This is a genomic window from Variovorax sp. YR750 (genome assembly GCF_900109805.1).
Classification (GTDB): domain Bacteria; phylum Pseudomonadota; class Gammaproteobacteria; order Burkholderiales; family Burkholderiaceae_C; genus Variovorax; species Variovorax gossypii.
Genome location: NZ_FOBJ01000016.1, coordinates 54,488 through 111,449, shown reverse-complemented (window position 1 = coordinate 111,449; position 56,962 = coordinate 54,488). Strand labels below are relative to the sequence as shown.

The 56,962-nt window shown below is 61.2% G+C and carries 56 protein-coding genes and 1 pseudogene (2 of these 57 cut by a window edge); 26 read left to right on the top strand and 31 right to left on the bottom strand.

Going from position 1 to position 56,962, the window contains the following annotated elements; translation table 11 throughout:
- From BMY35_RS28635 to BMY35_RS28570, 14 genes are all read right to left on the bottom strand, one after another.
- Positions 1-633 carry the 5' portion of a substrate-binding domain-containing protein gene (locus tag BMY35_RS28635; protein ID WP_093206385.1) on the bottom strand. The gene continues 330 nt to the left of window position 1, outside the view, so only the first 633 of its 963 coding nucleotides appear in the window; the start codon lies at positions 631-633; its stop codon lies off the left edge, out of view.
- A 43-nt stretch (positions 634-676) separates the two neighbouring features.
- Positions 677-1,711 (bottom strand): ABC transporter permease, encoded by a 1,035-nt coding sequence (locus tag BMY35_RS28630; RefSeq protein WP_093206384.1) that lies wholly within the window; start codon positions 1,709-1,711, stop codon positions 677-679.
- Positions 1,671-3,218, bottom strand: a complete 1,548-nt coding sequence (locus BMY35_RS28625; protein WP_093206383.1) for a sugar ABC transporter ATP-binding protein — start codon at positions 3,216-3,218, stop codon at positions 1,671-1,673. Before BMY35_RS28625 ends, BMY35_RS28630 begins: the two co-directional genes overlap by 41 nt.
- Positions 3,215-4,384, bottom strand: a complete 1,170-nt coding sequence (locus tag BMY35_RS28620) for an ROK family protein (protein WP_093206382.1) — start codon at positions 4,382-4,384, stop codon at positions 3,215-3,217. Before BMY35_RS28620 ends, BMY35_RS28625 begins: the two co-directional genes overlap by 4 nt.
- A gap of 248 nt (positions 4,385-4,632) precedes the next feature.
- Positions 4,633-5,052: a F0F1 ATP synthase subunit epsilon gene (locus BMY35_RS28615; protein ID WP_019657634.1), complete on the bottom strand. Its 420-nt coding sequence runs from the start codon at positions 5,050-5,052 to the stop codon at positions 4,633-4,635.
- Between the two features lie 12 nt (positions 5,053-5,064).
- On the bottom strand, positions 5,065-6,465 hold the full coding sequence (gene atpD / locus BMY35_RS28610) for a F0F1 ATP synthase subunit beta (RefSeq protein ID WP_093206381.1): 1,401 nt from the start codon (positions 6,463-6,465) through the stop codon (positions 5,065-5,067).
- Positions 6,466-6,599: 134 nt separating this feature from the next.
- A complete protein-coding gene (locus BMY35_RS28605; protein ID WP_093206380.1) occupies positions 6,600-6,998 on the bottom strand; it encodes a hypothetical protein in 399 nt (132 codons plus the stop codon).
- A gap of 88 nt (positions 6,999-7,086) precedes the next feature.
- Positions 7,087-7,962, bottom strand: a complete 876-nt coding sequence (atpG, locus tag BMY35_RS28600; protein ID WP_093206379.1) for a F0F1 ATP synthase subunit gamma — start codon at positions 7,960-7,962, stop codon at positions 7,087-7,089.
- A gap of 32 nt (positions 7,963-7,994) precedes the next feature.
- Entirely contained in the window at positions 7,995-9,548 is a 1,554-nt protein-coding gene (gene atpA, locus BMY35_RS28595) for a F0F1 ATP synthase subunit alpha (protein WP_093206378.1), read from the bottom strand.
- A 38-nt stretch (positions 9,549-9,586) separates the two neighbouring features.
- A complete protein-coding gene (locus tag BMY35_RS28590; RefSeq protein ID WP_093206377.1) occupies positions 9,587-10,117 on the bottom strand; it encodes a F0F1 ATP synthase subunit delta in 531 nt (176 codons plus the stop codon).
- 8 nt (positions 10,118-10,125) lie between these two features.
- Positions 10,126-10,596 carry a F0F1 ATP synthase subunit B gene (locus BMY35_RS28585; RefSeq protein WP_093206376.1) on the bottom strand — a complete coding sequence of 157 codons (471 nt, stop codon included), beginning with the start codon at positions 10,594-10,596 and terminating at the stop codon, positions 10,126-10,128.
- Positions 10,597-10,678: 82 nt separating this feature from the next.
- Entirely contained in the window at positions 10,679-10,942 is a 264-nt protein-coding gene (gene atpE, locus BMY35_RS28580; protein WP_019657641.1) for a F0F1 ATP synthase subunit C, read from the bottom strand.
- Positions 10,943-11,002: 60 nt separating this feature from the next.
- A complete protein-coding gene (gene atpB, locus BMY35_RS28575; RefSeq protein ID WP_093206375.1) occupies positions 11,003-11,872 on the bottom strand; it encodes a F0F1 ATP synthase subunit A in 870 nt (289 codons plus the stop codon).
- Positions 11,873-11,876: 4 nt separating this feature from the next.
- Positions 11,877-12,362, bottom strand: coding sequence for an ATP synthase subunit I (locus BMY35_RS28570; RefSeq protein ID WP_093206374.1), 486 nt, complete (start codon positions 12,360-12,362; stop codon positions 11,877-11,879).
- Between the two features lie 157 nt (positions 12,363-12,519).
- Between BMY35_RS28570 and BMY35_RS28565 the strand changes: the two genes are divergently transcribed.
- The 5 genes from BMY35_RS28565 (at position 12,520) to BMY35_RS28545 (ending at position 17,310) form a co-directional block, all read left to right on the top strand.
- The gene (locus BMY35_RS28565) at positions 12,520-13,428 is read left to right on the top strand and encodes a D-amino acid aminotransferase (protein WP_093206373.1); all 909 of its coding nucleotides are present in this window, start codon (positions 12,520-12,522) and stop codon (positions 13,426-13,428) included.
- Positions 13,425-13,733 carry a YbeD family protein gene (locus tag BMY35_RS28560; RefSeq protein WP_093206372.1) on the top strand — a complete coding sequence of 103 codons (309 nt, stop codon included), beginning with the start codon at positions 13,425-13,427 and terminating at the stop codon, positions 13,731-13,733. The genes BMY35_RS28565 and BMY35_RS28560 overlap by 4 nt, the downstream gene beginning before the upstream one ends.
- A gap of 31 nt (positions 13,734-13,764) precedes the next feature.
- Positions 13,765-14,466 carry a lipoyl(octanoyl) transferase LipB gene (gene lipB, locus BMY35_RS28555; RefSeq protein WP_093206371.1) on the top strand — a complete coding sequence of 234 codons (702 nt, stop codon included), beginning with the start codon at positions 13,765-13,767 and terminating at the stop codon, positions 14,464-14,466.
- Positions 14,467-14,473: 7 nt separating this feature from the next.
- Positions 14,474-15,478 carry a lipoyl synthase gene (gene lipA / locus BMY35_RS28550; protein ID WP_093206370.1) on the top strand — a complete coding sequence of 335 codons (1,005 nt, stop codon included), beginning with the start codon at positions 14,474-14,476 and terminating at the stop codon, positions 15,476-15,478.
- 65 nt (positions 15,479-15,543) lie between these two features.
- Entirely contained in the window at positions 15,544-17,310 is a 1,767-nt protein-coding gene (locus BMY35_RS28545; protein ID WP_093206369.1) for a hypothetical protein, read from the top strand.
- Between the two features lie 22 nt (positions 17,311-17,332).
- Here BMY35_RS28545 and BMY35_RS28540 read toward each other — a convergent pair whose 3' ends face one another.
- Complete coding sequence (locus BMY35_RS28540) at positions 17,333-18,097, bottom strand: sce7726 family protein (protein ID WP_093206368.1); 765 nt, start codon at positions 18,095-18,097, stop codon at positions 17,333-17,335.
- Between the two features lie 26 nt (positions 18,098-18,123).
- Here BMY35_RS28540 and BMY35_RS28535 point away from each other — a divergent pair, with 26 nt between their 5' ends.
- The gene (locus tag BMY35_RS28535; RefSeq protein WP_177213726.1) at positions 18,124-18,459 is read left to right on the top strand and encodes a helix-turn-helix domain-containing protein; all 336 of its coding nucleotides are present in this window, start codon (positions 18,124-18,126) and stop codon (positions 18,457-18,459) included.
- Complete coding sequence (locus tag BMY35_RS28530; protein ID WP_093206366.1) at positions 18,456-19,328, top strand: 8-oxoguanine DNA glycosylase; 873 nt, start codon at positions 18,456-18,458, stop codon at positions 19,326-19,328. Before BMY35_RS28535 ends, BMY35_RS28530 begins: the two co-directional genes overlap by 4 nt.
- Here BMY35_RS28530 and BMY35_RS28525 read toward each other — a convergent pair.
- From BMY35_RS28525 to BMY35_RS28510, 4 genes are read right to left on the bottom strand one after another with little or no spacing between them, the layout of a single operon-like run.
- Positions 19,269-19,958 carry a nitroreductase family protein gene (locus BMY35_RS28525; RefSeq protein ID WP_177213725.1) on the bottom strand — a complete coding sequence of 230 codons (690 nt, stop codon included), beginning with the start codon at positions 19,956-19,958 and terminating at the stop codon, positions 19,269-19,271. The two genes, BMY35_RS28530 and BMY35_RS28525, sit on opposite strands and share 60 nt — an antisense overlap.
- Positions 19,945-20,541 carry a 7-cyano-7-deazaguanine synthase gene (locus BMY35_RS28520; protein ID WP_093206364.1) on the bottom strand — a complete coding sequence of 199 codons (597 nt, stop codon included), beginning with the start codon at positions 20,539-20,541 and terminating at the stop codon, positions 19,945-19,947. Before BMY35_RS28520 ends, BMY35_RS28525 begins: the two co-directional genes overlap by 14 nt.
- A complete protein-coding gene (locus BMY35_RS28515; RefSeq protein ID WP_093206363.1) occupies positions 20,538-21,782 on the bottom strand; it encodes a PfkB family carbohydrate kinase in 1,245 nt (414 codons plus the stop codon). Before BMY35_RS28515 ends, BMY35_RS28520 begins: the two co-directional genes overlap by 4 nt.
- 11 nt (positions 21,783-21,793) lie before the next feature.
- Positions 21,794-22,126, bottom strand: coding sequence for a hypothetical protein (locus BMY35_RS28510; RefSeq protein ID WP_093206362.1), 333 nt, complete (start codon positions 22,124-22,126; stop codon positions 21,794-21,796).
- 1,326 nt (positions 22,127-23,452) lie between these two features.
- Between BMY35_RS28510 and BMY35_RS28505 the strand changes: the two genes are divergently transcribed.
- Genes BMY35_RS28505 through BMY35_RS28490 form a run of 4 tightly spaced genes read left to right on the top strand, consistent with a single transcriptional unit; the run spans position 23,453 to position 27,348 of the window.
- A complete protein-coding gene (locus tag BMY35_RS28505; protein WP_093206361.1) occupies positions 23,453-24,112 on the top strand; it encodes a vWA domain-containing protein in 660 nt (219 codons plus the stop codon).
- A 22-nt stretch (positions 24,113-24,134) separates the two neighbouring features.
- A complete protein-coding gene (locus tag BMY35_RS28500; RefSeq protein ID WP_093206360.1) occupies positions 24,135-24,959 on the top strand; it encodes a PP2C family serine/threonine-protein phosphatase in 825 nt (274 codons plus the stop codon).
- Between the two features lie 51 nt (positions 24,960-25,010).
- Positions 25,011-26,951, top strand: a complete 1,941-nt coding sequence (locus BMY35_RS28495) for a helix-hairpin-helix domain-containing protein (protein WP_305727982.1) — start codon at positions 25,011-25,013, stop codon at positions 26,949-26,951.
- A gap of 28 nt (positions 26,952-26,979) precedes the next feature.
- Positions 26,980-27,348: a DUF2513 domain-containing protein gene (locus BMY35_RS28490; protein WP_093206359.1), complete on the top strand. Its 369-nt coding sequence runs from the start codon at positions 26,980-26,982 to the stop codon at positions 27,346-27,348.
- A 174-nt stretch (positions 27,349-27,522) separates the two neighbouring features.
- On the opposite strand, the gene BMY35_RS28485 is transcribed toward BMY35_RS28490, so the two are convergent.
- From BMY35_RS28485 to BMY35_RS28475, 3 genes are all read right to left on the bottom strand, one after another.
- A complete protein-coding gene (locus BMY35_RS28485) occupies positions 27,523-28,887 on the bottom strand; it encodes a phosphoribosyltransferase-like protein (protein WP_093206358.1) in 1,365 nt (454 codons plus the stop codon).
- Positions 28,888-28,898: 11 nt separating this feature from the next.
- Positions 28,899-29,570, bottom strand: a complete 672-nt coding sequence (locus tag BMY35_RS37945; RefSeq protein ID WP_143080767.1) for a hypothetical protein — start codon at positions 29,568-29,570, stop codon at positions 28,899-28,901.
- A gap of 805 nt (positions 29,571-30,375) precedes the next feature.
- A complete protein-coding gene (locus BMY35_RS28475) occupies positions 30,376-30,633 on the bottom strand; it encodes a helix-turn-helix domain-containing protein (RefSeq protein ID WP_093206356.1) in 258 nt (85 codons plus the stop codon).
- Between the two features lie 176 nt (positions 30,634-30,809).
- Between BMY35_RS28475 and BMY35_RS28470 the strand changes: the two genes are divergently transcribed.
- The 7 genes from BMY35_RS28470 (at position 30,810) to BMY35_RS28440 (ending at position 35,308) form a co-directional block, all read left to right on the top strand.
- Positions 30,810-31,253, top strand: a complete 444-nt coding sequence (locus BMY35_RS28470) for a hypothetical protein (RefSeq protein WP_256229888.1) — start codon at positions 30,810-30,812, stop codon at positions 31,251-31,253.
- Between the two features lie 28 nt (positions 31,254-31,281).
- Positions 31,282-32,112 (top strand): metallophosphoesterase, encoded by an 831-nt coding sequence (locus tag BMY35_RS28465; RefSeq protein WP_093206355.1) that lies wholly within the window; start codon positions 31,282-31,284, stop codon positions 32,110-32,112.
- Positions 32,113-32,121: 9 nt separating this feature from the next.
- The gene (locus BMY35_RS28460) at positions 32,122-32,541 is read left to right on the top strand and encodes a DUF2384 domain-containing protein (RefSeq protein ID WP_256229887.1); all 420 of its coding nucleotides are present in this window, start codon (positions 32,122-32,124) and stop codon (positions 32,539-32,541) included.
- Positions 32,538-33,026: an HAD domain-containing protein gene (locus tag BMY35_RS28455; RefSeq protein WP_093206354.1), complete on the top strand. Its 489-nt coding sequence runs from the start codon at positions 32,538-32,540 to the stop codon at positions 33,024-33,026. The genes BMY35_RS28460 and BMY35_RS28455 overlap by 4 nt, the downstream gene beginning before the upstream one ends.
- Positions 33,027-33,115: 89 nt before the next feature.
- Complete coding sequence (locus BMY35_RS28450; RefSeq protein WP_256229886.1) at positions 33,116-33,994, top strand: metallophosphoesterase; 879 nt, start codon at positions 33,116-33,118, stop codon at positions 33,992-33,994.
- A 31-nt stretch (positions 33,995-34,025) separates the two neighbouring features.
- Positions 34,026-34,478 carry an HAD domain-containing protein gene (locus BMY35_RS28445; RefSeq protein WP_093206352.1) on the top strand — a complete coding sequence of 151 codons (453 nt, stop codon included), beginning with the start codon at positions 34,026-34,028 and terminating at the stop codon, positions 34,476-34,478.
- On the top strand, positions 34,475-35,308 hold the full coding sequence (locus tag BMY35_RS28440; RefSeq protein ID WP_093206351.1) for a metallophosphoesterase: 834 nt from the start codon (positions 34,475-34,477) through the stop codon (positions 35,306-35,308). Before BMY35_RS28445 ends, BMY35_RS28440 begins: the two co-directional genes overlap by 4 nt.
- A gap of 138 nt (positions 35,309-35,446) precedes the next feature.
- Here BMY35_RS28440 and BMY35_RS37940 read toward each other — a convergent pair whose 3' ends face one another.
- The 7 genes from BMY35_RS37940 to BMY35_RS28400 all read right to left on the bottom strand — a co-directional run bounded on the left by BMY35_RS37940 (position 35,447) and on the right by BMY35_RS28400 (position 45,903).
- The gene (locus BMY35_RS37940) at positions 35,447-35,722 is read right to left on the bottom strand and encodes a hypothetical protein (protein WP_218153026.1); all 276 of its coding nucleotides are present in this window, start codon (positions 35,720-35,722) and stop codon (positions 35,447-35,449) included.
- A 20-nt stretch (positions 35,723-35,742) separates the two neighbouring features.
- Complete coding sequence (locus BMY35_RS28430; protein ID WP_143080765.1) at positions 35,743-36,246, bottom strand: hypothetical protein; 504 nt, start codon at positions 36,244-36,246, stop codon at positions 35,743-35,745.
- An 11-nt stretch (positions 36,247-36,257) separates the two neighbouring features.
- The gene (locus tag BMY35_RS28425) at positions 36,258-40,601 is read right to left on the bottom strand and encodes an NACHT domain-containing protein (protein WP_143080764.1); all 4,344 of its coding nucleotides are present in this window, start codon (positions 40,599-40,601) and stop codon (positions 36,258-36,260) included.
- Between the two features lie 626 nt (positions 40,602-41,227).
- Positions 41,228-41,542 (bottom strand): hypothetical protein, encoded by a 315-nt coding sequence (locus BMY35_RS28415; RefSeq protein WP_093206346.1) that lies wholly within the window; start codon positions 41,540-41,542, stop codon positions 41,228-41,230.
- A 29-nt stretch (positions 41,543-41,571) separates the two neighbouring features.
- Positions 41,572-41,979, bottom strand: a complete 408-nt coding sequence (locus BMY35_RS28410; RefSeq protein ID WP_256229954.1) for a TolC family protein — start codon at positions 41,977-41,979, stop codon at positions 41,572-41,574.
- A 65-nt stretch (positions 41,980-42,044) separates the two neighbouring features.
- Complete coding sequence (locus tag BMY35_RS28405; protein ID WP_093206344.1) at positions 42,045-42,794, bottom strand: hypothetical protein; 750 nt, start codon at positions 42,792-42,794, stop codon at positions 42,045-42,047.
- Entirely contained in the window at positions 42,787-45,903 is a 3,117-nt protein-coding gene (locus tag BMY35_RS28400) for an N-6 DNA methylase (protein WP_093206343.1), read from the bottom strand. The genes BMY35_RS28405 and BMY35_RS28400 overlap by 8 nt, the downstream gene beginning before the upstream one ends.
- Positions 45,904-46,213: 310 nt before the next feature.
- Here BMY35_RS28400 and BMY35_RS39130 point away from each other — a divergent pair, with 310 nt between their 5' ends.
- The 3 genes from BMY35_RS39130 (at position 46,214) to BMY35_RS28380 (ending at position 48,992) form a co-directional block, all read left to right on the top strand.
- Entirely contained in the window at positions 46,214-46,600 is a 387-nt protein-coding gene (locus BMY35_RS39130; RefSeq protein WP_371287202.1) for a helix-turn-helix domain-containing protein, read from the top strand.
- A gap of 201 nt (positions 46,601-46,801) precedes the next feature.
- On the top strand, positions 46,802-47,659 hold the full coding sequence (locus BMY35_RS28390) for a hypothetical protein (protein WP_093206341.1): 858 nt from the start codon (positions 46,802-46,804) through the stop codon (positions 47,657-47,659).
- Between the two features lie 769 nt (positions 47,660-48,428).
- A complete protein-coding gene (locus BMY35_RS28380) occupies positions 48,429-48,992 on the top strand; it encodes a helix-turn-helix domain-containing protein (RefSeq protein ID WP_256229952.1) in 564 nt (187 codons plus the stop codon).
- Between the two features lie 156 nt (positions 48,993-49,148).
- On the opposite strand, the pseudogene BMY35_RS28375 reads toward BMY35_RS28380, so the two are convergent.
- Positions 49,149-50,119 (bottom strand): annotated as a pseudogene (locus BMY35_RS28375) (IS5 family transposase).
- A 156-nt stretch (positions 50,120-50,275) separates the two neighbouring features.
- Here BMY35_RS28375 and BMY35_RS28370 point away from each other — a divergent pair.
- From BMY35_RS28370 to BMY35_RS37935, 4 genes are all read left to right on the top strand, one after another.
- Positions 50,276-50,710, top strand: a complete 435-nt coding sequence (locus BMY35_RS28370) for a helix-turn-helix domain-containing protein (RefSeq protein WP_093206339.1) — start codon at positions 50,276-50,278, stop codon at positions 50,708-50,710.
- 302 nt (positions 50,711-51,012) lie between these two features.
- Positions 51,013-51,669, top strand: a complete 657-nt coding sequence (locus BMY35_RS28365; protein WP_093206338.1) for a hypothetical protein — start codon at positions 51,013-51,015, stop codon at positions 51,667-51,669.
- Between the two features lie 49 nt (positions 51,670-51,718).
- Positions 51,719-52,087: a hypothetical protein gene (locus tag BMY35_RS28360; RefSeq protein ID WP_143080762.1), complete on the top strand. Its 369-nt coding sequence runs from the start codon at positions 51,719-51,721 to the stop codon at positions 52,085-52,087.
- 8 nt (positions 52,088-52,095) lie between these two features.
- Positions 52,096-52,410, top strand: coding sequence for a hypothetical protein (locus tag BMY35_RS37935; RefSeq protein WP_143080761.1), 315 nt, complete (start codon positions 52,096-52,098; stop codon positions 52,408-52,410).
- 364 nt (positions 52,411-52,774) lie between these two features.
- Here BMY35_RS37935 and BMY35_RS28355 read toward each other — a convergent pair whose 3' ends face one another.
- Positions 52,775-53,509: a hypothetical protein gene (locus BMY35_RS28355; protein WP_093206336.1), complete on the bottom strand. Its 735-nt coding sequence runs from the start codon at positions 53,507-53,509 to the stop codon at positions 52,775-52,777.
- A gap of 190 nt (positions 53,510-53,699) precedes the next feature.
- Here BMY35_RS28355 and BMY35_RS28350 point away from each other — a divergent pair, with 190 nt between their 5' ends.
- Positions 53,700-56,962, top strand: partial view of a hypothetical protein gene (locus tag BMY35_RS28350; protein WP_143080760.1) — the 5' portion only. 706 nt of this gene lie beyond the right edge of the window; 3,263 of the gene's 3,969 nt are visible here — the first part of the coding sequence; it begins with the start codon at positions 53,700-53,702; the stop codon falls past the right edge of the window.

The window sequence follows — 56,962 nt, the reverse complement described above, 5'->3', positions numbered from 1 at the left end:
CGTCAGGTAGTCCTGCGTGACCTTGAAGGCGTCGTCGCGGTTCCAGTTGGCGTACTTGGCGTCGAGCAGCTTGATGTCGGGACTGTTCTTGAGCACGGCATTGAAGGCGTCCATGCGCTCGTTGTCCAGCGTGGTCGCGATGCCGCGCAGCGCCACCACGTTGCCTTTGCCGCCGAGCTGCTTGACGATGTATTCGGCCGGGATCTTGCCGAAGGCCGTGTTGTCGCCGGCCACGTAGGCGTCCTGCGCGCTGGTGTCGGTGAGGCCGCGGTCGACCACCGTCACGTAGGCGCCCTTGGCCTTGACCTGCGCCACTGGCTTGGTCAGCGCCGCCGACTCGAAGGGGAACACGACCAGCGCGTTGATCTTGGTGACCGTCGAGAGGTCCTGCAGCTGGTTGGCCTGCTCGGGCGCGTTGGCGGCCGTCTTGATGGTGATCTTCAGGTCCTTGTGTTCCTTCTCCAGGTCCTTCTTCGCCTGGTTGGCCCAGTAGTTGATGCCGCCCATGAAGCTGTGCGTGGCCGCGGGAATCGAAACGCCGAGGTTGACCTTCTCCGCGGCAAGCGCGGGCAGGCTGGCGAACGCTGCGGCGGCAACCGCCGTGAGTGCGAGGCGTCGGGTGAAAGTCGTCATGCTGGATGTCTCCTCTTGGTTGATGGAACGGAACGGGAAAGAACTAGCGCCGGCCGCGTTGAAGGAACGCGACGATGATGATCACGAAGCCCTGCACCGCCGCGTTGAGGTACACGCTGATGATGCTGGTGAGGTTCAGGATGTTGCTGATGACCGAGAGCAGGATCGCGCCCACCACCGTGCCGGTGATGCTGCCCGCGCCGCCCTTGAGCGCCGTGCCGCCGACGATCACCGCGGCGATGGCTTCCAACTCCCACAGCAGGCCGGTGGTCGGCGATGCCGAGCCCAGACGCGGCACGTACAGCAGCGTCGCGATGCCCACGCACACGCCGAGCAGCACATAAGTGAGGATCTTCACGCGGTCGACGTCCACGGCCGCGTAGCGCGCCACCTGCTCGTTGGAGCCGATGGCCTGCACGTAGCGACCGTAGGCCGTACGGTTGAGGATGAGGCCGCCGACGACGGCGACGATCACGAACACCCACACCGGCACCGGAATGCCCGCGAGGCTCGCGTAGTACACGGGCGCGTAGAGGTCCGACAGCTCGTTGTCGAGCGTGAGCGCGCCGCCGTCGGCGAAATAGGTGAGGTACGCGCGGAAGATGCCCAGCGTGCCCAGCGTCACGATGAAGGGTTCGATGCGGCCCTTGGTGATGAGCAGGCCGTGCGCGAGGCCGAACACCGCGCCGAGCACCACGGCCAGCACGGCGCCCATCACCACCGCCAGCAGCGGCGAGCCCGAGGCCGGCCCGGCCCAGTTGATGAACATGATCACGCTGCCCGCGATGAGCGCGGCCATCGAACCCACCGACAGGTCGATGCCGCCCGAGATGATCACGAAGCACATGCCCACCGCGATGATGCCGATGAAGGCCGTGCGCGTGAGCACGTTCATCGCGTTGTCGAGGGTCGCGAAGTCGCCGTTCAGCAGCGTGCCGGCGATGCACAGCAGCACCAGGCCGATGACGGGCCCGAGGCCATGCAGGCGCTCGGTCCAGCGCGGCTTGGTCTCGCTGCGGTGCTGCTGCTGCGCGGCTTCAAGCGTGCGCGGCGGTTGTGTCTGCTGTTCCGGTGGCATGAGCGATGAGCTCCTCTTCTGTCAGATGGTCGGCGTCGAGCGTGGCGACGATGCGGCCCGCGCGCATCACCGCGACGCGGTGGCACAGGCCGATCAGCTCCATCAGCTCCGACGAGACGACGATCACCGCGAGCCCTTCGCGGGCGAGTCGCTGGATCAGGAAATAGATGTCGCGCTTGGCGCCCACGTCGACGCCGCGCGTGGGCTCGTCGAGCACCACCACCTTCGGCCGCGGCTGCAGCACCTTGGCGAGCGCGAGCTTCTGCTGGTTGCCGCCCGACAGCGACGAGGCCTTCACGTCGAGCGAACCGGTGCGGATGCCGTAGTCCTTCACCGCCTCGGCCAGCGCGCCCCGCTCTGCCTCGGGCTTGAGCCAGGGCTGGGCATAGCGCTCGAGCGCCATCAGCGTGAGGTTCTGGCGCAGGCCGAAGTTGACGTGCAGGCCTTTGCCCTTGCGGTCTTCGCTCAGGTAGGTGAGGCCGTCCCTTGCCGCGTCACGCGGATTGCGCCAGCCCTTGCCGTGCGGCACGGGCTTGCCGAGCATCTCGACGCTGCCGCCGCTCGCGGGTCGCAGGCCCAGCAGCCCCTCGAAGAGTTCGGTGCGGCCGGCACCGACGAGGCCCGCGAAGCCGAGGATCTCGCCGGGGCGCACCTCGAAGCTCGCGTCCTGCGCCCAGCCGGGCACGCTGAAGCCTTGCACGCGCATGGCGGGGGCGCCGGTGGCGGTGACCGCATCTCGGGGTGGATAGAGATCGGCCAGCTCGCGGCCCACCATCAGGTTGGCCATCTGCTGCCGCGTGACGTCGGCGGTGGGCGCGCGCGCGACGAAGCGGCCGTCGCGCATGACGATGACTTCGTCTGTCACCTGCTCCACTTCGTCGAGCTTGTGCGAGATGTAGACGATGGTCACGCCGTCGGCGCGCAGCTGGGCGATGAGCTTGAACAGGCGCTCCGTCTCGCCGGGCGTGAGCGTGGCCGTGGGCTCGTCCATGACGAGCAGGCGCGCGCGGCGGGCGATGGCCTTCGCGATCTCGACGAGCTGTTTCTCGGCGACGATCAGCTTGCGCACCTTGGTGCGCGGGTCGATGTTCAGGCCGACGGCCGCGAGCGCGGAGGCGGCGTCGCGCTCCATGGCGGCGTCGTCGAGCAGCCAGCCCTTCTTCTTTTCGTGGCCGAGGAAGATGTTCTGGGCAACGTTCAAGTCTTCGGCGAGATTGAACTCCTGGTGGATCAGCACGATGCCGAGCGCCTCGGCGTCGCGCGAGCTCTCGAACTGCTGCGGCGTTGCGTTGATCTTCAGCGTGCCGCCGGTGGCCGACTCGTAGCCGGACAGGATCTTCATCAGCGTGGACTTGCCCGCGCCGTTCTCGCCGAGCAGGCCGTACACGCGGCCGGGCGCGAGCGCGAAGCTCACGCCGTGCAGCACCTGCACGGGGCCGAATGCCTTCACGATGCCGTCGAACTCGACGGCGACGCTGCCTTTGTGGATTACCGCAGCGCTCGTCATGGCGCCACCCCGCGGGCCTTCAGCGTTTCCTGCATCGCGAGCACGCCGGCGCCGACCAGGCCGCCCTGCATGCCCAGCGGCGTGTACTGGATCTCCAGGTGCCGCGTGGAGAGCGCCAGCGAGCGCTGGTAGACGCTCTGCCGCACGGCAGCGAGAAACAGCGGCCCGATGCGCGTGATGCCGCCGCCGATGAACACATGCGACGGATTGAAGAAGTTGACGACCGACGCGAGCATCTGCCCGATCAGGCTGCCCGCGCGCTGGATGATGGCGTTGGCGGCCGTGTCGCCGCCGCGGCTGGCCTGGCCGACGTCGACGGCATCGATGCGGCCGTACAGGCGCAGGACTTCGGCCAGCGCGGCGCTCTCGCCGGCTTCGGCAGCCTGCACCGCCATGCGCGTGATCGCCGGGCCGGCGGCCATGGCTTCCACGCAGCCGAGGTTGCCGCAGTGGCAGCGCGGGCCTTCCTGGTCGACGCAGATGTGGCCGACGTCGCCGGCCGAACCCGCGGCGCCGCGGTACACCTCGCCATGGCACACGATGCCGCAGCCGATGCCGGTGCCGATCTTGATGACGAGGAAGTTCTGCAACGAGCGCCGCAGGCGCCACAGCTCACCGAGCGCCATCAGGTTCACGTCGTTGTCGACGAAGACGGGCGCCGCGTAGTCCTCGCGCAGGTAGTCGCGGATCGAGAAGCTGTCCCAGGCGGGCATCAGCGGCGGATTCACGAGCTGGCCGATCTCGAAGTTGACCGGGCCGGGCACGCCGATGCCGATGCCGAGAACGTCCTTGGCCGTATGACCGCAACTGGCCAGCAACTCGCGCATGAGCGTGCGCACGCGGGCCAGCACGACGGCGGGGCCTTCGCGCACATCGGCCGGTTCATCGTGTTGCGCGAGCACGCTGAGGTCCGGGCGCAGCACGGCCACGTCGAGGCTGGTGGCGCCGATGTCGACGCCGACGAGCACGCCGAGTCCCGAATGAAGCTGGAGGTTTTCGGGGCGGCGTCCGCCCGAGGAGCGCTGCAGGCCGGCTTCGGCGAGCAGGCCCTGGTCGACGAGGCCGGCGATCAGCCCGTTGGCCTTGCTCTTGGAGAAGCCGAGCTGCTCGGCCATGGCATGCCGCGAACCGCCGGCCGACCAGAAGGTCGTTTCCAGCAGCCGCATTTCGTCCGCAGTGATGCCACTCCAGGGTGCCACGCGTCTTGTCTCCGGTGTTCTTTGTCCTGGCCCGGCAGCGGCGGCCGCCGGACGAAGGCGAATACTAGGTGGCGGGCTTCAGCCGGACAAGGCCGAACTTCGACCTTGTTCAGACCGAAGATCGTCAACCCGAAGATGAATGGACGAAAAAAAGCCGCCTGGGAGGCGGCTTTCTTCTTCGTTGCTTCGACGACGGGCCGGAGGCCCGACTTCGATTACTTCTTCTGACGGTACTTGCGCAGCGCCGCGATCTGGGCGGCCATCACGGCCAGCTCCGATTGCGCCATCGCGATGTCGATGTCGCTCTTCGCGTTCTTCAGCGCTTCTTCGGCGGCGGCCTTGGCCTGGTTGGCCTTCTCGTCGTCGAGGTCCTTGCCGCGGATCGCGGTGTCTGACAGCACGGTGACGGCGTTCGGCTGCACTTCGAGAATGCCGCCGGCCACGAAGACGAACTCTTCCTTGCCATCGGCGGTTTCGATGCGCACGGCGCCGGGGCGGATGCGCGTGATCAGCGGGGTGTGGCGCGGGAAGATGCCGAGCTCACCGGCTTCACCGGGCAGCGCGACGAACTTGGCTTCGCCCGAGAAGATCGACTCTTCCGCACTGACCACGTCCACATGAATGGTGCCTGCCATGGTGATTCCTTCTTAAGCGACCTTCTTGGCCTTCTCGAACGCTTCGTCGATGGTGCCGACCATGTAGAACGCCTGCTCGGGCAGGTGGTCGGCTTCGCCGTTCACGATCATCTTGAAGCCGCGGATGGTTTCGGCCAGCGGCACGTACTTGCCGGGCGAGCCCGTGAACACTTCGGCCACGTGGAACGGCTGCGACAGGAAACGCTGGATCTTCCGGGCGCGGGCCACGGCCAGCTTGTCTTCGGGAGCCAGTTCGTCCATGCCCAGAATGGCGATGATGTCGCGCAGTTCCTTGTAGCGCTGCAGCGTGCCTTGCACGGCGCGGGCCACGTTGTAGTGCTCTTCGCCGACCACGTTCGGGTCGAGCTGACGCGAGGTCGAGTCCAGCGGGTCCACGGCGGGGTAGATACCCAGCGAGGCGATGTCACGCGACAGCACCACGGTCGAGTCCAGGTGGGCGAAGGTGGTGGCGGGCGACGGGTCGGTCAAGTCGTCGGCAGGGACGTACACGGCCTGGATCGAGGTGATCGAGCCGACCTTGGTCGACGTGATCCGCTCTTGCAGGCGGCCCATTTCCTCGGCCAGCGTCGGCTGGTAGCCCACGGCGGAAGGCATGCGGCCCAGCAGAGCCGACACTTCGGTACCGGCCAGCGTGTAGCGGTAGATGTTGTCCACGAAGAACAGAACGTCACGGCCTTCGTCGCGGAACGACTCGGCGATGGTCAGGCCGGTCAGCGCCACGCGCAGACGGTTGCCCGGGGGTTCGTTCATCTGGCCGTAGACCATGGCCACCTTCGAGTCCTCGAGCTTCTCGAGGTTCACGACGCCGGAGTCGGCCATCTCGTGATAGAAGTCGTTGCCTTCGCGGGTACGTTCACCCACGCCAGCGAACACCGACAGACCCGAGTGAGCCTTGGCGATGTTGTTGATGAGTTCCATCATGTTCACGGTCTTGCCCACGCCGGCGCCACCGAACAGACCCACCTTGCCGCCCTTGGCGAACGGGCAGACCAGGTCGATAACCTTGATGCCGGTTTCCAGCAGGTCTTGCGAGGGCGACAGTTCGTCGTACGCGGGAGCCTTGCGGTGGATGGAAGCGGTGAGCTCCTGGCCCACGTCGCCGCGCTCGTCGATCGGACGGCCGAGCACGTCCATGATGCGGCCGAGGGTGGCCTTGCCGACCGGCACGGTGATGGGAGCGCCGGTGTTGGTCACGACCAGGCCGCGACGCAGGCCGTCGGACGAGCCCAGTGCAATGGTGCGCACCACGCCGTCGCCGAGCTGCTGCTGAACTTCGAGGGTCAGCCCGCCGCCTTCGAATTTCAAGGCGTCGTACACCTTGGGCATCTGGTCACGCGGGAACTCCACGTCGACCACGGCGCCGATACATTGGACAATTTTTCCTTCAGCCATGGCGTTTCCTTCTGGATGGATCTCAATAAATTTGCGACAGGTTCTTGCAGAAGCGTCCTGGTGCCAAAACGGGCCGCTTTTGCAAGAATGCCGGCGGGGCCGGCACCCTTGAATGTCCTGCTGTCAGTTTCCCATCAGCACTTCATGGCCGTCGCCTGGGCGGCGAAGGCGTCGGAAGCAGCCTTGCAGGCCTGGCCCAGCGCGGCCTTGTCCGCGCCCATCGAAGCCCAGGTGGCCTTCGTCTGGTCGAGGCTTGCCTTCATGGCGTCGGCAGCAGCACCGCTTTGCGCAGCGACGCAGGTCTGCACCTTGGCCAGGTAGTCGTTGCATTCCTGCGGCAGGTCGGCGGCGGAAGCCGTCGGTGCTGCGGCGGGAGCTGCCGCCGGCGCTGCTGCCGGAGCAGGCGCGGGAGCCGGAGCGGGCGCAGCAGGTGCAGCGGCGGGAGCAGCCGGTGCAGGTGCGGGCGCCTCTTCCTTCTTGGAGCAGGCGGTCAGAGCGGCAGCAACAGCCACCAGAGCAAGCATCTTCTTCATTTTGCGCAGAGTCCCCTAAAAAAGGCCTTGGGTTACCGGGCGCGCGGAGCGCACCCGATCAGCAACGCGGCCTGTTGCATTGCCTCAATCAAACGCCTGCAGCCGCGGCCGCGCCGGACACGATTTCCGACAGTTCCTTCGTGATGCCGGCCTGACGGGTCTTGTTGTAGACCAGCTTCAGCTCGTTGATCACGTTGCCTGCGTTGTCGGTCGCGGCCTTCATGGCCACCATGCGCGCCGAGTGCTCGGACGCCATGTTCTCGGCCACTGCCTGGTAGACCAGGGATTCCACGTAGCGCACCAGCAGCTCGTCGATCACGCTTTGCGCGTCGGGCTCGTAGATGTAGTCCCACGAGTGATGTCCCGACTCGGTCTGCAGCGTCTCGGCCTTCAGCGGCAGCAGCTGCTCCACCATCGGCTCCTGCTTGATGGTGTTGATGAACTTCGTGTAGCACAGGTACACGGCCGACAGCTTGCCTTCGGCGTAGGCGTCCAGCAGCGTCTTGACCGGCCCGATGAGCTTGTCCAGATGCGGCGTGTCGCCCAGCTGCGTCACATGGGCCACCACGCGGGCGCCGATGCGGTTCAGGAAACCCAGACCCTTGTTGCCGATGGCGACCGACTCGACCACGCTGCCCGCGGACTGCGCTTCGCGCAGCTTGCCCGTGACGGCACGCAGCAGGTTGGTGTTCAAGCCGCCGCACAGGCCCTTGTCGCTGGTCACGATGATGAAGCCGACGCCCTTGGCGTCGTTCGTCTTCATGAACGCGTGGGTGTACTCCGGGTTCGCCTTGCCGAGGTTGGCCGCGATGTTGCGGATCTTTTCGCTGTAGGGGCGAGCGGCGCGCATGCGTTCCTGCGCCTTGCGCATCTTGGAAACCGAGACCATTTCCATGGCCTTGGTGATCTTCTTGGTGTTTTCCACCGATTTGATCTTGCCGCGGATTTCCTTACCAGCTGCCATGAGAGCTCCTTCTTGCGTCGATCAAGGGTCGATCAGGCGAACGACTTCTTGAACGAGGTCACGGCGGCCAGCAGTTCGGCTTCCGATTCCTTGTCGAGAGCCTTTGCCTTCTCGATCTTGTCGAGCAGCGCGGCGTGGCTGGACTTCAGGAACTGGTGCAGGCCATGTTCGAACGGCAGCACCTGCTTGATCTCGAGGTCGTCCATGAAGCCCTTGTTCACTGCGAACAGCGACGCGCCCATCAGCGAGATCGGCAGCGGGCTGTATTGCGGCTGCTTCAGCAGTTCGGTCACGCGGGCACCGCGGTCGAGCTGCTTGCGGGTGGCTTCGTCGAGGTCGGAAGCGAACTGCGCGAACGCAGCCAGTTCCCGGTACTGGGCCAAGTCGGTACGGATACCGCCGGACAGGCCCTTGATGATCTTCGTCTGGGCCGACGAACCCACGCGCGACACCGAGATACCGGCGTTGATGGCGGGGCGGATACCTGCGTTGAACAGGTTGGTTTCCAGGAAGATCTGGCCGTCGGTGATCGAGATCACGTTGGTCGGAACGAACGCGGACACGTCGCCGGCTTGCGTTTCGATGATCGGCAGTGCGGTCAGCGAACCGGTCTTGCCCTTGACCGCGCCCTTGGTGAAGGCTTCGACGTAGTCGGCGTTCACGCGGGCCGCGCGCTCGAGCAGACGGCTGTGGAGATAGAACACGTCGCCGGGGTAGGCTTCGCGGCCCGGCGGGCGGCGCAGCAGCAGCGACACTTGACGGTAGGCAACGGCCTGCTTGGACAGGTCGTCATAGACGATCAGCGCGTCTTCGCCGCGGTCGCGGAAGTATTCGCCCATCGTGCAGCCCGAGTAGGCCGACACGTACTGCATGGCGGCCGATTCCGAAGCGGAAGCAGCAACCACGATCGTGTAGTCCATGGCACCGGCTTGTTCCAGTGCGCGCACCACGTTCTTGATCGACGAAGCCTTCTGGCCGATCGCAACGTAGACGCAGGTCATGTTCTGACCCTTCTGGTTGATGATCGCGTCGATGGCCACGGCCGTCTTGCCGGTCTGGCGGTCGCCGATGATCAGCTCGCGCTGACCGCGGCCGACGGGCACCATCGAGTCGATGGACTTCAGGCCGGACTGCATCGGCTGGTCGACCGACTTGCGGGCGATCACGCCCGGTGCGACCTTCTCGATCACGTCGGTCATCTTGGCGTTGACCGGACCCTTGCCGTCGATCGGCTGGCCCAGGGCGTTCACCACGCGGCCGATGAGCTCGGGGCCCACGGGCACTTCCAGGATGCGGCCCGTGCACTTGACGGTGTCGCCTTCGGAGATGTGCTCGTACTCGCCCAGAATCACGGCGCCGACCGAGTCGCGCTCGAGGTTCAGCGCGAGGCCGAACGACGGCGTGCCGTCAGCCGTGGGCGGGAACTCCAGCATTTCGCCCTGCATCGCGTCGGACAGGCCGTGGATGCGCACGATACCGTCGGTCACCGACACCACGGTGCCTTCGTTGCGGATGTTGGCGCTGACCCCGAGGCCCTCGATGCGGCTCTTGATCAGTTCGGAAATTTCTGCGGGATTGAGTTGCATGACTCTTTCCTTCTTTCTTTGTAAGGGGCCGGGAGCCGTCAGGCCACCAGCGCAACTTTCATTTGTTCAAGGCGCGCTTTGACGGAGGTGTCGAGCACCTCGTCGCCGACCACCACACGGATGCCGCCGATCAGTTCGGGCTCTTGCCGAACCGTGACCTGGAGCTTGCGACCGAAGCGCTTTTCGAGCGCGGCCGAAACGTTGGCCAGGGCCGCGGCTTCGATCGGGAAGGCGCTGTAGACAACGGCGTCGGACGAACCGCTCTTCGCGTTGGCCAGTGCCCGGAACTGCTTCGCAATTTCCGGCAGCACCGAAAAACGCCCGTTCTCGAGGAGCGCGGACAGGAAGTTCTGGGCAGCGGGAGCCAGCGGTGCACCGAATGCACCGGCGACCACGCCGACCACCTGTTCGGCCGTGGCCTTCGGGTTGTCGGCGAACTGCTGGAGCTCCGGATTGGCCGCGATGGCGGCAATCTTTTCGAGCCAGGCGCTGGTTCCGGCGACGTCGGACGACGAAGCCTTGAAGAGCGCCTCGGCGTAGGGGCGTGCAATGGTGGCGAGTTCTGCCATGGCTTCTATCAGAGTTCGGTCTGCAGACGGGCGAGCAGGTCGGCGTGAACGCCCGCATTCACTTCCTTGCGCAGAATCTGCTCTGCGCCCTTGACGGCCAGTGCGGCGACCTGCTCGCGCAGGGCTTCGCGGGCCTTCAGTGCCTGCTGTTCGGCTTCGGCGCGTGCGGCGGCGACGATCTTGTTGCCTTCCTCGGTCGCGCGGGCCTTGGCCTCTTCAACGATGGCCTGGGCGCGACGTTCGGCGTCGGCAAGACGTTGCGCGGACTCGTTGCGCGCCTGACCCAGTTCGGCTTCCACGCGCTTGTTGGCGGCGGACAGCTCGGACTTGGCCTTGTCGGCTGCAGCGAGGCCTTCGGCGATCTTCGCGGCGCGGTCGTCCAACGCCTTCGCGATCGGCGGCCACACGTACTTCATCGTGAACCCGACCAGGATCAGGAACACGATCATCTGAACGATCAGGGTACCGGTAATGCTCACTTTTCACCCTCTCTATGGGATTGAATCGAAGCCATTCGCTAGCAGGGCCAGAGAACGACGACGCAGGTCCGACGAGAAAGACTTACTTCGGCAGGTTGGCGATTTGCGACAGGAACGGGTTGGCCGTTGCGAACCACAGGGCGATACCGGTGCCGATAATGAAAGCGGCGTCGATCAGACCAGCCAGCAGGAACATCTTGGTTTGGAGTTCACCCATGAGTTCGGGCTGACGTGCGGCCGACTCGAGGTACTTGCTGCCCATGATGCCGATGCCGATACATGCGCCCACAGCGCCCAGACCGATGATCAGGCCGGCGGCCAGTGCAACAAAGCTAATAACTTCCATGATGACTCCTAGAGGACTTTGGTTGAAGAGAAAAACAAAAACAAGAACGAAAACTGATGATCAGTGGTGATCGTGGGCCTGGCCGATGTAGACCAGCGTCAGCATCATGAACACGAAGGCTTGCAGCGTGATGATCAGGATGTGGAAGATGGCCCAGGCCGTGCCCGCGATGATGTGGCCGATGGCCAGGCCGATGCCGGTGGCCGACATGGACCAGGCACCACCCATCAGGGCGATCAGCAGGAAGATCAGTTCGCCGGCGTACATGTTGCCGAACAACCGCATGCCGTGCGAGACCGTCTTGGCGACGAACTCGATCATCTGCATGGCGAAGTTGAAGGGGTACAGGGCCCAGTGATTGCCGAAGGGCGCGGTGAACAGCTCGTGGACCCAGCCGCCGGCACCCTTGATCTTGATGTTGTAGTAGATGCAGATCAGCAGGACAGCCACCGACATGCCCATGGTCACCGACAGGTCGGCGGTGGGCACGACACGCAGATAGGCGTGGTGCGGGTCTTCGCCGGCGATGTGGAAGATCTTGGCCCAGATCGCCGGGAACAAATCGACCGGGAACAGGTCCATTGCGTTCAGCAGGAAGATCCAGACGAAGATGGTCAGGGCCAGCGGAGCGACGAACTTGCGGCTCGTGGCGTTGTGGACGATGCCCTTGGCCTGCTGGTCGACCATTTCGACGAGCAGTTCGACAGCCGCTTGAAAACGGCCGGGAACACCCGAAGTGGCCTTGCGGGCAGCCAGCCAGAGCAACCAGCAACCCAGGATACCGAGCGTGATCGAGAAAAAGAGAGAGTCGAAGTTGAAAACCGAGAAGTCGGCCACACCTCCGGGCTTGGAGCTTTGCAGGTGCGTCAAGTGGTGAACGATGTATTCACCAGCGGTCTGACCATGTTCCGCAGCGTTTTCAGCAGCCATTCCGTTACTCGTCTCTCAGTTTCCGGCGCCGGGGCGAGAACATCACCGCCAACCAGGCCGCCTTCATTGTCACCACCAGGCCGACCAGCATTGCTGGCCAGCTCAGCGCCGTAATCAGCCTTGGCGCAGCGATCAGCATCGCCACCGACAAGGCCATCTTGACCATTTCCCACAGGAAGAATCCGAACACCGCAGTGCCCGGATTCAGGGAGGAAAACCGGCCGGTCAGCCCGCGTGCGAAGACCGCCGATGGAACAACCACCGCGATCGCGCCATATGCGGCGGACCAGCCCAGATTTTGCCTCCCCGTCAGTCCCCAGGCAGCCAAAGCCACCACCAGACCGACAACCAACTGACCCGCGATCACCCGCCACGGGGAGATCGATGGGTTCTTTGCTCGCAGTTCACGCGCCTCATCGGCGGTCAACGGCTTGAATTCTGCGTCGAGGTCTTCAGCGACCTCCGAGTCCTGGCGGGCGATTGTTTTCATTTCGAATGAAGCCCGGATGACGACCCAGAATTTCTACAAAGCCATTGATTATAAGTAAAAACCCAGCCTGTCCCGCCACCCGCGCTGTCGCACACGCAAATCGGCACTGCATTCCCTGACGCGAACCCGACGCGGCGTGCACAACCATAATTCCTCCATGCACCCTATCACCGACGCCCTGCCCGCCACGCTTTGTTACCTCGATGGCGAGTACACCGCCCTGCGCGACGCAAAGATCAGCGTCCTCGATCGCGGCTTCATCTTCGGCGACGGCATCTACGAATACGTCCCCGTCTACTTCGGCCAGCCCTTCTGCTTCGAGGAGCACATGGCGCGCCTCGATCGCTCTCTCGCCGAGCTGCAGATCGAGAACCCGCTCTCGCTCGAGCAATGGCGGGAGATCGTGATGCGCCTCGTCGCGCCCGGCGGGGATGAACCCCAGTCAGTGTACTTTCAGGTAACGCGCGGCGTGGCCCCGCGCGACCATGCGATGGTGCGCGGCATCCGCCCCACCGTGTTCGTGATGGTGAACCCGCTGCCGCCCATCTCCGAGGCTGTGCGTGCCAAGGGCGTGGCCTGCGTCACCGCGGCCGACTTCCGCTGGCAGAAGGCGCACATCAAGAGCACCAGCCTGCTGGGCGCGGTGCTCGCGCGCCAGATCAGCGTGGAGGCCGGCGCGGCCGAGACCATCATGTTCCGCGACGACTGGCTCAGCGAGGCCTCGTCGAGCAACGTGTGGATCGTGAAGGACGGCAAGCTGATGGGCCCGCCCAAGAACAACCTCGTGCTGACCGGCATCCGCTACGGCCTGTTCGAGCGTCTCAGCAAGACACTCGGCATTCCCTTCGCGCTGCGCCCCATCTCGCGCGAGGAAGTGTTCGCCGCCGACGAAGTGCTGATCTCCTCGGCCAGCAAGGAACTGCTGCCGGTCGTCACGCTCGACGGCAAGCCTATTGGCAACGGCCGCCCCGGCCCCATCTACGAGAGCTTGTACGAGGCCTACCAGGAGGCCAAGGTACGCAACGCACAAACGCAGAAGCAGCAGAAGCACGGAGTCCCGGCATGACCGACAACACGACCACCACCGAAACCACCTCGATCCCCGATCCGCGCAAGGAATCGCTGATCGAGTACCCCTCGCAGTTCCCGATCAAGGTGATGGGTGCCAAGGCCGACGGCTTCGTGCACGCCATCACGCAGATCGCCGAACGCTTCGACCCCACGTTCGACGCCACCACCGTCGAGCTGCGCGACAGCAAGGCCGGCAACTACCTCGGCGTGACCATCACAGTCACGGCCACCAGCCGGGAACAGCTCGACGACCTGTATCGCGCGCTGTCCTCGCACCCGATGGTCAAGGTCGTGCTTTGACCTGCAAGCCGTTCGCACGGCAGGCCATGCAATGACAGACACAGTCGCCATCGCCGTTCCTGCCATCGAACTGCTCGCGCTGGGTCGCGTCGACTACGCCGACACCTTCGCGGCGATGAAGCAGTTCACGCTCGAGCGCACGCCCGACACGCCCGATGCGCTATGGATTTGCGAGCATGCCCCGGTCTTCACGCAAGGCATCGCGGGCAAGCAGGACCACATCCTGAACCCCGGCGCCATCCCCATCGTGCAGACCGACCGGGGCGGGCAGGTCACCTTCCACGGCCCCGGCCAGGTGGTGGCCTACCCGCTGATCGACCTGCGGCGCGCGGGCTACTTCGTCAAGGAATACGTGTTTCGCATCGAGGAATCGGTGCTTCGCACGCTGGCCCATTTCGGCGTCACGGGCCACCGCGTGGCGGGCGCCCCGGGCATCTACGTGCGGCTGGACGACCCGTTCTCCCACGCGGCGCTGACAGGCCCGATGCCCGCCGCCGACCCGTTCCGCGGCCTCGGCAAGATCGCCGCGCTGGGCATCAAGGTGAGCCGCCACGCCACCTACCACGGCGTTGCGCTCAACGTGCGGATGGACCTCGAACCCTTCTCGCGGATCAACCCTTGCGGCTATGCCGGCCTGCAAACGGTCGACCTTTCTACAATCGGCATCCAAACCACATGGGAAGAAGCCGCCGCGGTGCTGAGCCAGAAGCTCTCCACCTTCCTGGCGCCTTGACATACCGATGAGCACCACAGAAGTCGTCCGCGACGCCCAAAGCGCCGAAACCTACAACCCCCTGGCCAAGCAGAAAGCGGCGGCCAAGCTCTCGCGCATTCCCGTCAAGGTGGTGCAGAGCGGCGAAGTGCTCAAGAAGCCCGACTGGATCCGCGTCAAGGCCGGCAGCCCCACCACGCGCTTCTACGAGATCAAGCAGATCCTGCGCGAGAGCAACCTGCACACCGTCTGCGAAGAGGCTTCCTGCCCGAACATCGGCGAATGCTTCGGCAAGGGCACGGCCACCTTCATGATCATGGGCGACAAGTGCACGCGCCGCTGCCCGTTCTGCGACGTGGGCCACGGCCGCCCCGATCCGCTCGACAAGGACGAGCCGCTCAACCTCGCGAAGACCATCGCCAAGCTGCGCCTGAAGTACGTGGTGATCACCAGCGTCGACCGCGACGACCTGCGCGACGGCGGCAGCCAGCACTTCGTCGACTGCATCAGGAATATCCGCGAGCTCTCGCCCACCACGCAGATCGAGATCCTCGTGCCCGACTTCCGCGGCCGCGACGACCGCGCCCTCGAGATCCTCAAGGCCGCGCCGCCGGACGTGATGAACCACAACCTGGAAACCGCGCCGCGCCTCTACAAGGAAGCGCGTCCCGGCAGCGACTACCAGTTCAGCCTGAACCTGCTGAAGAAGTTCAAGGCGCTGCACCCCAACGTGCCCACCAAGAGCGGCATCATGGTCGGCCTCGGCGAGACCGACGAAGAGATCCTGCAGGTCATGCGCGACATGCGCGCCCACGACATCGACATGCTGACCATCGGCCAGTACCTGTCGCCGTCGGGCTCGCACCTGCCGGTGCGCCGCTACGTGCACCCCGACACCTTCAAGATGTTCGAGGAAGAGGCCTACAAGATGGGCTTCAGCCACGCCGCCGTGGGCGCGATGGTGCGGTCGAGCTACCACGCAGACCAGCAGGCAGGACACGTTCTGGCCGGCGCTGACAGCAACCAGAAGTGAGTGAGAAACACCAGAAGTCGGTGAGAATTTTCAGAAGTATTTGAGAATCTCCAGAGGGAAACGCGTTGGGAACTGGCCTCTCTTTTCCCAAGCCGCCGAAGCTGGAGCCCATCGACTCCGCCCTCACCGTTCGAGCCTTTCCCAAAGATTCCAACCTCTGGCGCATCGACTGGTTCGGCCCGATCGCCTTCCCGAACCGCTACGAACGCAATAGTCAGCCATCGGTCCTGGTCTTCATTTCGCAGGTTGAGCCACAGACGCAGACATACGAAGGCCTCGGGCACTACAACCAACAACGCAAGCTCTGGGTGTCCGTCGGCACCGCGATGTTGCTGAGGATCGGCGACATATGGAAGAACCAGCGGCCGTACTTTGAGCCGCCGCATACGAACCATACGTTCTCCAGCCTCGTCGTCGACCGATCCACGCTTTCCATCGTCAAGGCAGGCTCAGGCACAGCGGATGGCAGCTTCCTGCTGCCGCTACCCGATCACCCATGGCACATGAACAACACGCACTCCTACTGCGCGCAGGTGGAGCTGCCCTCGGGCAATCTGCTGTTGATCCCGTGCATGGAGCTCGTTCGCTTCTACTTCGGCTCTTCCAGCACGCTCCTGTCCAGGATCTTCACCCCACCACTCACCACCGACATGCTGTACACCGACTACGGCTACGACGAGCGCGGCAAGCTCGTGGTGATGCTGGCGGACTTTCTTCCAGCCGACAGCGCTGAGGACATTGCCCGGATAGCGACGAGCAAAGTGGCTCTCCATGCCGCGCAGTTGATCGGCAACTCGTGTCAGCAGGCGAGCGCCCTTGGCCAGGAGGCCTACCCGATGGCGAGATTTCCCTTCGAGGGCAAGACCGATCTGAAAGTCGCCGGCAGGTGGATAGGCAAACCAGGCTCAGGTACCTTTTTGGTCTACCGGATCGAATCCTGCAGCCATCCCTTTCCATTCAAGGCACTCAAGTACCAGCTCAGCTCGCTACAAAAGCCCAGGTACAAGCCAGGTCCCGAACATCGGGCTGCACAAGCAGCCACGGGCGTGGATGGCAAAAGCGGCGGGGGAACAAGGCCCCCCAAAGATCCGGGCTTGGTCGAAACGGATGCGTCGAAGTCAATCACGCCGCAAGTATTTCGGCGGCGCGCCACTCGCAAGTTCACCGACTTGGAGAACAAGCGCGTCTGGGGAACTTCGATCACCAAGCAACTGGCCGCCCAGCAGGCTGCGGGAAAGCCTCATCCCTCGATAGAGGACCATGCAGTTGGAGAGCCGAGCTCCGCGGAGCGAGTGCGCGCCGTGACGCTGACCGAGGCAGCAGAAAGCCACGTGCGACAGGTAGCACCGCAACCCTTTGTCCGGGTGACATTGGAGGCCTTGGCCCTGCAGAACGCCGTCAACGTGGAATTGCTGACGACCACACGCGACGGCTCGAACGCTGTGCCACTCGAGCTGCTGGCCGACGAGGACGGCGTCATCGACGATGCGCTGCTGGTCCGGTCCGGATTCAGGCATCGCGCCCGGCTCGCCCTGGCCTTCGCCCTCAGAGCGCCCGAAAGCGATCGCGGAGCGCTGTGCATCGTCATCGAGGCGTCGACCATCTTCCCGCTGGTGTATCCACTGGCCGATGAAGCGGCGGATATTGCCGACTCCGATGTTGCGCTCGAAGTGGCGCTACGCCGCTGCGCAGCGGACTTCCTTGAAGTGGAAAACTCGGGGACTCAGCCAAGCGACATGAAGGCCCACGGCTTTCGGGTGAAAGCCGATGATCCTGGGGCGGCTCAGATCATCAGCGCCTGGGCCGCAAACCTTTTTGCCGCCCCCGACTGAAGTCATCCATCCCGATCCGGGGTCACATCGTTGCCAGCCGGGCAGCAGTCCGCGAAAGAGCTTTGACAACTGGCACGTCGTTGATGAATGGTGGCCGCAAGCCCTGCGGCTCCAACCAGCTGCGAGGACGCATTTCGTACTTCGGCACCACGATAACCCGAGGCTTGGCCACCACGAGGGGCTGCCTCTGTGGGCGTTGCCGCAGGCAGGCCTGCACATGAATGTCGATCTCATCAATGCTCAAGGCCTGCGCCAGCTTCTGCGCCAAGGCTGCACGGCTCTTGCTGGCCGTCCCTTTGCCCAGCCCAAGCTCGGTCAGCTTGGCGATTGCTTCGTCCCGCCAAAGCATCTCCGCAAGCCGCACAGGATCACGTGAGGGGTTCGGGCGAGCAGCCCTCACGCAACGCATGGCCAGCTCACCACCCAACCCACAAGCGATCCATACACCCCACCACTCAGGCACCGTGGCCGTGACATCGTTCACGTGCATGGGCACCGTGGCCACGTTCGCGAAGCCGCAGACAGCACCGTAGGCCTCCGCCTGGACGGGCAGGCGCGTCACCCGGTCCTTGCCGGCCTTAATCTCAAAGCCGGTCAGCGAGGCGCCCGTCACGACGATATCGGCTCGCACCGCCTGGCTTCTCACCGGAAGACAGAGCTCTTCGAGAACGAGTTCCTCGGCCTGCCACGCACCCGCACTCTTGAGCAGCGTGCGCAGCTGCACGTCATGCGCCACAGCGCTCTCATCCAGTGGAAGCCTGAAAAAGGGGTGTCGGATGTACGTCATATATGCAACTATGCAATAATAAATGCATGAACGTCAATGTTGTACTGCAAAGAATCCGCCAAGCCATGGCGGAGAAAAACCTCAAGCAGGTCGATATTTCCAGAGGGACAGGCATCCCTCAGCCGACCCTCAGTCGATCGTTCTCCCAGGCGGTCAAGGTCACTCCGACCCATCGCAAGATATGCAAATATCTTGGAATATCGTTAACCGAGGATCTGGACGGCGCGGGGGCACAGGCGCTGCACCGGGCAGTGCTGGACGCATGGGACGGCACCGAGCGTCATGCACTGGCGCTTGCGAATCTCGTGCGGGCCGCTGCCCGCGCTTCAGCAGTCTCTTCCACGTGGGGTAAGTCGTCATGACCCAGCACGCAGCGATATTTCTCGGGCACACCGCAGTCCACCTGGAACTGCCATCCGCGGCGAACGAGGTGGTCGCAGGCGTTCCCTGGGGGGCAATCGACGCCTTTCCAACTCCTGCCTACTGGGCGTTCCAGGTCATGGCTCGGCGAGTCAACGGCACGAGCGTGCGCTACAGGATCGGCAACACCCTCGCCGAGGAGGTCGCAGCCTGTCTGCTCGGTGGCCATGGGATCTCGGCGAGCATCGGCCTCGCCGCATTCCGACATCTCAAGCAGCACGGGCTTCTTTCCCTGGAGCGTGGCGCGCCTACAGAGGCCGATTTGCTGGCAAAGCTGTCGACCCCCATGGAGCTGGAAGGCAGGTCTGTGCTCTACCGATTCGCGAAGCAGAAGGCGCGCTACCTGAATGCCGCCTTCAACAGACTGGTCCAGGAGCCCGCACCGACCGGCACAGGCCGGCAATTGCGGGACTGGTTGCTTCCGGTCCAGGGGATCGGTCCCAAGACAGCATCATGGATCGCACGCAACTGGCTGGACGCGGACGACGTGGCGATCCTGGACATTCACATCCTTCGCGCTGGAATGCTGGGAGGCTTCTTCGACCAAGGGCTCACTGTGGAGCGCGACTACCTGAAGCTCGAACAGCAGTTCCTGGCGTTTGCGCGTGGACTCGGGGTGCGCGCCTCCGAACTCGACGCACTCATGTGGCTCGAAATGGCCTCGTCTCAAACAACTGTCCACGAACTCTTGCGGGAACGTCTACCAGCACCCGCAGCGAAGCAACAGACGCGGAACCAGCGGCAGATCAAATCACGTGCGCCTGCCCACCAGCGCCGCGCCGACACCCGCCAGGCCCGACTCGTCGACTAGTTTTCCAGCCCAGGGATCTCCCGTGATTCCCAGCGGCACGAAAGCGAGACCCAGCGCTTCGGCTGCCAAGCTCAGATACCCCAGCAGGACGCCGGCGTCACGCCAGACGAGACTTTCGGAATTGAAGTACTTCGCAGCCGTCTTTCCTGGCTCCGCGACGAGAAGCAACAATGTGGCCACAGGTGCCGCGATCAGTTCATCCATCTCCCTTCGGACGACCTGCACATCGGGACCACCAGGCACTGACACCAGCTCATGGCCTGCAGGGTCATATCTGTTCCAGCCACCGAGCACAGGGCTCTGGACGACCAAGTGCACGGGATGAATAGCGCCGGCGGAAGGCGACGGCCGCAGCGTCAGAGGAAACCCAAGATGCTGTGGACCGCACGCCAACTGCTGGCTGGTGAGCGCAAGCAGCCACCCCAGCCGGTCCAGCGGCAACGGTGCAAACTCGCGCGCCGAGCGTCGGCGGGTTGCGAGGTCCATGAAGGACCATTCGAAAGTGGAATCATCCGACGGGAGCAGCGCCAGTGGCTGCAGGGGGATGCGCCCGCTTTCTGGCCAGCGCACAGGCACATAGTGCTGCACCTCGGTGCGCGGCCGCGGGTTTCCCAGATCAAGCCACGTCACGCTGCAGCTCTTTGAGGACTTCGAAGTACTTGTTGCACCCGCGGCATTGGGCGCATGCCACATTGGCCTTGTGACAGCTGTGCGCCCAAGCCAGCTGGTCAAGAGGCGCTCCCGACAGCTTCACCAGTTCGGCCGTGGAAAGCTCGATCGCCGGCGCTTCAACCCGCATGCATCCCTCTTGCAGGCTCAGCAGCCGATCCAGTGCACCGACGAACTCCTGCGTCCCATCGCGATGGCTGCCATCGGATTTCACAGTCCCCAACCAAAGCTGGGTGACACCGAGCGAGATTGCCTTCATCGCTGCGAGTGTTGCCAGCAGTTGGTTGCGATAGGGCCACCAATCGCTCGCGGGCGCATGGGGGTCTGCCTCGCCACCAGCCATGTCGCCCGAACCCAGCATCCGGCAGTCGACCCGCAGGATGTGATGCTCGATATCGAGGACTGCACAGACGGCCTTCGATGCCCGCAGTTCCGCTTCAGCCGCCAGTTGCCCGTAGTCGATGGTGATCGCGATATCCGGACGTTTCCACCAGGCGATGCTGAGGGAATCCATCCCGCCCGACAGCAGCAGCGCTGTCTTCATAGCCCCGCGGCCAGCCAGACCGCCTGATAGACCGCGCCCACGTAGTCTTTGGTGAGAGTACAGCCTGAGCCTTCGATCATTTTCTTGTTCTCTTCACTTTCGTTCTCGCAGTAGACGATGACCGGCTTGTTCAAGGCCCGGGCAAATCCGATCTCGTAGATCGTCCCGGAATCAAGACCGTCGCCGATTGCAAACACGAAATCGGCTCTCCTGATCCCATCCAGGTCTTTCGAGACGACGTCGTCAGCCGAACCCAGGCCTACGTCGTGATACGGCGAAAACACTGTCAATCCCATGCTGCGCAGATTGCCTCGCGCCTGTTCAACCAGCCACAGTTGGGCCAGCGTGAAGAAAGGCCCCGCCAGGTACACCGTCGGCCGCCAGCCCTTCGCATAGCGCTCAGACACAGTGATCGCAGGTGGATTGAACGCGGCCAGGGATTCAGGCGCCGCAAAGGAGCGCGTTTCACAATAGAACGCCGTCGCCCTCGATGCCAGATCTGCGCTCTCGGCAGGCGTGCGACCACGCTGCATCCACTGGTGCGCGAAGTGGGCGACGAAGTTGTCGCCCGAGCCGATCTTCCATACTTCCTGCGACCGATAGGCCGGCACAGCGTGCACGTTCGTGCCGTCAAAGACAAGCGCCCCCCGCGGTCCACGCTTGATGACAACAACGCTGGCCTTGTGCGTTTGCAGTAGCTCTCTGGCCATCTCTTCGACGGGTACGTCCGTCTTGCCCGTCATCAACGAGGCTTCGTGCTGGTTCAGAACGAGCGCGAGTTCCCTGGCGGTGGATCCGTTCTCGTGGAACGGCCGCGGGTTCTGCGCATTCTGCGGGTCGTAAACGACCCGATCACCATGAACCCGTGCATCCCCCTCCAGCATCCCGAAGCGCACGATGTGCCGGGCACTGACTTCGATTTCAGGCAGCGGCTGCGCGACGCCGTAGATGCGTGGCGTTTCCAGCCCATGGTGATAATCGAACGCCACCGCAGTCGACGCCTCCTTCGTACGGATCGCCATCGGAGTCGTGGAAAACACCGCTCGCTGGGTCACAACTTCGGCGCCATGGGCATCGACATAGCCGTGCAACTCCACGGCTCCTTGCATTGCCGCGATCGCCGAAGCAGCCCGGCCGGCTGAGCCGAAGATCTCGCGCCAACGAGGACGCATGCATCGCTCGTGATAGACGCCGCCCACGACCGCAATGGAATCGGCAGGCGGCGCGTCTGAGGCCTCCATGGCTTGCGACGTCAAAGCTGCACGGGTCGCACGACCACACGAACCTGTCCATTGGACTTGGAAAGAACTTTCGCGTTGTATTGAGTGCCGGCCTTCAGGCACTCCCGCAGACGCAGCAGTTCCGGCGTCGCCAGTCCTCCGGCAACTTGCCCCTGATGCACAACCGCCACAGCGGTTGTCCCGTTCATCTTCCGGGTCTCGACCGGTAGAACATCGTTCACCTGGATGCTAGCGATGACGGCAGCGTCCGGCGAGCTCAGCTGTGTCTCGATCACCAGCGTCTCACAACTCAGGTCCCAATCCGAAGAGCCGCCACCTCCACCGCCGCCGCCAGATCCCGACATGGTCCACCTCCTGTTGTAGTGAAACGCAGACTATCGACAGGTTCAGGGGACGCAATACCGAATTCTGGGGATGAGAGAAATCCGCCAAGTGAGGCTACTTTCAACACTTCGCCATCGCAAGGACGGGAGGGGTGAGTGGACTCCGTTTTTTGCAACTTATTCATTACTATTTTTCAGGACAGCCGGAGGGCTTAGGGTGAGGGAAATCGTGGGTGTCCTTGCGCTGCTCGCGGGCGCGGGTGTCCTGCTCCATGTCAACTTGGGGCAGCGGGATCGGCGTTTCAGAACGGGCTATAAGAACAACCAGGTCCCGACACAGATGGCCGCCGGTCCGCGCCTCAAATGGACGGCGATTCTCTGGACCATTGGAGGCTTGTGCCTGGCGAATGCAGCCGTTCTCGCAGGGCTCGCAACCTTGGCGGCTTGCATTGGCGCGGCATGGATCGCCTGGACGCAGTACCCAAAGCTTTGGGCTCGGTTCCAAGGAAGCACGCCTCGCAACTCGGCATTCACTGCAGCGCGTTGGTCTCTCTGTGGCGCCGCCGGTGGCTTCGCCGCATATGCGACAGCCCTGATGATTGGACTGGAGACCTTCAGCGCTTCGACACCGCCGGTTGCGAGCATCCCCACGATCTCGCGCCCAGCGAATGTTCCAACAAATGCTTCCGCGACGCGGCCCGCGGCTGCGAGCAACGCGCGTGTCGCATCCCCGCAGCGGTCCGAACCGGCCGAGGAAGTCCTGGAAAGCACCCGCCGCACGTCGCCTCCAGTAGTTACGCCTGTCGAAGTTCAGCGCTCCGTCCCTGCCTTGGGCCCGGCGGACCCGGTGACCAGCAGGTCCTTGGAGGCCTCCGCAGCACGCGTGCCTGCCGGCACGAGGCCGCCCATTCAGCGAGAGCGGGATACTGAGGATGAAGATGCCGACACGGAAGATCACGGTCCACGTGATCTTCGAGCCCTCGGCCCCATGAGAGGCATCCCAGGCGGACGCGGACTCAACGTCGCACCAGGTGCTTCGTTCAATCAGCGGTTCCCATACACCCCGCCGGCACAGCAACGCTCGCCGGACGTGGCGAACGCGGAACCAAACGACCGAGGCAACGCCTACGCGCCGATTGAACGTCCACAGAGCGGGCGCTTGCAGGCAGAGCGTGTCCCTGTGGAGCGCGGCGTCGTGGTTCCTCAGCGCCAGTCTCTTCAGAGATATACCGCCCCGCGATACGAAGCTCCTTCGGAGCGCCTTGGCCCTCAAGGCGACGGCCCCTGAGTCGAGATCGCCGCTTACGCCCGCTGGCAACACCTTCATCAACCTACAGGGACTTCTCCATGACAGAACAGATCGGCTTCGGTACCTCCAACTTCGCAGACAACGCCGAACCACGCTGCCCCTGCGTGCTGTTGCTCGACGTATCCGGCTCGATGTCCGGCGCGCCCATCCAGCATCTCAACGACGGGCTCGTCACGCTCAAGGATGAACTTGCGGCGGACGCCTTGGCCATGAAGCGCGTGGAGATCGCCATCGTGACATTCGGACCGACGCAGGTGCACACACCTTTCACAGGCGCAGAGTCCTTCTATCCACCCACCCTGTCCCCGCAGGGAGCCACGCCGATGGGAGAAGCGATCCGCCAAGGGCTGCAGCTTGTGCGGGAGCGCAAGGAGGAGTACCGCGCCAACGGCATTCCGTACTATCGCCCCTGGGTGTTCCTGATCACAGACGGCGGCCCCACCGACGAGTGGCAGAGCGCGGCAGCGGCGGTCAAGGAAGGCGAAGCCTCCAAGGCTTTCGCGTTCTTTGCCATCGGCGTCAAGGGAGCCAACCTCGAAGTGCTCAGCCAGATCAGTGTGCGCACGCCCTTGACCCTGGACGGATTGAAGTTCCGGGAGCTCTTCAGTTGGTTGTCCTCTTCACTCAAGTCCGTGTCGCAGTCCACGCCTGGAACCGAGGTCAAGCTGGATGCACCCACCGGCTGGGCATCGGTATGACCGCACGAGGAAGGCTCGCGGCATGAACTGGCGCGTGGTGTCCGCGGCGGCCATCGGTACTTCGCACCGCACCAATGGCTCGGATTGCCAGGATGACTGCTGGGCGATGGTCGAGCAGTTGGGCGACGAGCGTGTTCTTACCATCTTCGTCGCGGACGGCGCTGGCTCGGCACGCCATGGTCGCGATGGTGCGACCACTGCGGTTCAATCGGCCGCTCGCTTCGTAGCAGAAGCATTCGCTTCAGAGGCGCCGGTGCTGACGACCGAACGGGCGCCAGCACTGGCACGCGATTGCGTTCAGGCCGTGCGCTCGGCGATCCTTGAAGTGGCCAGCACCAGGCGCGATGCAGGCGCTGCAGGCGAGCTCGATGCCGTCAATGAAGCAGACAAGAAGAGCCTCGGAGCACGCGATTTCGCGTGCACCTTTCTCGGGGCCATATCGACTTCGCAGGCAACGCTCGTCTTCCAGATCGGTGACGGCGCCATCGTGCTCGACACAGGCAATGGGCTGGAACTGTTCACCGCCCCGATGACTGGCGAGTACGCCAACATGACGCATTTCGTCACGCAGGACGACTGCCTCGAGGTGATGGTGCACAAGCTCTACGCCGGCAGTGCTCTGAAGCTCGCTGCCTTCAGTGATGGCCTCCAGCGGCTGGCCCTGAACATGTCGCAGGGGACGCCTCATGAGCCGTTTTTTGAACCCTTCTTCACGGTTCTGGCCAAGGCCACCGCCGAGCAGGAAGACTTGCTCCAGACTCAGTTGGCCGCATTCCTGGATAGCGCTCCCGTCAACGAGCGCACCGACGACGACAAGAGCCTCGCGCTGGCTGTGCGCTGCGAATAGGGCTGTCGCCTGAACGGCACAGCCACCCCAAGTCCTTTCCTTGTGAGCCCGGTGATGAACAACCTTTGGACTGGCGGCGGAGCATCGATCGCCCTCGGCAAGCAACTCGGCAAAGGGGGCGAAGGCAGCGTGTTCGACGTCCCAGCCCAACCCAAGCTGGTCGCCAAGCTGTATCACGCCGCACCCAACGCCCAGAAGCAGGACAAGCTGCGCTTCATGGCCACGCATGGCCACAAGGACCTGCTGGAATACCTGGCCTGGCCCACGGAGACCTTGCATCAATCACGCGGCGGCCCGGTCGTTGGCTTCCTGATGGAGCGCGTCTCGCAGAAGCAGCCGGTTCACATGCTCTACAGCGTCGCGCATCGCAAGCAGGATTATCCAAAGGCAGCCTGGGATTTCCTGCTCTACGCCGCGCGCAATACCGCCACGGCCTTTGAAGCCGTCCATCGGCACGGCCATGTGCTCGGTGACGTCAATCAGGGCAACGTCATGGTGGGCCATGACACCAAGGTTCTGCTCATCGACAGCGATTCGATGCAGATTGCTGCCGGTGGCAAGGTTCATCTGTGCGAGGTAGGCGTCTCGCACTTCACCCCGCCCGAACTGCAAGGGATCTCATCATTCAGCACGCTCGCGCGCAGTGCAAATCACGACGCATTCGGCCTGGCGCTTCTCATTTTTCATCTGCTGTTTGCCGGAAGACATCCCTTTGCGGGGCGTCCGCTTCGCGAAGACGTCGGCAACGGGCTGGAGCCCGACATCAAGGCGTTTCGTTTTGCCTATGGGCCTGACGCGGGCCAGCGCGGCTTTGCCCCACCGCCACGCTCGATCCCCTTGTCCCTGGTTCCACCTGCCGTGCAGTCGATGTTCCAGCGTGCTTTCACCGAAGCTGGCGCCATGGCTGCAGGACGCCCCACCGCCAGCCAATGGATCGCAGCGCTCGATCAGATGCGTGGCACGCTCAAGACATGCGGCAAGTCGAAGATGCACGTCTATCCGAATCACTCCTCGGCATGCCCCTGGTGTGCCTTGGAAAACCAGGGGGCGCACTTCTTCATCGACCTCGGGACCTTCATCACGAACACCGGCACGGGGTTCGTGCTCGCCCGGGTCTGGGCGGCCATTGAAAGCGTTCATCCGCCAAAGGCATCAGCGCTGGCACAGCCCTCCCAGATCAAGGTCGAGCCGACCCCGCTTCCGCAAGGATTGAAGAAGGGGAAGAACCGCTTGCCATCCTTCGTCGTCATAGTCGTTGCAGCAGCCTTCTTCACCTACATTGCGCCCGCGCTCGGAATTCTGGGAGGACTGCTCTGCTTCGGGATATGGCTCACGGTCTCCAGTGGGGCAAGCGAGGACTACAAGAAGGAGATGGCGCAGCGCCAGTCGCGGCGAGACGCGGCCCAAAGCGCCTACGACCAGTTGATCTCCAATGTCACGCAGATCACCGCAGGAACCAGATTCGCACAGGAAAAGCAGGCGCTCGCACCGTTGCGGCAAGCGCATGAGAATCTGGCTTCCGTGGAGAAGAACATGATTGAGTCGGCCAAGGCGAAAGCCCAGGCGCGCCAACTGCACGACCATCTTGACCGCTTCTTCATCGAAGACGCCGACATCGCCGGCTTGGGAACTACAAAGAAAGCAGCCCTGCGCTCCTGGGGTATCGAAACGGCTGCGGATGTCACGAGAGCCGGCGTCCGCGCAGTCAAGGGCTTTGGACCGAAGCTGACCACGACGATGCTGGGATGGAGAAGCCAGTGCGAGGCACGCTTCAGATTCGATCCTTCACCTCAAGCGCTGCAGACGGATATTGCGCGCGCGAAAAACGAAGTCGCTGCGCAGCGCCAGAAGCTCGAGTCCGGCCTTCAGAGCGGGCTGGAGCGCCTGGCCCGCATGCGTGTGGAAGCCGAGGCGAACCTTGCGCGCGCAACCCCGGCGTTGACGCAGGCTGCCTCAACGCTCGCCCAAGCCACAGCAGACTTGATGCTCTGACAAGATTGCAACACGAGGAAATAGAAGCATGATCAAGAACTGGTCAATCATCCGGGCGATCCTCTTGCGTCTCGAAGCCGCAAGCACTGCCAACACCGCACTGAACGCCCATCAACTTCCAGAGTATCCAGAACAGGAGGTTGCTTACAACATGAGGCTGCTCAGTGAAGCCGGCTACATCAAGGCGGATATTCTGGAATCCAAGTCAGGAGACGGACGGATTGCAGCCGCCATAGCAAGAGGTCTGACCAACAGCGGCCATGACCTGTTGGATACCATCCGCAACGACACCGTGTGGGCCAAGATCCAGGAGACATTCAAGGCCAAGAGCATCGACATGACCTTCGATCTTGTGATCACAGTTGGGAAGAGGATCATGGAGAGCCTCCTATCCTGACTTTCGTCGCCATCGGAGTCATGGCCACGGGCAGCCTGCCGATCGCGGATCCCCAACGGATCTTCGGCGATGGCTGAACGGAGAGTTCGCTCCCCGGCAGTGACCCCACTTCCGATCGCATCCATCAGATGCGCTTTGAGCCTGTGGATCGAAAGGATGCCACTCAACTCTCGGTCACATTGCCTTTGGAAACAGAGGTAGCCACTCGTCAAGACGACGGCTCTTGTACTCCACGGGCCCCGAGGCCCACAAAAGGGGAAGGGACGCCTTGGGGACCGAGTGGACAAATGCCAATGTGAGGCCCAGGCTCCACATGCCCAGGCCGCATTTGTTCAGTTTTGCTTCGGCCCAGTCTTTGTAGTCTGGTCTGCGCTGCTTCATCACTTCGATGTAGTTGACGAAGAGCTGGCGACCGACATTGGCACAGAAATCCCGAGCTTGTTCCGCCTTACCGGCATGGCCAATCCCATGCTGCTGGAAAAAGTACGGAGAAACATGCTCCATTGGTGGGCCGTTCGCCCACAGGTCGGCGCTGGCGTGCTTGCCTGTGCGCATACCCTCAAGCAGATCTTCAGACACCACCTTCAACTCAATGCCGGACTTGATCTCGACGTTGCTGAGTCCCTTATCTGCCAGAAAGCGTTCAACCAAGGCTCTGCCATAGTCGGTTGCGATGCCGTAGACCAAAGACAGCTTGAGGTCTTTGAATTTCCCCGGATCGGCCAAGGGCTTGGTCTTCTGGCGATTTTCGTCGCGCAGACCCAGCATGCTTTCCAGAACACCCACAGTTTCCGTTGCCGTCCAAAGACCATCTTCGAACAACGCGATCTCTGTATGGCCTTCGTCCACCGCATTCGCCGGCGCATCAAATACCTTCCGCCCAGAACTGCCTTTGTTGATGATGTTTGCAACGACCTCGCCACTCTTGCCGTGGCTTCGAGGATCGCGATTGACGCAAAGCGCCGCAGTCTTGGGGATGTCGGCAGTCAGGAGCCATTCACCGAGATTCGGTTGCTCATACAGATGGACCCGCGCAAGGATCGAACTGCCGAGCCATGGCACGCCGAGCTTGGTGAACTGCTGAAGCCAGCGGTCGATGTATTGGGCATCGATCGCACCATGAGACCACAGTCGCAGCGACTCGGTGGCTCCTGCCCGAAGCGTCAGCCCGCAATCACGTACAAGTTGTTCAGCCTTGCTCGGTTGCCCCTTTTTATCGCTGGATCGGAGCAATATTGCGCGGGCATGCTCCATGTAGGTCAGCGGAAACTTCTTGAGTGTCGAGCCCAGGAAGTATTTGGCCCCGACCTCTCTGGCGACACAAAGAATGGGTTCGCGTGTGGAAGCCGTTGGTGGTGTTTTTGCAGGCGCCGTCTTGTCAATCACGCGATAAAGCACATCTGTATGCTCATCACTCTCCAGATTGACGGTCAGGATCTCGACGAATCGCTCCAGATAAGAGGGATGTACCTGCGATGCGATGTTCTGCCGAATCGCCGCAGCATCCTTTTCCTCGCAAACAACCACGAGACGCCGCATTTCCTGGCGCCCTAGTTCAGTTTCGCGTCGAGCAAAGCCCCTGCAGGTATTTTCAGCTCCCTGAGTTCAGCAATACTCATCAAATCAACTGCAGCATGGACAAGCTGGCGAAGCTTGGCCGCGTCATCCATCGGGGTTGGCGCGCTTGCATGTTCTGCCTGGCCAGCGGGTCCCGGAGCGACGGGGCGCGTGGATTTACGCATTCGCGCTCTGGCAACGATTTCAGCCGCCTTTGCCTCGCCAACGCCGGCCTCGATGAGGGCATCACCCAGACGTTTTGCGATGTGCTCAAATCGGACGCTGTCCCATTTCCGATGAATTTCTTCATCTCCGGACGGCAAAATCCTTAGTTCATTGACCCAAGCGCTATAAAAATCTTCCAGGCCCAGAATTGCTTCAAGCTGGGGCCGGACAGCTTGGTTTGGAATTTCGCTCAGGAATTGGTGTGCGAGACTCCTGTAATCTTCCGTGGTCAGGCGTGGAAGCTCTTTGAATCCTTCTTCTAGGGAAACACCAAGAGCAGCGGATCTTATTCGCCCCTCGGCATTCACCCATATGCCAGACTTCACGGAGGGGTTGGAGAAAAACTGCCATAGCTTCGAGCCAGAGAGTTCCTCACTGGAAACAAGGCTCAGTGGCGTCAATATTGTGGACGCCGGATGAATGGCATAAGTAACGTCCATGTCCGTCGAGCCATCTTCTCTCAGAAGATGGCTCAATTGCCCTGCGACAAGGTTTCGCAATGAGCCAACGTCGCGCAGGGATTTCGGCCGAATCGATTGAGCAACCAGTAGCCCAAGCTGAGAGCCGAGTAGCCGGGGACCGGATTTCAGCCATCTGACCTGCAATTCGGACCGGATTTTGTCAATCTCGGAAGGTTCGAGTCGCAATATTTGCATAAGGGGACGCCACAATGAAAATCACCTCATAGCGCAAACGCTAGAGGTGATGGTGTTTTATCGGCTAACAGTGGCAGCGTGACGAAAGCCGAATAGTTTTTCGTCACGGGAGGGGTAACGACCTCCTGTCGCTCAACCGGAAAAATACCGGTGCTTTGTCATTAAGCTTGTGAGCTATCCCCTAGCATCGCTCTTGGCCGAGGAACGCTTCCAAGAGAGGAGTCGACCACAGGATTCGACTCAATAATCCAAACGTACTTGAAAGCATCTCCGTACGCGCCTCTGCGCAAGGTGGTCGTCTCGCGAACCCCTTTTGGATGACCCGAGTATGGCAGCCAACGATAACTTATGTCAACGGTCCTCTTATCCCCGCCCCACGGCGTATCCGGCCATTCATGATCCAGTCAGCGGCCCAACGACGTAGCGACACCGTCTGGCGAAGCACAACGTCCTCTGCATCGCTCTTCGTGTCGCGCCCATAAGCGGGCAAGGCCTCAGGGCATGAACAAGAAAGCGCTCAGCCTGACCCGAGCAAGAGTGCGCCGAGGCGAGCTCAGCATTGGCTGGGAGCCGATCAGCCAAACGCTCGCTACTTTGCGCGTCCCCCGACGTCCAGATATCTGAAGAACTCGGACGGCTTCATTTCCAGTCCAGTCACGATCCGCATGATGTTCGTCAGCGACAAATTTCGCTCACCTCGTTCGACGCCGCCCATGTAACTGCGGTCAATGCCGATGTGGTCGGCGAAGGCTTCCTGCGAATAGCCCCGGGCCTTGCGTTCGGCACGCACCCCGGCACCAAAGACCTCCAGGGGATTCTGTGCGACCGCGCGCGTCTTCGTACTCATGCCGCGATGTTCAGAGTACGCGGTCTAAAGCACTACGGTCAATAAGTACGCGGACTTTCAGTTCGCGGACTATCCGTATCTTTTTGATATGATTTTTGCGACCAGTTTTCCGCGCCTGCTCGCCGCTGGATTCATCGCGACGGGTGCGGGGACGTCCACTACAGGAATATCCGACCATGACACTCCCGCTGCTGGCGATGCTCGCAGTCGCACTGGCTCTCTTCTACTGGGCCTGGATCGCATCGCCGCGGTCAATCCAGACTGGGCGCGAACAGCTCCTCCGGGAACAAGGCCAGGCAGCCGGTGCAACCTTCTTCCCGGTCGATCCCCGGCGGATGCTGGGCGACTGGGATGGAACCAGCATCCTGTTCGACCCGGACGCCCGCAAAGCCTGCATCGTCTTTCGTGGGAAGTCAGCGTTGACGGTCGACTTCGAATACTTCCGGACCTGGCAGCTCCTGTGGACCGAGGACTTCAGGCAACCGGCGATTTGGCGCTTTCAGCACGTGCATTTCCTCTTCGAAACCAGCGACTTCGATCGCCCGACGATCCGCGTGGCCGTGCCTTCCATCCCCTATGGCGAGGCGTGGAACTCCAAACTTTCGATCCTGATGTCCTGAGCTTTGTGAGATTGAAGGGGCAACCGATGTGAAGCTGCTCATCCTTTCGGACCTGCATCTCGAGTTCGGTACCTTTCTCGTTCCGAAGGCCGACTGCGACGTCGTGATCCTTGCCGGGGACATCTCCGTGCCCGGCTCCAAGGCCATGCGCTGGGCTCGCCGGAGCGAGAACTTCGGAGAGACGGTCCCCATCCTGTTCGTGCCCGGCAATCACGAGTTCTATCAAGGCGTCCTGCAGACTTCGCTCAAGGAGATGGCGCTCACCGCGAAGGCGTGCGATGTGCATCTTCTGGCGCCTGGCGAGGCTGAGATCGCTGGCGTCCGGTTCTTGGGCTGCACGCTGTGGACCGACTTTGAACTGCCAATCCAGGTCAAGGTTGGGCCTCTGGTCGATGCCGAGCGGGCCATGAAAGCGGCCAAACTCCATCTCAACGACTACTCGTCAATCCGGTGGGCAGAGATGCCTGAGCCTTCCGATGCATCGACGACGACCAAGCCAAAGAAGCGGCGCCTGACACCGGAAGACACGCGCGCGCTCCACCGGGGTGATCGTGCCTGGCTGGCCCGGAAGCTGGCGGAACCGTTCGACGGTCCAACGGTGGTTGTGACCCATCATGCGCCGCACCGGAACTCGCTCGCACCGCACTATCAATCCGACTGGCTGTCCCCAGCCTTCGTGAGCGAGCTTCCAGACTCCTTCTTCGAAGTGCCCTCGCTTTGGATTCACGGTCACCTCCACGAGAGCTACGACTACCAAGTGGGCAACTGCCGGGTCGTGTGTAACCCCAGAGGCTACATGCGACATGGTCGTGATGTAGAGAACAAGCGATTCAACCCGGGGTTGGTGGTCAATCTATGAGAGGCCTCAATGCCCCACCTCAATGCGCCTGACAGGAACGAGGCCTTGACCGCGGCGGTCCAGACGGTCGAACTCATCGCTTTCCTGAGCGACAGGACGGGCGGCCACCAGGTTCTGTCGCTGGCGAAGTTCATCGAGATGATGGGCCTGGATATCGCTTCGTTCGCCAGAGAGGCGCACGTCCACCGAAGCACAGTCATTCACGCTCCCGCGGCGCAGAGCATCCAGTCGCATATTCGCGCCAACTTGCAAGTTCTGGCCGCCGTGGCAGCGGTCTCGGGAGACGATCTCCAGGGCGTCATCCTCCGCTACAGGAACGAACCACTCGCGCCGTTCAACTACAAGACGGCTGAAGCGCTGGTAGCCGAAGGGCGGGCCGCCGATGTGCTCAATCTCCTGGAGTCCATCCAGGCCGGGTTCGTTGGATGACATCCCCGCGCACCACTCACACTGGTGACTCCAGCGACCTGCTGTTCCTGGATATCGACGGCGTACTGCATCCCGTCGGGACGGACTACTCGTTCAGCAGCAGGTTCTTCAGCCATTTGCCACTGCTGGAGGAACTGCTTCGGGAGTTCCAGTCGGTCAACGTCGTCATTTCATCGGAGTGGCGACTCGTCGAAGGCATCGAGCGGCTGCAGCGGTACTTCAGCGATGACATCCGGCACCGGATCATTGGCGCCACGCCGCAGATCGACCCCGATGCGATCGTCGACTACCGACGCCAGTTGGAGATTCAGGTCTGGCTTGACGGCAACGGCCGCAGTGACACAGAGTGGGTCGCACTCGACGATTGGCCCGGCAGCTTCGAAGCGGGCTTCGAACGGCTCGTGCTCACCGATCCGAAGCTCGCGTTCGGTCAAGACAGCTTCCAGGAACTACGTTCGCATTTCCTGCGCTTCACGAATGACTGATGAAGTGCCGTCCGGTAAATGAAATGAAACCAGGCATCTCATCAGATCTCCACGTGCAATCCGGGCACGGACAACCGAGACCCAAGCTGATGTTCTTTGGAGACCCGCATGGCGGTCTCGAGCCAGTAATCGCCGCAGTCGAGCTCCTTCGCCCCGAGGCGATCGTACTGCTGGGTGACATCCAGGCGCGTCAGCCCCTGCATATCGAACTGGAGCCGGTCCTAAACCTGACCGAGGTCTGGTTCATTCCCGGGAACCACGATACCGATTCAAACGCCGACCACGACAACCTATGGGGATCGGAGCTCGCGAATCACAACCTCCACGGGCGCATCGTCGAGATCGCCGGCTACAAGATCGCAGGGCTGGGCGGCATCTTCCGCAGCAAGATCTGGGATCCGCGACAGCCAATCGAAGAGGCGGCGTTCCTGTCGAGCGATGCCATGCGCCGAACCATGAAGCGTGAGGAGCGGTGGCGCGACGGGATTTCCCGCAAGCACCGTTCCTCCATCTTTCCGCACGCCTATCAGCAACTGCTGCGCAGCGGACCCGCGGACATCCTGGTGACGCACGAAGCGCCGGCGGCGCATCCGCATGGCTGGCAGGCGATCGACAAGCTGGCCGAAACGCTTGGCGTCCAATTGGTCATCCACGGTCACCACCACCAGGACATCGACTACGTCGCGGAAGGCTTGATGACCGCAGCGGCGCCATTCCGTGCCTTCGGGGTCGACATGGGCTCCCACCTGGCGTGGCCTCTAGTTCCTTCAGAAGGGGCAGGGTCAGAGAGCCTTCCTCAGGACTTGCTCGACCTCGCGGCCCAGGCGTTCGGCGAAGCCGCTCAAGCCTGGCTGAACAGACCGCACGAGTTGCTGGACGGCCAGACGCCTGCTGCGTTCGCCGCCAAAGGCGATTCGGAAAAGGTGCGACGAATGCTCATCGCCATCCAACACGGCGGTGTCGTATGAGGACCGACACGAGCAGACCGCGAGGCCCGGCATGATCCTGTTCCTCGACTTCGATGGCGTTCTGCATCCGGAAGGAGAAGATCACATCCTCAACGGCGGTGTCGACTTCTGCTTCCTGCCGCGCCTGGAAACGCTGCTGCGCGAATTCCCGCACGTGAAGATCGTGATCAGTTCGTCCTGGCGCGAGCAGCTTCTCTACAAGACTCTGCTGAAGCCGTTCTCCAGCGACATCCGGGCCCGGATCCTCGGCGCGACACCTCATTCAGGCTTCGGCTTCCCTCCACCGTACGGGCAGCGCGAAGGAGAAATCCTCGCCTGGCTCCAGATCCACGATGCGGTTGATGAGCCTTGGGTCGCGCTCGACGACGCGTACTGGCAGTTCAACTACTGCAAAGACCACTTGGTGACGTGCGGCTCGTTCACCGGCTTCGACAACAAGGTCAGTACTGAGCTTCGCGCTCGCTTTGAAGGGATCTCCCGATGAAACTCCTGATCCTTTCCGATCTTCACCTCGAGTTCGCGCCATTCGAGCCGGAGCCCAATCTCGAATTCGATGTCGTCATCCTCGCCGGCGACATCCACTCGCCAGCCAAGCGCGCTGTCCAATGGGCGATGGATCGCTTCCGCGGCAAGCCCGTGGTGTACCTGCTCGGCAACCACGAATACTACGACGGCCGCCTGGACACGACCCTGGCCGAGGCGCGCCGCGAAGCGGAAGGAACCAATGTCCATCTGCTCGATGGTGACGAGGTAGTGATCGATGGCGTGCGGTTCCTCGGCGCGACACTATGGACCGACTTCGCGCTCGCCATCGAGACGCCCGAAGGACTCATCAGCGACGCAGCACGCGCCATGAAGATGGCGACCAACCTGTTGAACGACTACACACTGATCCGGGCACCCGACGAGTCGGCGGAACCCGACACCTGGCGTCACAAGCAGGGAAGAAAGCTGCAAGCGGCCGACACGCTTCGGATTCATCAGGTGCAGCGTGCCTGGCTGTGCGAGAGGCTGGCAGCACCTTTCGCCGGACCGACAGTGGTGGTGACGCACCACGCGCCCCATCGTGGCTCGCTCGCGCAGCGCTACGCCAGCGACTGGTCCTCGGGCGCCTTCGTCAGCGAGCTTCCAGAAACCTTCTTCGATGTGCCCGTGTTGTGGTTCCACGGTCATACCCACCAGCGGTGCGACTATCGCGTGCGCAATTGCCGGGTGGTGTGCAATCCCCGCGGCTATGTAAATTGGAGCGGTCGGATCGAGAACAAGGCGTTCGATCCTGGCCTGATCATCGAGCTCTTGCAAGATAGCGACTAGAGATTCTTGAAGGACTCCCGCTATCGACACAGCTCGCGGGGGCTTCTGGACCATGGATCCATGTCATGCGCTACCGAATTGGATGTCGGCGTCAAAGTGGCGCTCTCTGGCATCTTCCTCGCGGACGACCAGCTGCGCCTAGATTCTTCCTTCGAACTGCTCCGCAAACTCGGACAACCCCACCTTGTCTTCTGCAAACGCAGCAAGTACCTTCTCATCTTGCGCAGTCAAAGCTCGATGATGTCGGGAAAAGTGGTCGCGTATCGCCTCTGCTCCATGTGCTCTATCTGCAAGCGACATCATGTCAACGGCGACGTCGAGCTTCTTCAACTCTTCTCGCAACTTGCCAAGCGAAACCTTGTCCACCTCTTTCTCCCATAAAAACGAGCGAGAGGAAGCTTTCTCCAGAATCATCCAGATGAAACCCGCGCTGTCTACTTCTTGGGTCCAGAAATATTTTTGACTTCGAGATTGTCGACCGCGAGTTCGGAACTTCCGATGAACTCATCGTATTTCGACTTGTGTACCGCGAAGGTGTAGAGGATGGCAATGCCGCCTTTGATGGTTGCCATGTACCGCGTGTAGTAGTTCGAAATTTCAGAGTTGAAAAGCGTGGCATCGACCCACACGCTGTCTCGAATCTTTCGCTGTCTGGGCGCATGGGTCATGGAAACGCCCGGGGTTTTTGTCTTCGCGTTGAGGTGCTCGACGTATTTTGAGAGACTGTCATCCGGCCCTGCGAACTTGGCCGTCATGATGATGATGGCCGGTCTGTTGCGCCGCCCCCCGGGTGGCGAGCACACAAACTCGGTCCCCTCCTGCTTGCAGCTCCATCCGTCTGGCAGATAGAACGCAATGTAGCTGTTTTCGAATCGCTCCGAACCATAGGATGTCATCGTCGCCATCATGCAGGCGGCACAGACCATCATGTAGAGCATGCGGCTCCACATCATGCGATCCTTTCAGGCATGTCGACCACAGGCGCCTGACTCGCCCCCCACCGGTTCGCCAGGGCTTGCCAAAGTTGCGCCTCAAGGTGCTCATCGACGTGGCGACGATATTCTTCGTACAGGAGACAACTTGTCACGACGGCAATTCGGGAGCTGCGTGTATGCAGCGAGGCCTGCAGATCCGATGGCGGTCGTGCATCAGGAGATTGCTTCACTTCCCAGTTCGCCACGACGAGTACATTGCATTGCACCCCATCAAGCCGTGCCAACAGCAGGTCGATATGGAATTTACAGATGGCTTCTGCTTGCACGAGTGCAACGACCACGAACTCGAGTGTATGGGGAGAACTCAGAATCGGGCCAAGCGCTATCGGTTTTGACGAATCGCTCGCGCCCAGCGCGACGAGCGTCTCTGCCGCAAGTCGAACCATCGCGGCGTGGTCAGACTCGGTCAACAGACGGGTGAAGTGCCTCGACTTCGCAATGTCTTGCTGAAGAGTAACGGCGCTAGACGCCAACTCCGCTCTTTGCCCCTGTATTTCGCCAAGCTTCGCATCGGCCTCCCTCGCAGACCTTAGGTCGAACGACAGCATCCACGCTGGGTCCGCCGACGAAAGCCGCTGTCGCCAGCTGTACTCCCTCACGAAGCTGTCACTTACACGGTGGTCCTCCACGTCGGCGGCAACAGACAGAAGTCTTTCCCTTAGATCCTCTGCCGCCTGTTGGGGCATTGAACGCGCCAGATATGGGAACACGCCGGCGAGACGGGTGTCAGTCGCATAGGTCGCTTGCTCGGCGGGCGAGAATTCAAGCAATGCGAAATGGGTGAAGAAATCGCGTATCCGGTCGTGACGGAAGCGAACTTCCTGAGCGTTCGCTTTTCCCGAGGGATCGGTGAATGTCCTGACGTTTGCAAGCTTTGCATAGATGAGTCCGGCCACTTCGGGCTTGAATGGCAGCAGGGAAAGGTCTTCCTGGTCCTTCAGGCGTTGTTCAAGTAGCGCCTTGGAAAACCCCGCGATCCGAAACTCGGATTGCGCGGCCATCTGTTGCCGCACACCATTGAATTGCTGCTGCTCCAAGGAAAAGAGTTCCGGCACGCCCCCTCTGGACAACAATAATGCAACCGAAGTGAGATCCATGGGATTTGCCAGGATTTCGGCCAGTGCCTTGGTTTCGTCTTCCGAGTTGGGTTTGGCCCAGGTGTCCTCAAGGAAGGCCTTCGCGACACTGCGGAACCGGTCTCCTCTGATCGGTGCATCGGAGCTCAGGACGTCCTCGCGAGAAAGCAGAAACTGGGTGATCTGGCTTCGATCCAGAGGAAGCAGTTCGTAGGTTTCGATGCTGCTGAGCCCGCGCAACGGGATCTGGCTTGTCACCATGATGTTCGCGTCCGGATACGACGCCAGGAATGATGTAATTGCCTCCTGGGTCGCGAGGTCCACCTCGTTATATCCATCGATGTAGACGGACATCCTGCCAGCGTAGATGACCGAACGCAGCAACTTCTGGTCGCCTCCGACATCGAACATTCGTGCCTGGATTTCCGCTTCCACACCCTTCTTGCACTCGTCGGCTCGCAGATAGACGATAGCCCCTTCCCCGTCAGCCACTCGACGCGAGAGCCAATTGCGCAAGTAACTGGATTTCCCCAGCCCTGACTTTCCCTGCAGAAGCACCCTCCCGCGATGTGTCTTCAGCGCATCAACGATAGGCACTGCGTTGGCATCCGTCCCGACGGCTATGCCGACGCCGGCCGCCTTGTGCTTGACCAAGCTTTCCGCGAAATATGCCTTCGTGTCTAAGGCTTCGGTGCCGCCACCGACGAGACCTTTGAGAAAGAGCTCCTTGAAGGGGCTGAAGAGCCGCTTCCTGGCAAAGGGCACGTAGAGCAGAACAAGATCCATGTAGCCCAACCCGAGCAACTTGCGCACGACGGGGTTCCAGAAGACGATGGACTGCAGTCGCTTTGACCGCGGGTACCAGAGGAGGAGAACGCCCCAGAGTGTGAGATGCAGAGCAATTACCCCCGGAATGGCCAGTAGAGCCAGGACGAATCTGCGCATTCGGTGCTCTGCCAACACTTGACCCGCTTGCGGCGCGTCGATCGCCTTGAGTGCTTGGCTCCACCAACCCAGCATCGCCTGCCCTGCGGGCGTATAGGGCTCAGCGGGCGCGGCGTTAGACACCAGGGTTGCCATCTGACTCTTTGTAGCAGAGGTCGCGGAGCCAAACTCGGGCGCTTCCCAAAGCGTCCTGAGCGTCGGAAGCGCATTTGCGCTCTCAGATGGTCTCAGGCCCGCCCAGTTCCGCGCTAGGAACGCGACCGGCGTTGCCGGCTTGAACAGCAGCACGGCACATGCTCTCAGTTCATCGGACGAGTCCGGCTTTGAAGCTGCGGCGCCGAAGATGTTCCCCGCCACAGATAGCGGCGTCTCCTTTGCTGTTGCCAAGACGAAGCAGCCTTCCCCCGGAGCCTCCGCCCAATTCTGCAGCTCTGAATAGAGGAGGGCGTGCCTGAGATTGACCTTTACCAAGCTCGAAAGGAAAAGAAGCCTGGTGTTGAGCGTGATGTCTTGTCGCATCACGAAGACGTGCAATGCTTCGTCCGAAGGTTCTTTCAGCGTATTTGCACTCAGGGCCCCACGCAGAATCTCGCGAGCCCATAACCTTGCCGCGATCTCCGACACGGTTTTGTCATCGCTCACCAAGGCATCGCTGAAGGCGTTCTGATACTGAGCAAGCCGCCCTCCTGCCGCTATCGCCAACAAGGCTTGCGCACGAGGAACAGGAGGCGTTTGCCGGGAACTGGCAATGGACGCCGCCGTCATGAATGCCGTATCGGGGGCGCTGCGATCGGCTTGCAGAACGCGCAGGTGCCAGCCAAGCTGCGAGAGATCTTTGGGGACCGGCTTTTCCCAATATTTCAACTTCGAGAGTGCGCCAGGCTGGGGGGCAATCTGGGCCAGGGTGAATTCCTTAGCAGAGGCCGCGTCCTTCGTAGCTATTCGTGCCGCGGCCGCCGGCCCCAAAGCAGCGCTCAACGCATCGGACCCGTGATTCCATCCGACGAGGCTTCCTAGGCCTTGTGTCACCAATGTGCCCAGCGCGGCATTCATATCCTCGCTCTGCCCGACTTTGCTGAGGTAGGCATCGATGGATTCACCCATATCGCGAGAACACCCATGAGGCGCGCGAACAGCCCGTTGCCAAAACTTAGCGAGCGTCGGAATGCCTATCCGAGCCTGCGCCCCCAAGACCGCCAATTCGTACTCAAGCTTTGCACAGGCTCCGGTGTCGTTCGTTTGAGCAGCGTATAGATCCAATGGATAGTTGGCCACAGACCTGCTCGCCGATGGCGGCGCGTGACGCACCCAGGCCGCAGTCATCTCCGGAGACCAGATCCGGGCCGCCTCCGTTGCGTCAATCCGCTCGTACTGGGCCTCCAGCACACCCGGATCGCGCTGCGCAAGGATTCGGTAGGCGCTGTTCCAGTCATCTAGGTGACCTGCGCCCTTGAGCTGTTCGACTCCGAGCTCGGCGATTCCCTTGGACCAGGGAGTGCCGTCTCGGCCGAGCGCGACGAGCGCAGCCCGGGTAGCGGCCACGTCCTGCGAGGCGAACGCCTGCCTAAGGAGGGGCTCCGTCACATCTTTGTCAAGGAGGAGCAGGACGGTGAGGGCAAGGCTCCTCCTCTGCACGGCGAGCCCGTCGGTGGCCGAAGAGTCGCGCCACACCATCAGTCGGTCGACGACTTCACGCAGATCTAGTGAATGGGATGCCAGCAAATCGGCCAGCTCACGCCTCGCATCCTCATTCAGGTTTCCTGCATCCAACGCGTCCATTGTTACGGTAACGACGCCTTGAGGCAGCCTGCGGAAACCGGGCGAATAGGCGGCCAACGCAACAACCTTTTCGGATGAACCGCTCTTGGATTCGACAGCGTCACGAAGCTGCTGTTCGAAGTCCATGGGAACGAAATCACGAAGCTTCCGAAGATTTAGGACATTCGAATTACGCAAGCGGTCCTTTGCCGCACTGCTTGCGGACGCCTCCAGCGCACGAGCTAGTGCGTTGTCCTTGGCGAGTCGCACCACAATCTCATCGACAACCTCAGTGGGTGCATTTTCCAGCAGCTCGACCAGGCCCACAGCAAGATTGGGGTCTTCTGATGAGAGCGCCGCGGTCCAACCGTCCGCAATCCGAGCGGCATCTTGCCTAGATACATCCCGGATCACCTCCAGTCCAGCGACTTTTTCCAGCGGAAGGAATTGAAGCTGCTTTTGCGCACCGACCTGCTGCGCCTGTGCGCTCCCGACGCCGACGAGCAGAAGCGTAAGCACCCTCTTCAGAGTGAAGGCCCCGAGAGTCGTGAGATTCGCTCTACACAGCATCGTCCCCTCCGATCAAGTAGTAGCTGCTTTCCCAATGCGATAGCGACCAGCTCCACCCTCTTTACTCGCGGCATTCCTGATGAGCATTCACGAATGAGCGACATGTTCATCCGTTTCTTGGAGACCTCTACGCTTCCTGCGAAGGGATATCTTGAAGCCCTCGGCCGATTGTTCGCAACTGAGACCTCACCGAGGCAATGCAAGCCATGGGAACGCACGGGCCCGCGCGTTAGGTCGCGCCTCATTGGATAGTGACAAACTCAGTTCATTGAGTGTGACAGGGAAGCGAGCAGAATCGACAGCCATTCACTTGGCGATAAAAGGCCCGAGCCGCTTGCACCGCAGGCTGACAGCTGGCATGCCAGCCCAAGGGCTGAACATTTGACGGATGAGGCCAATACTGGCAGCCCTCCGCGTGCACTTCATGGTCTCCATTCGCTTGCTCGGTCTTGTTAACACAGTACTGCGGCATATCTCACTCCTTTTGTAGCTGCGCAGACCAATTTATTCCCACATCGCTTGCGGCAACTCCCGCGTTCATGTCATTGACATCCGGCCCGATATTGGGCTTGGCGTCACACAATGCGCCGGTTCACCTGAGAGGATTGAGCCGCCGTCGTTTCAGCCTCGCTCAGAGGCTGGATCACCCGGGGCGCACGATGGTCGAGCCGATCATGGCCGTACTCATTGTCAGCGCTCCGTCCGCGTCCGATAGCGCTCTGCGATGGATGGGTGTGGATCAATGAGCTCGGCGACACATCCTTGGCGAAGAGAATGGAGATGCCATTCAGTCCGCAGAGATCGTTCTCGGCAAAGCCTGGCACGCAGAATTGCTGCATAGCCCCTGGGAGCAACGCCAGGACGCGATCACCGACTGAGTCGTTGGCCATCTAGTTCCGGCTCGCGCCTCTGACTCTCATCACTCCGAGCTGGCCCGCCGCAGAAACCACTCGCAAGCTCGCCGAGCGCCACTCCGACACGCAGCGAATACGCTCTTGTTGCGCATCAGCCAGAGCTTTCTGGATGCTGAGAATCTCAAGCACATCGGCGGCTCCTTCTCATACCTGCGTCGCGAACTTGCCAACGAAGACTGCGCGGTACGCAGCAAGGTATCCGAGGCTTCCAGATTTCTGAGCGCGGCGGCAGCGTCCGAGTAGGCCTGAACCACCTCCATGGCCACGCGATGCTCCACGTCCAGCAGTTCCGCTGCACGTTGTTCGACCAACGCGTCAGCACCTCGAACCTTGTACGTTCGCGCGAAGCCCTCGAAGATCGGCAGGTTCAGCGTGACCCCTACCAGCCGCTCTCGTGTCGGCGTCGAGTTCAGGCCCTGGCCAGGCCGCCCGTTCTGGTAGAACGAAGCCGACAGTGTGGGTCACTTCTGGATGGAGATCAACACGGAGTCCTCAACCAAAGGTGGAAAACAGTGATGGCGCAGTTCGCGGCGCCGGTTTCGGGATGAGGATTGGGGCGCCCATGCACGGTGTCGTGCATCCAGATCTCCATTTGCGACAGGTCAGTTTTTGTCGGCCCGCTTTGGAGTTGGTATTCCTCCTTCTTGCCGTTCCCGCTGAGATGATTCTTGAGGGCCGTCGGCAGGGTCTGGGTTGTCTTGCGCACGTAACCGAGCATCATTGCTTGCGACATATCCCATGCATAAAGGCCATCGACATAGCGCTTCAGGCCTTTGCCACAGTAGTTGGCCATCGTCTTGCCTGGGTCAATAACCTTCGCCTCTATGAAGAAACCATCGCTCATGGGACTTCTGCCGGGCTCGGTCCTGCGCCGAAAGAAGAAATCAGGAATCGTGTCGAAAGCCGACTGGCCGTGCTGAATCTTCTGGTGTGACGTGTTCTTTGTATTGTAGGAGGGGAAAGGATCCACGGTTTCGCTCAGGAGATGAAGGATCGGGCATCCGTTCCAGAGGGCCACATCGCCAATCAACTGGTTGATCTTCTGAACGATCGCTTGAGAAAAATCATCCTCTACAAAAACCGTAGTCGCCTTGGCTAGCCAGGCAGGATCGCTGTTCAGGCGCGCCCAGACTTCACGCAGAGCCTGCTCGATGGTGTAGATCTCCAGGCTGGAGAATCTCGTAACTCGAGGCTCCAGTGCGCCTTCGTCCATCATCGAGTTAGCCATGCTTTACAACCGCCTCAAGGTTGCGCAGCAGATGGTCGCTGTGCTGGCTGATGACGGTTCGCGCGCAAAGCCGGGCTCGCGAAAGCGTCCAGTATCTGTACTGGGCGAGCATCGCGATGCCGAGATGACCCGGCCCCGCTTCGGCAAAGATCTGCGTGGAGCCTGACTGCCGACCCAACTCGATCAGCCAGCGGTGGAGCCAAGGCTCAACAGCCTGGTTGCCGCAGGTCACATTCAGGAAGCACCATGCGCCATTTGGCATCTCGTCGAACGTGATCCTGACAGGTGCATTGACGATGCTGAAATGCGCCTGCAGTCGCTCGCCCAGTTCGGCAACGAAGCTCCTGATTTCAACCGCCGTCGGCGGCCGCTCGGCGGCGTCCCGTCGATCCGAGTATGTCAAGGACACCGACAACGTATCCTTGATGACTTGCTGATCGGCTTTACTAAGCCCGTAGATGTCGGCCACACATTCATCCACGACATCCCACGGACATTTCCCCATCTCGATCGCAAGAGAGGTCAATCGCACCCACTTCAGCTGCTGTTTTGTGAGTGCACTCAAGGGCATCACAGGAAACGAATCGACGTCTTCCTTCTGCAGCGTTTCCCGCTCGATTCCGAATTGCGAGCTCGTCATCAAGGCGTTGTAGATGAACAATGCGCTCGCTGTCAGCACATGAAGATAGCGCACAAGATCGTGGGACGCCCCTTCACGCAATTGCGCTGCCGAATATCCAAAAAAGGATTCGGAATACGCGACACGCTCCCGAAAGATGAAGCCCACGCCATTGTCCCGCTGGTACTGAATGGAAACGGGGAGCACCAGCAACGGTGGATCGTAGATCCCGGGATCTCGAGCCCGCTCCACCTCATCGTGATCAAACCCATCCAGTTTGGCGACGTCTACGGAGAAACCCAGGTTGACCCGTTCCTTCCTGGACTTGCGCAGATCCGGCCATCCCTGCATCTCCGGTGCAGGCTTGGGGTTGTCGCCAGCAACCTTATAGCCCTCTCCAGCCATCAAGCCTTCGCCTTGCCAATATGCTTTGAGCGTAGGAAGGTTGCGCCGACGAAGCTTCGCCAAAAGGTCCGCATCCAGGGAAGTACCGCGGAAGAGAATCTTCAGCAGGTCTGGTTGCGAGGACAGCCTTGCGAACTCGACTGGCGTGGCACTGGCGTAGTCGACGCGCATGGTGCCGGACTCATTCAAGCCGGACTCGATCTGAGGACTGAGAAAGTGAAACGCGTCGTTGGCGCGGGGCACCCGGTTATGCGCGAACAACAGGCACCACTGGGCCGTCACGTTGGGCCAGACGGCTGTGTTGCGCAGGGCCGTGCCGTTGAGGATGCCGGTCACCCGCAACGCGCTGAACAGCGCATTGCGAGCATCCGCCCCAGTTCCCTCGCGATTGAAGAGCAGGCGAGCGTGAAGGGCGAACGCGATGACCCCGTTGTCGACGGTCCACTCCATGGCGCGCCATACAAACGCGAGGTCCGGCCGTGCGTCAGCGTTCTTGAAACGACTGAGCCTATCGAGCAGCGTCGGCTCCTCCGACGGTGCTGCCGAGCGTGCCGCAGCCACTCGTTTGACAATTTCCTTGACCGCCAGATTCAACCGTTTTGCGGCGTCTCCCTTCCAGGATGTCCACGGCGGATTCGATATCGTCAGGTCGTATTTCTGGTCATGCTCCGACGTGACCGTAGGCCCGAGGCTTCCGAGAACAAACGAATTGGGATGCGCCTCCTCAGGCCCCCGCGTCAGCAAGAGGACATGCCCGATCATCGGATCGAAAGCGATGTCTTGCAGGTCATCCGTATCCGGATCGAGCTCCAGCGCGGTCAGATACAGGCTCAACGCGGCAAGCTTGAGCGCCGAGTTGTTGATATCAAAGCCGCGGAGCTGACCGTAGAGGATTTCGCGCAACCGCTTGCGCGTTGGCCGGCCATTGGCCTCCCACTCTGCCGCGACCAGCCGCCGCAATGCCAGGACGAGGAAAACGCCCCCGCCCGCTGCGGGATCGAGGATCCGCGCTTCGTTCTTCGCCCTAGTTCGAATGGCATCAAATGCCTGGTCGAGAATGAACCCTGCCACGGACCGAGGGGTGTAGTGAATGCTCTCGGCCTTGGCCAGCTTGGTTTTGTCCTTGTCCTGCGCAACAGGCCCATGGGCATGCGCGAATTGCTCGTAGACCTCGCTGAGCAAACCGGCCGGCACGTGCGCGAAGTCAATATCGCCCCACGTCTCCCTGATGAGCAGTTGGCCGTCGGGAGCATGAAAGAGGATCCGGGCGAGCGGTTCGAAAGCCCGGTCATCCACACGTTCGATTTCAGAAAAGAATGCAGCGTAGTTGTCGCTCGACAACTCCAGCAACTCGCCATTGAAAGTGTGGTCAAGCCATCGGCAGGTTTGCGCGGCATTCTTTGCGTTATCGAAGCACGTGACATGGTCGCCCGGGAAGTCGGGAAACGTGGTTCGGTTCATGATCCCGCGATCGACCAGGAATCGAGCGAAAAGCGCGCGCCCCACCAGCGACAGTACGTCATCCACGCGCCCGACCAACGCAGGTGACGCCAGCAATTGGGTACTTGCATTGGTGACCAGCTTCAGGAGTACGTCGTGGAAGACTTGGCCTATCGCAGCCTGTTGCGATGCACGGGCATCCAATGCCCCCCAGCCCTTGATCGCCAGGTCCTGTATGAACGTGGGCCGACCGACCTTCGCCGGCTCGACTGTGACCCCTTCGGGAAGAGAGCCCAAGCCGAGCGAATAGATGGTGAGCACACCGGGCTTGCGAACGGCCAGCCAGGCAACATCGCCCCGGCAGGCAAGCCTGGTACGAAGCGCCTCAACTTCATGAGCATGCCCTTCGGGCCCGCCGGCCAGCGAGCTCGAGTCAACGACATAGAGAATCGGTTTGCGCTCGTACTCGACGACAGCCGTGGGTTGAACGCGCCGACTGCTACTCCACGACACGCTCACGCCACGCGTCAAATCCAGGTAGGAGACATTCTTCGCGGACGCACGATCCAGTTCATGGACGGATGAACGAGGAGCGCCCAGTGCCTCCAGCTCATTGAGCAGTTCGGCTGAAACGGTCGTGCCCATTGCGTTCTTTCAGCGTGCGACTGGTCGAGAAGTGATTGCGAGAGGGAACGCCGATGCGCGCAAACGCGAGCTGCCGCGATGCATCACGTCCGCGAACAACAGCCTCCCGAGCTCACCAGCAACGCCACCCTCAGAAGACCCATGGCCGTCTGGACTGCAGGCGCGGCTCACCCTCGCTGGAGGCCTCGACGACCCGGCGCGGATCTTATCGCAAACGCACGGCTCAACATGCGGTGCGAGTGCTTTTGACAAAGGGTAATGATGGTACAAAATATCCACCTTGTGAATATTATGCATTGCCCCTGATCTCGTGCCAAACAGTTCTGTCGAATCGCCCGTCCGGGAGCCCAGAGGCGTGGTGAAGAGCGCCCGGCGAATCTCTGGCGACACGCAGACCCAATTCGCGCAAAGAATGGGCACGACACAGTCGTTGATCTCGCGCTACGAGGCAGGCATCGTCGAGCCTCCGGCGAAACTTCTTATGCAATGTGTGAATATTCTGGATGCATCATTTTCTGCAAACGTTACGCTGGATGCGCTCCTGATCCTGGTGCGCGACCGCCTTCGGGGCCCGCACATGATGGGCACGCGCACCGCACTGGCACACTTGATTCAGAGCCTCGAACTGGGCGAGTCACCATCCGTAAACGCATCGACGAGGTCTCGAACAAGGGGAAAACCTCCGCGAGGGCGATAAACCCTGGAGGAGGCGCATAACGCCTTGGGCGGGCAAGGACCTGCCGTACAGGAGCCAAGGCGCGCCCGGATTCCACACAACTCGAAGCGCTTGCGGCGAAAATGCAGATGCGTCGGCAGCTACGGAGACTTCCGCCCGCGCTTGCGCGGCGCAGCGGTCTTCTCCACCTGCAGTGTCCATCTTCACTCTGGAGCGAGTCCCATGCTCGAACGCAAGATCCTCTCCTCCGCGGAACTGAATGCCTGGTTGACTTCCGAGATCCGCAAGATCGACGGCTGTCACGAGTGCAAGCTGACGTGGAAGTACAGGCTTCGTGATCCCGGGCAGCATGACGGCTGCAACTGGTCTGATCTGAATCTGCAACTGGGAGAAGGCGCCGACCTCGATACTGCGGTCAAGGCAGCCGGCGAGATAGAACGCCGCGCCTTCAAGCTGTTCAATCTCGAGGACGAGGCGCCCGCATCGCCACAAGCATCGACCATGGAATTCCACAAGTACGTGCGGCCACGCCTACTCTCCACGCCGGTCTTTCAACTCGATGCGAACCTCATCAATGCAAAGCAAAAACTGGAAGCGGTCAATCAGCTCGAGACTTGGCGTGACAATGGCGTCATCTGCCTGGTCATGTCCGGCATAGCACATACGGAAGCTCAAGCAGGCGGAGGTACCGGCGCCGAAGCCCGTAGAAAAAAGGCAGCTTCACACATCTTCACCATCAATGAAGCCGGCGAGGCGGAGGAAGACGACGCTTATTCGAAGGTTGAAGCCATCCTGTGGGGCAAGGCAACAAACGATAACCAAGCAAACGATGTCGAGGTTGTATGCGAGGCGATCAAATGGCACGCAATCCTGATTACCAATGATGGCGGCTCAAACTCACAACCCGGAGGCATCCTCGGCAACAGCAAAAGGTTGAGCGAGGAGTTGGGCCTGCAGGTCCTTCGTCCCGAGGAGGCCGTGGAATTCATCCGCAACAAGATCCTGGAGCGCGACGGGTTCAACGCGCAGGTCACAGCCCTGACCGGAAAGCCAGTGCCGGAATGGACCGGACAGGACTGAAAGACCAGAGCAATAGCCCAGGCATTCCATGCGCAAGCATCGGCGTGACGACCAAGAACGTGCCCTGGCTTTGATAGAACTCGCTCCTTCGAATCGACCTTGTGCAGGCTCTCAACTGGTAACTTCCAAGCCGTTCGCCTCGAGCACGCGCAAGGTCTCCAATAGCTCAGGCTCTCCCTTCTGGAGCTGATGAGCTGTATAGCCTGCAATGATTCCCAGCGTTGCGCAGAGCTCGATTCGCACTGTCAAGTCAGAGCCCTTGGAAGTCAATGACTGAAACTTGATCGGTCTCGGAAGGCCTCTGAGATAGCGCATCGCCCGATCGACAGTAGGCACTTCTTTACTCGGCCGACAGAGCTGCAAGTAGACATGCGTCTTGTTTTTACCGCGAGAAGGGTCGGGCAGAATGATGTGCGGGTACATACTGATACTCCGATAAGGGATCGGCGGTCTTTGCTGCCCAGTTTATGGGTTTCAGGGCCCTGCGCATCATCCACGCAGTTGTAACCGCTGAGCACCGAGTGTCATCAGACACTCACACATCCCCTCACGATCTGCAGCCCATGAGCGCTTAGTGCGGGCCCGCGTCGTCGACAACTTGGAGTCCAGCGGCAGCCTTGTCAAGGCAAAATAAATGTCATCGTCGAGTGCGAGTGGTGACACCATGAGAAAAGCCCAGGCTCCTTCCCCGTTCCCAACATCGCGCCCCCAGCGACTCCCCGCATCTTTGACCCGTGCTCGGCCACAGCAAACAGCGCCCGTACGCAGTTTGTCGGCGTCACGCATCGGCGCACAGATAAAAGCCCTTCGCATGGCGGCCGACGCCTCCGCTGGTGAGTTGGCCCGAACGTCCGGGATTTCCGCCTCGATGCTTTCGCGCATCGAACGAGGCTTGGTTTCGCCTTCGGTGGAAACACTTGAGCGCATCGCTCAGGGCTTGCACGTGCCGATCTCCCGATTCTTTGGCGATCAGGCGCGTCGCACCGATTTCTGCCACGTGCGAGCTGGCCATGGCTTGGTGGTCGACCGCATCGGAGCGGTGGCGGACTACCGGTATGAGCTGCTAGGGCACCTGTTGTCAGGCAATCTTTTTGCCGAGCCTTACCTGGTCACGCTGCTGCCTGATGCAGAGCCCTACGTGACCTTCCAGCATCCAGGCCTCAAGTTTCTGTACTTCCTGTCCGGAGAGGTCACCTACCGGTATGGCGCCAAGGCGGTCGATGTGAGGGCAGGAGATTCGCTACTGTTCGAGGCGACAGCGCTGCATGGGATCGAGGCGATTCATTCCCAGCCAGTCTCATACCTCTCGGTGGTTTTCACGCTGCGTGAATGATGCTGGTCCGCGCCAAACTAGGGCTACGCTGAAGTAGCCACCCTTTTCGGGGTCGAGCGTGCTGCACGCTTTGGATTGCGCTGATCGGCACTCAGTGATGACAGTTTTTGCCCGTGTCTGTGCATCGGCGCGCCGCTTTCGGCGGCCTTCTGTGTTTTACGGGCGCACGCGCACCAGCAGCAACCCTCGGCTCATGTAAATGTTGGCCAGCGCAAGGGCCGTGAATGCCCTGGTCGCGTTCTTGTGAAGTCCACGGTATCGCACTTTGCTGAAGCCCCACAGTCTCTTGACCACCCCGAACACGTGCTCGACCTGCGCGCGCACCTGGGACTTGTTGCGGTTGCGCAGCCGCTGGCCCTCATCGGGCACCCCATCGACCTTGCGCACGCGCTCGTTGGTACAGTCCAGCGCCGCAGGCGCTTTGCTGGCGATCAACTCCTGCTGGCCCGCGTAGGCGCAATCTCCGTAGACCTTCAACTCTTCGCCGTGCAGCAGTTCGGGCAGTGGGTGCTTGTCGTGCACATTGGCCGCCGTGACCACTGCGCTGTGGGCCAGCCCCGTGCGGCTGTCTACGCCGATGTGCAGCTTCATGCCGAAGAACCAGTTCTTGCCCTTGGCCACCTGGTGCATCTCTGGATCTCGCTTCTTGTCGGCGTTCTTTGTGGAACTGGGCGCACTGATGATCGTGGCATCCACAATCGTGCCGGTGCCCACCTTCAGGCCATGGCCTTGCAGCACTTCACCCACCTTGGCGAACAGCGCTTGCCCAAGATGGTGCTTCTCGAGCAGCCGGCGAAACTTCAGCAGCGTCGTCGCATCTGGAACGCGCTCGCGGCCCAGGTCGATGCCCACGAAACTGCGCAGGCTGGCGCTGTCATACAGCGCCTCTTCGCACGCCTCATCGGCGAGGTTGAACCAGTGCTGCACGAACAACATGCGCAGCATCCGCTCCAGCCCGACCGGCGGGCGCCCACCTTCGCCCTTGGGGTAGTGCGGCCGCACCACCGCGCAAAGCTCCTGCCAGGGCAGGATCTTGTCCATCATGTTGAGGAACACGTCCCGCTTCGTCGGGCGGCGGAATGCTCAAAGCCTTTGTCTGCGGCCATCGCCAAGGTCTGTTGCTTCATGCTCTGGTCAACGAATCAGCCGGGATGGCGGTGGACCTTTTTCAGCGTAGCCCTAGAGCCCTGGCCCTCCAACAGAAGGCCGGAGTTCGTACAAGAGCCTCGCTCTAAGGAATTTATCCTACTGGCGGAGTGAGAATAGAACGACAGAATGCGCCCATGCCAAATATCGCCTCGATCCTCAAAACCGAAATCTCCCGCGTTGCTCGCAAGGAAGTGCGAGCAGAAATTGAGACACTCAAGAAGGCCTCGGCTGCCTATCGTGCCTCAATCGCCGAGCTACGCCGCCAGGTGAGCACTCTGGAGAAAGAACTTCGGCGTGCCGCCAAGGGTGTGCCGCGCTCGGCCGCAGCCACTGATTCGGAGGGTGACGAAACCAATACGAAGCGCAGGTTCAGCGCAGCCAGGCTTGCCGCGCACCGCTCAAAGCTCGGCCTATCTGCAGCGAGCTATGGCCAATTGGTTGGCGTCTCTGGGCAGACGATCTATCACTGGGAGCAAGGCAAGGCTCGTCCGCGGGCGGCGCAACTCGAAAGCCTTGCGGGAGTACGAGGCCTCGGCGCGCGTGAGGTCGCGGAGCGCCTCGCTAACTGATACGGACCCACAATGCGAACTCCTTGTTCGTTCGTCTTTGGAGAATTTCTACTTCGGTGACGGTCGGCGTGGGCACATTGACAGGCTTCCGCCCGAAATTGGATTCCTAGTGCAGGCTCACCGTTGCGTTCTCCAGGGAACACGCAGAGTTTGCGCGCAGATACGACCACCAGCCCTCCATCGTTTATGGGATGGCGATAGTTCACAGGTAGCCTACCATGCGCCATCTTCTGGATCACTTTGGGTGATTCTGCGTAGATGGCTCCGGTTTGCCCAATGCTTTTAGTCGAGGAGGTTTTGTCATGTCAACCGTGCCAAAGCGTGCCGAGATTGACCATCGCACGACCAAGCTCATCGTCGGAGTCGTGGCGCTCAGCCTTGCGGGCCTGACCAGCGCATTCGCCAAAGACGCTATCGATTCAATCAGTGCGTCGTACTACCAGGGTGGATGGTCTCAGGCCGTATTCATCGGCTTTCTATTTGCCATCGCAGCATTTCTGCTGTCGTACAACGGGCTCACTCCATCGGAGATGGTGCTCAGCAAGGTAGCCGCGATTGCGGCGCTCGGCGTCGCTCTCTTTCCTTGTGAGTGCAAGCCACACGCGGCGCTCGTGCCTTATGTGCACGGTTTGTCTGCCTCGGTGATGTTCCTGATCCTGACGTATTTCTGTTACGCGTTCTATGGGCGAGCACGAGACAAGCATTATCCGCAAGCAGATGTCCGGGCTGCCATCTATGCCATATGCGGCCTCACGATTGCACTCTCGATCGCTGTGCTTGCTTTGGATCATTTTCTCGGCGGCGCATTTTCCCGCGCGGTACCACGACTAGTGTTCTATGGAGAAGCAGTGGGGTTGATCGCCTTCGGAATATCTTGGCTGACGGCGAGCCGAACGCTCCCATTGATCACACGGAAGGAAGAGCGCTTCTCGCCTATGAAAGCAGTAAACCCGGACTAGTAGGGCTTACCGTCCTATTTGCAGATACTTCAACAATCTCTCGCGCCCCTTGACCGCAACACTCAGTCCTACTATCACGGCGGCTGTAGCTGCCACGGTGTCAACAGTTCCGGCTGCAGCCATTGATGCCAAGGCGATCTTGGACTGGTGCTTTGTCATCGGGTCGCTCGACCTCGCGGTTTTCGGATTCGTTTACAGCGTCTATGCGACGGCCATGTTCGCGAGCCCCACTCCGCCTCCAATCGTGAATCTCCTTCGATGGTTCGCACGGGTGCTGGCAGGTGTGCTTGTGGTGCTCACCGGACTTGCCGGCTTCACTTGCTACGAGATCACTGCGCCCTGGCAGGCGTGGATCGTGGTCAGTTGCCTCGCTGCAGTTGTCATCTTCTCGGCCATCCTTGCCTTCAAAATGGACTGAACAAAAAAATGAGGCGACTTCTTCCTACCGAACGTGACAGCCTTCACCGTCTTGGACTTCTCAAGCTCTACGACGACCATCACCTCATGTTTGACCTTCTTGAGTCAAAGTCATGGGAGGAACTGAAAAATGTGGGCATCGTGACGCCGTCCTCCGAAGACATTCTTGATGCACTGAAGGTAAGAATTGAGCACAATGCACGTTTTCACACCGCAATGAAGAAGCATCGTCATATCCGTCCGGATTTCTATGGAAATTACGCCGAAATGCTTGGTCGGTATATAGTCGCAAAAAACGGCTCCAAGTCCCACACTCACCCTTGAAGGAATAGCCATGGATAACCTTGTGAACCTGAGCAATGCGGATGGGGGAGTGCCCACAATGACGATGGATGAGTTTGAGCGCCGTGCTAATGAATATGTGCACATAGCCATCCGAAACTTGCGGTCAAGCGATGTGACACGAGATCAATACAAAGTGAATGACTCACTGAAGGCTGACTTGTGGGGAAGCTTTCACAGGATCATGAGTCGTCACTATGCACTTATCGAACCGGATACGCAGGCTTCTTAAGGAACACTCGGAATCAAAAAAGGCCGACAGCAATGTCGGCCTTTTTTTATTTCATGCGCCACTTCATAATCCGGCAAGAAGCTATCGATAATCATGCGACGCGCCACACAGGTGTCAAGAGCCTTCGTACTTTCGTGTCCTGATCCGGAGGACTCCGTTTTCGATGATAGGGAATGAGATCACCCCGTTCTCGTGCAGTCGAATGCGCTCATTGGGAGACATGCCCGGATAACTCGCGGCAGTCTGATAGTCAGAAAAGAAGGCAATCCACCTGATGGCAGGATGCGCGTGCTTTTGCAAAGTTGAATATCCATCCGAGATAAAAGCAATGCCCCCCAGCACGGCAAACGCACCAACACAATGACCGACCTGCCGCAGCACATCCCAGTCGGGACTTCTGCGCCACGTGCTCATGACGAACGCTCCAAGCTGAAAAAGCACGGCGAGCAATCCAAGAGGAATCATGATCACGAAACACCAAGCCAACGGGTACATGGCCAAGGCGACAAAGCCTACGCTCAGATCGAAGTCCTGGGGAGGAAGGCCAATCGCCTCAGCCACGATGTTGCGCGACAGTACTGCCGATAGAAGAAGCACGAATACATGAAGCACAAGGATGACACTGCGCCCGAACCAGTGATCCCAGGCGCGGCGTAACCAAGGCATGCTCCACACCACGAAGCCGAATGCAAAGCAGGCCATCGATAGGAGATAGGCGGCAGTGTCGTAGCCTCTCTCCATCGAAAATGCACCCGAGCTAAGAACAAGTCCAAGAACGCCCGCCAGACCGGCGATGAAGTAAGCCTGAGACGAAGTGCTCGCTTGCTTGAACTGCTTGTGGAGTTCCACTCTTTCCTCCTGATTTTGATAGTTTCGCCGCGAAGATCCACATTCATCGGCGCACGAAATATAGTTGCAGACAGCCAAGATGCATTTGACCGCAACTGCGGAGAAACGCTGGCGACAGCGATTGCGGCCGGGCGGATCGCTCGCAGGAGGTAGGGCACCGCATAGCAATGGAATAGCTTAGGGAGGACGAATGGAACCGGCGCAAGTCTCGATCGATCCGTATCTGTGGGGAAGCACTAGGGCTGGCGCCCGAGCCGGGCGAGGCTTCCGCTATCAGGACGCTGCAGCTGCTTGGCTCGCCGCCCTGGCTTGGCAAGGATCTGTTCCCTGGCATGCGCTGGTGCCCGAGGGGGTTGATGACATCACGCTGCATTCGCCCGGCCTCGAGATACGTACGCAGCTGAAGTCGAGGCACGATCCGCAGAGCGCATTCACCCAAGCCGAGGTGGCCAGCTATCTCGGGAAGAGCGCCGGCAACCTCCCCCCCGACTGGGAGACGAGAGCGGGCCTTCGATTGGCCGTTGTGCTCGAGCGGCCAGTAGAAGGCATCGCCGCGACCGGCTGGCACGCTACGCTCTCGCAGAGCGAACAGCCTCTGGATGCGTTCGCCAACCTTCTGGCAGCAGCGCTGGGCTTTGACGACGTCCAACGCGCCATCTTGCTGATGGCTCGCACACACTTGGTGGTCGAACCCGATCCGATGGACCAAGGCTACGCGGCGATGGATTCATCGATGCTTCCGCCCGCCGGCGTCCGCCTTGTCATGCAGCAGCTGCGCGAGAGCGCAGGTTTCGCCGCCGATTCCAATTACGCGGCACAGGCTGTCGATGCAGCGACCTTGGATCGGAGCGATGTCCAGGGACTGATCGATCGCACGAGGACAGTAATCGATCCTGACGGCGAATTGCGGCTGACCGCGGGCCTGGCCGAACGCGCCGACTTCTCGGCGTCCTTACCTGAGGCGGGCTTCTACGAAGGCGTGGATGTGATGCCGGGTCATGTCGGTGCAGGCTTGGTGTTCGCCCGACCAGAAGCCATCGCGCAGGTTGTCGACGCATTGCGCTCGAAACGCTATGGACTGATCGTTGGTCCTTCAGGCGCAGGTAAGTCGGCGCTTGCATGGCTTTGCGCCCACCACACGCGCCATGCTGTGCGTTGGTATCGCCTGCGTGGGTTGCGCACTGAAGATGTGGCAAAGCTCGCAATGCTTGGCGAGTTCCTGCAGGCCAGTGCAGAGCGCCCCGTTGGCTTCGTGGTCGACGATGTCGGGAGGGTGGAGACGATGGGATGGGACCTGCTCGTGAGTGAGGTCGAGGCAAATCCCGGGTTGCTCGCCGTCGCTACGGCCAGAGAAGAAGATGTGTTCGTTCTCACCACTGCGGCGCGTACCCCAACAGTGCGTCCGCACTTGGATGAAGGTCTGGCCATGCGGATCTGGCAGGCACTGGAACACTCCGGGCTCGTTCGCTTCAGCCATTGGACCGAGCCGCTGGAGCTCAGTCAGGGCCTGCTGCTGGAATACATCCACCTGCTCACCGCCGGAAAGCGACTGGAGCAAACCCTACGCGAGCAGGTGCGTCGTCGGCTCGCCGAAGGTCGCGATGACGAGTTGGCTCTGCTGCAGATCATTTCATTCGCATCGGCGCACGGTGCGGCTGTCGAAAGCGACCGGCTTCGCACCATTTCGGGATTGAACACCTTTCCGTTCGCAAGAGCGCTGCGTCGCCTGATCGACGAGCACGCCGTGCGCGAGAGCGCGGAAGGAGCCCTCACGGGTCTACATGAGATCCGCTCGTCTTATCTGGTCACGGCGATCCAGGATCTGCTTGGCGAACCTCCCGGCTCGGCAATGGCTCAGACCATATCTGCGCTACGGTCCGAGTCGTTCCGGGCCTTCATCGTCCGCGTTTTCAGAAGCCTTCCACAGCAGGAGTCGACCATCCTGAGTGCATTGGCAAGTCGTCTGGGCACGGGCGATGCCGACTCCTGGGCGCCAATCTTCCATGGACTGGGACTTGCGACCGTGGATCGCATCGCCGAGCAATGGGTCCCCATCGCCAGAGCCGCCGCGGTCGAAGACCGATTCAGCGGATTCGTGCTCATGATGGTGCTTGCCAACACCGATCCCGAGGGCCTTTCCTTCATCCCGGGCCTGGCGACCGCGAAAACTGATTTCGCCCAGGTGAACGTCGCTGACCTGCGGCAGCAACTGCATGAGCAAATTGCTACAGGACTTCCCGTTCCTCCAATGGATCTCGTGCAAGCACATGAGCTGGCTGCCGCCCTCTTGCCCTTGATGGGAAGCTGTGGAGTGCCGAATCTGCCGCTCGATCTCCGGGGTGACCTTTCGCAGGAGAGCCTGGAACCGCTGCTCAGCTTCGCCATCACACTGCGCGAGATCGGCCTTGCTCACGCGCAGGACTTCGTGAGGGTGGCCGGTGGTTCGCAAGCATTGCTGGAACGCATCCGTCAAGAGCGGGCCTGGGTGACCAAGCCCGAGATCGGTGAAGCCGAGGGCATGAAATGCGTCACCGGGTTCGTCCGATTCGTCCATGACGAGATCCACCCCGACCTTGGGGCAGCCGTGACAAGTCTTTGCGAGGCGATGGCGGCAGCGGTTCCGGAGGCGGAGCTTCTGATTTCTGATGTCCTGCTTCCCAACGGCAAGCCATTCAAGATGGGGGAATTCTCCCCGCACACCACGACAAGGTTCCGGCAGGCACTGCCCGCACCAGCACGCGTTGCATGGAATCGAGCACTGATCCGAGCAGTACATCGTCTGGTTTCGTCGCCCAACGAGACGCAGCGCGTGACTGCCTTGGCCGATGCCGTCAAAGAGCTTGGCGATCGATTGAAGGAAGCCGGAGACTTGTACTGCCGCGCACGGCCGGCCAGCCCCCAGCTTCAACTTTTCCTGCGCCTGCAAGGCCTGCTCACCTCGATGGTCGCCCCCCCAGGCTTGCAGGAAAATTTCTCCGGCCCGCTCGACAAGGGAGCCTATGCGGGCGATGACGTCGTTCACACCTTCGTATCGAGTCTGCAGCGGCTCATGCGCGACCTCACAAGCACAGGCACCATCGACCACAGGCTCGCGGCCATGAACGCTGCAGATCTCGCATCTAAAGCTGGGAAACTCCTGGACCCGGCTCTTTGGCGCATGACCAACAGCCCGCCGCTTCAGGCCCTTGCGGATATCCAGGATACCTTGCAAGGCATCCGAATCATTACAGGAGACGCGGCGATGACGGATGACTCGTCAAGGCGACACGCCGCTCTCGGCTTCACAACGGTGAGCAGACGTCATAACGTCCTGCCGCGCGCTGTCCAGCAGGCACGACTGCGGGCCGACGAGGCTGTACTCAAGCAGAGCGCACAGATCCAGCGAGCGATGCTTGCTCACGGCCTTACCGTCGAAGTTCATACTCGTCAGGCAAAGAAGAGCGACGGCATGAG

Bases quoted from the DNA above. Each gene is read 5' to 3' on its own strand.
- BMY35_RS28615 (WP_019657634.1), bottom strand. From the start codon at position 5,052: ATGGCAGGCACCATTCATGTGGACGTGGTCAGTGCGGAAGAGTCGATC.
- BMY35_RS28450 (WP_256229886.1), top strand. From the start codon at position 33,116: ATGTTCTTTGGAGACCCGCATGGCGGTCTCGAGCCAGTAATCGCCGCA.
- BMY35_RS28515 (WP_093206363.1), bottom strand. From the start codon at position 21,782: ATGGAGGCCTCAGACGCGCCGCCTGCCGATTCCATTGCGGTCGTGGGC.
- BMY35_RS28625 (WP_093206383.1), bottom strand. From the start codon at position 3,218: ATGACGAGCGCTGCGGTAATCCACAAAGGCAGCGTCGCCGTCGAGTTC.
- BMY35_RS28605 (WP_093206380.1), bottom strand. From the start codon at position 6,998: ATGAAGAAGATGCTTGCTCTGGTGGCTGTTGCTGCCGCTCTGACCGCC.
- BMY35_RS28485 (WP_093206358.1), bottom strand. From the start codon at position 28,887: ATGCGGCGTCTCGTGGTTGTTTGCGAGGAAAAGGATGCTGCGGCGATT.
- BMY35_RS37935 (WP_143080761.1), top strand. From the start codon at position 52,096: ATGAGGCGACTTCTTCCTACCGAACGTGACAGCCTTCACCGTCTTGGA.
- atpE (WP_019657641.1), bottom strand. From the start codon at position 10,942: ATGGAAGTTATTAGCTTTGTTGCACTGGCCGCCGGCCTGATCATCGGT.
- BMY35_RS28390 (WP_093206341.1), top strand. From the start codon at position 46,802: ATGCTCGAACGCAAGATCCTCTCCTCCGCGGAACTGAATGCCTGGTTG.
- lipA (WP_093206370.1), top strand. From the start codon at position 14,474: ATGAGCACCACAGAAGTCGTCCGCGACGCCCAAAGCGCCGAAACCTAC.
- BMY35_RS28370 (WP_093206339.1), top strand. From the start codon at position 50,276: ATGCCAAATATCGCCTCGATCCTCAAAACCGAAATCTCCCGCGTTGCT.
- atpA (WP_093206378.1), bottom strand. From the start codon at position 9,548: ATGCAACTCAATCCCGCAGAAATTTCCGAACTGATCAAGAGCCGCATC.
- BMY35_RS28430 (WP_143080765.1), bottom strand. From the start codon at position 36,246: ATGCTCTACATGATGGTCTGTGCCGCCTGCATGATGGCGACGATGACA.
- BMY35_RS28510 (WP_093206362.1), bottom strand. From the start codon at position 22,126: ATGTCGGGATCTGGCGGCGGCGGTGGAGGTGGCGGCTCTTCGGATTGG.
- lipB (WP_093206371.1), top strand. From the start codon at position 13,765: ATGACAGACACAGTCGCCATCGCCGTTCCTGCCATCGAACTGCTCGCG.
- BMY35_RS28630 (WP_093206384.1), bottom strand. From the start codon at position 1,711: ATGCCACCGGAACAGCAGACACAACCGCCGCGCACGCTTGAAGCCGCG.
- BMY35_RS28445 (WP_093206352.1), top strand. From the start codon at position 34,026: ATGATCCTGTTCCTCGACTTCGATGGCGTTCTGCATCCGGAAGGAGAA.
- BMY35_RS28470 (WP_256229888.1), top strand. From the start codon at position 30,810: ATGACACTCCCGCTGCTGGCGATGCTCGCAGTCGCACTGGCTCTCTTC.
- BMY35_RS37945 (WP_143080767.1), bottom strand. From the start codon at position 29,570: ATGGACGTTACTTATGCCATTCATCCGGCGTCCACAATATTGACGCCA.
- BMY35_RS28520 (WP_093206364.1), bottom strand. From the start codon at position 20,541: ATGAAGACAGCGCTGCTGCTGTCGGGCGGGATGGATTCCCTCAGCATC.
- BMY35_RS28460 (WP_256229887.1), top strand. From the start codon at position 32,122: ATGCCCCACCTCAATGCGCCTGACAGGAACGAGGCCTTGACCGCGGCG.
- BMY35_RS28530 (WP_093206366.1), top strand. From the start codon at position 18,456: ATGACCCAGCACGCAGCGATATTTCTCGGGCACACCGCAGTCCACCTG.
- BMY35_RS37940 (WP_218153026.1), bottom strand. From the start codon at position 35,722: ATGATTCTGGAGAAAGCTTCCTCTCGCTCGTTTTTATGGGAGAAAGAG.
- BMY35_RS28455 (WP_093206354.1), top strand. From the start codon at position 32,538: ATGACATCCCCGCGCACCACTCACACTGGTGACTCCAGCGACCTGCTG.
- BMY35_RS28560 (WP_093206372.1), top strand. From the start codon at position 13,425: ATGACCGACAACACGACCACCACCGAAACCACCTCGATCCCCGATCCG.
- BMY35_RS28620 (WP_093206382.1), bottom strand. From the start codon at position 4,384: ATGCGGCTGCTGGAAACGACCTTCTGGTCGGCCGGCGGTTCGCGGCAT.
- BMY35_RS28405 (WP_093206344.1), bottom strand. From the start codon at position 42,794: ATGGCTAACTCGATGATGGACGAAGGCGCACTGGAGCCTCGAGTTACG.
- BMY35_RS28590 (WP_093206377.1), bottom strand. From the start codon at position 10,117: ATGGCAGAACTCGCCACCATTGCACGCCCCTACGCCGAGGCGCTCTTC.
- BMY35_RS28565 (WP_093206373.1), top strand. From the start codon at position 12,520: ATGCACCCTATCACCGACGCCCTGCCCGCCACGCTTTGTTACCTCGAT.
- BMY35_RS28505 (WP_093206361.1), top strand. From the start codon at position 23,453: ATGACAGAACAGATCGGCTTCGGTACCTCCAACTTCGCAGACAACGCC.
- BMY35_RS28535 (WP_177213726.1), top strand. From the start codon at position 18,124: ATGAACGTCAATGTTGTACTGCAAAGAATCCGCCAAGCCATGGCGGAG.
- BMY35_RS28475 (WP_093206356.1), bottom strand. From the start codon at position 30,633: ATGAGTACGAAGACGCGCGCGGTCGCACAGAATCCCCTGGAGGTCTTT.
- atpB (WP_093206375.1), bottom strand. From the start codon at position 11,872: ATGGCTGCTGAAAACGCTGCGGAACATGGTCAGACCGCTGGTGAATAC.
- BMY35_RS28570 (WP_093206374.1), bottom strand. From the start codon at position 12,362: ATGAAAACAATCGCCCGCCAGGACTCGGAGGTCGCTGAAGACCTCGAC.
- atpD (WP_093206381.1), bottom strand. From the start codon at position 6,465: ATGGCTGAAGGAAAAATTGTCCAATGTATCGGCGCCGTGGTCGACGTG.
- atpG (WP_093206379.1), bottom strand. From the start codon at position 7,962: ATGGCAGCTGGTAAGGAAATCCGCGGCAAGATCAAATCGGTGGAAAAC.
- BMY35_RS28490 (WP_093206359.1), top strand. From the start codon at position 26,980: ATGATCAAGAACTGGTCAATCATCCGGGCGATCCTCTTGCGTCTCGAA.
- BMY35_RS28415 (WP_093206346.1), bottom strand. From the start codon at position 41,542: ATGGCCAACGACTCAGTCGGTGATCGCGTCCTGGCGTTGCTCCCAGGG.
- BMY35_RS28440 (WP_093206351.1), top strand. From the start codon at position 34,475: ATGAAACTCCTGATCCTTTCCGATCTTCACCTCGAGTTCGCGCCATTC.
- BMY35_RS28500 (WP_093206360.1), top strand. From the start codon at position 24,135: ATGAACTGGCGCGTGGTGTCCGCGGCGGCCATCGGTACTTCGCACCGC.
- BMY35_RS28400 (WP_093206343.1), bottom strand. From the start codon at position 45,903: ATGGGCACGACCGTTTCAGCCGAACTGCTCAATGAGCTGGAGGCACTG.
- BMY35_RS28365 (WP_093206338.1), top strand. From the start codon at position 51,013: ATGTCAACCGTGCCAAAGCGTGCCGAGATTGACCATCGCACGACCAAG.
- BMY35_RS28540 (WP_093206368.1), bottom strand. From the start codon at position 18,097: ATGACGTACATCCGACACCCCTTTTTCAGGCTTCCACTGGATGAGAGC.